The organism is Burkholderia sp. F1, assembly GCF_050813845.1.
Taxonomy (GTDB): domain Bacteria; phylum Pseudomonadota; class Gammaproteobacteria; order Burkholderiales; family Burkholderiaceae; genus Burkholderia; species Burkholderia ubonensis.
This window is the reverse complement of the sequence record NZ_CP172423.1, coordinates 1-56,929: the sequence shown is the minus strand read 5'-3', so window position 1 is coordinate 56,929 and position 56,929 is coordinate 1. Positions and strand designations below refer to the sequence as shown.

The 56,929-nt window shown below is 65.9% G+C and carries 53 protein-coding genes; 25 read left to right on the top strand and 28 right to left on the bottom strand.

The features are described from left to right. Positions 1-327: 327 nt before the first annotated feature. From ACFIMZ_RS34905 to ACFIMZ_RS34885, 5 genes are all read right to left on the bottom strand, one after another. Entirely contained in the window at positions 328-1,155 is an 828-nt protein-coding gene (locus tag ACFIMZ_RS34905; RefSeq protein ID WP_431825820.1) for an autoinducer binding domain-containing protein, read from the bottom strand. Between the two features lie 1,086 nt (positions 1,156-2,241). Further along, positions 2,242-2,973, bottom strand: coding sequence for a GTP cyclohydrolase I (gene folE, locus ACFIMZ_RS34900; protein WP_431825819.1), 732 nt, complete (start codon positions 2,971-2,973; stop codon positions 2,242-2,244). After that, positions 2,974-3,999, bottom strand: a complete 1,026-nt coding sequence (locus ACFIMZ_RS34895; protein ID WP_431825818.1) for a TauD/TfdA family dioxygenase — start codon at positions 3,997-3,999, stop codon at positions 2,974-2,976. 108 nt (positions 4,000-4,107) lie between these two features. Then, positions 4,108-5,478 carry a 2-isopropylmalate synthase gene (locus tag ACFIMZ_RS34890; RefSeq protein ID WP_431825817.1) on the bottom strand — a complete coding sequence of 457 codons (1,371 nt, stop codon included), beginning with the start codon at positions 5,476-5,478 and terminating at the stop codon, positions 4,108-4,110. A gap of 122 nt (positions 5,479-5,600) precedes the next feature. Further along, positions 5,601-6,401, bottom strand: coding sequence for a sterol desaturase family protein (locus ACFIMZ_RS34885; RefSeq protein ID WP_431825816.1), 801 nt, complete (start codon positions 6,399-6,401; stop codon positions 5,601-5,603). Between the two features lie 874 nt (positions 6,402-7,275). On the opposite strand from ACFIMZ_RS34885, the gene ACFIMZ_RS34880 reads away from it, so the two are divergent. Next, on the top strand, positions 7,276-8,316 hold the full coding sequence (locus ACFIMZ_RS34880; protein ID WP_431825815.1) for an iron-containing redox enzyme family protein: 1,041 nt from the start codon (positions 7,276-7,278) through the stop codon (positions 8,314-8,316). Between the two features lie 41 nt (positions 8,317-8,357). Here ACFIMZ_RS34880 and ACFIMZ_RS34875 read toward each other — a convergent pair whose 3' ends face one another. The 4 genes from ACFIMZ_RS34875 to ACFIMZ_RS34860 all read right to left on the bottom strand — a co-directional run bounded on the left by ACFIMZ_RS34875 (position 8,358) and on the right by ACFIMZ_RS34860 (position 11,262). Then, positions 8,358-8,951 carry a TetR/AcrR family transcriptional regulator gene (locus tag ACFIMZ_RS34875; RefSeq protein WP_431825814.1) on the bottom strand — a complete coding sequence of 198 codons (594 nt, stop codon included), beginning with the start codon at positions 8,949-8,951 and terminating at the stop codon, positions 8,358-8,360. Positions 8,952-9,250: 299 nt separating this feature from the next. Continuing rightward, positions 9,251-9,577, bottom strand: a complete 327-nt coding sequence (locus tag ACFIMZ_RS34870; RefSeq protein ID WP_431825813.1) for a hypothetical protein — start codon at positions 9,575-9,577, stop codon at positions 9,251-9,253. Positions 9,578-9,762: 185 nt separating this feature from the next. Further along, positions 9,763-10,422 carry an HAD family hydrolase gene (locus ACFIMZ_RS34865; RefSeq protein WP_431825812.1) on the bottom strand — a complete coding sequence of 220 codons (660 nt, stop codon included), beginning with the start codon at positions 10,420-10,422 and terminating at the stop codon, positions 9,763-9,765. A 243-nt stretch (positions 10,423-10,665) separates the two neighbouring features. Next, the gene (locus tag ACFIMZ_RS34860; protein WP_431825811.1) at positions 10,666-11,262 is read right to left on the bottom strand and encodes a TetR/AcrR family transcriptional regulator; all 597 of its coding nucleotides are present in this window, start codon (positions 11,260-11,262) and stop codon (positions 10,666-10,668) included. A 108-nt stretch (positions 11,263-11,370) separates the two neighbouring features. Here ACFIMZ_RS34860 and ACFIMZ_RS34855 point away from each other — a divergent pair, with 108 nt between their 5' ends. The 3 genes from ACFIMZ_RS34855 to ACFIMZ_RS34845 all read left to right on the top strand — a co-directional run bounded on the left by ACFIMZ_RS34855 (position 11,371) and on the right by ACFIMZ_RS34845 (position 15,735). Then, positions 11,371-12,399 carry an alpha/beta hydrolase family protein gene (locus ACFIMZ_RS34855; protein WP_431825810.1) on the top strand — a complete coding sequence of 343 codons (1,029 nt, stop codon included), beginning with the start codon at positions 11,371-11,373 and terminating at the stop codon, positions 12,397-12,399. Positions 12,400-12,565: 166 nt separating this feature from the next. Continuing rightward, entirely contained in the window at positions 12,566-14,410 is a 1,845-nt protein-coding gene (locus tag ACFIMZ_RS34850) for an ABC transporter ATP-binding protein (RefSeq protein ID WP_431825809.1), read from the top strand. Between the two features lie 152 nt (positions 14,411-14,562). Continuing rightward, complete coding sequence (locus ACFIMZ_RS34845) at positions 14,563-15,735, top strand: porin (protein ID WP_431825808.1); 1,173 nt, start codon at positions 14,563-14,565, stop codon at positions 15,733-15,735. Positions 15,736-15,872: 137 nt separating this feature from the next. On the opposite strand, the gene ACFIMZ_RS34840 is transcribed toward ACFIMZ_RS34845, so the two are convergent. Next, positions 15,873-18,158 carry an NADP-dependent malic enzyme gene (locus ACFIMZ_RS34840; RefSeq protein WP_431825807.1) on the bottom strand — a complete coding sequence of 762 codons (2,286 nt, stop codon included), beginning with the start codon at positions 18,156-18,158 and terminating at the stop codon, positions 15,873-15,875. Between the two features lie 138 nt (positions 18,159-18,296). On the opposite strand from ACFIMZ_RS34840, the gene ACFIMZ_RS34835 reads away from it, so the two are divergent. The 4 genes from ACFIMZ_RS34835 (at position 18,297) to ACFIMZ_RS34820 (ending at position 21,123) form a co-directional block, all read left to right on the top strand. Further along, entirely contained in the window at positions 18,297-19,265 is a 969-nt protein-coding gene (locus ACFIMZ_RS34835) for a LysR family transcriptional regulator (protein WP_431825806.1), read from the top strand. Between the two features lie 61 nt (positions 19,266-19,326). After that, positions 19,327-20,154 carry an AraC family transcriptional regulator gene (locus ACFIMZ_RS34830; protein ID WP_431825805.1) on the top strand — a complete coding sequence of 276 codons (828 nt, stop codon included), beginning with the start codon at positions 19,327-19,329 and terminating at the stop codon, positions 20,152-20,154. A gap of 82 nt (positions 20,155-20,236) precedes the next feature. Beyond that, entirely contained in the window at positions 20,237-20,638 is a 402-nt protein-coding gene (locus tag ACFIMZ_RS34825) for a cupin domain-containing protein (RefSeq protein WP_431825804.1), read from the top strand. A gap of 8 nt (positions 20,639-20,646) precedes the next feature. Beyond that, a complete protein-coding gene (locus ACFIMZ_RS34820) occupies positions 20,647-21,123 on the top strand; it encodes a GNAT family N-acetyltransferase (RefSeq protein ID WP_431826030.1) in 477 nt (158 codons plus the stop codon). Positions 21,124-21,145: 22 nt separating this feature from the next. On the opposite strand, the gene ACFIMZ_RS34815 is transcribed toward ACFIMZ_RS34820, so the two are convergent. The 6 genes from ACFIMZ_RS34815 to ACFIMZ_RS34790 all read right to left on the bottom strand — a co-directional run bounded on the left by ACFIMZ_RS34815 (position 21,146) and on the right by ACFIMZ_RS34790 (position 26,949). Next, positions 21,146-21,949: an HpcH/HpaI aldolase/citrate lyase family protein gene (locus ACFIMZ_RS34815; RefSeq protein WP_431825803.1), complete on the bottom strand. Its 804-nt coding sequence runs from the start codon at positions 21,947-21,949 to the stop codon at positions 21,146-21,148. Beyond that, positions 21,946-23,331 (bottom strand): MmgE/PrpD family protein, encoded by a 1,386-nt coding sequence (locus ACFIMZ_RS34810; RefSeq protein ID WP_431825802.1) that lies wholly within the window; start codon positions 23,329-23,331, stop codon positions 21,946-21,948. The genes ACFIMZ_RS34815 and ACFIMZ_RS34810 overlap by 4 nt, the downstream gene beginning before the upstream one ends. Before the next feature lie 14 nt (positions 23,332-23,345). Continuing rightward, the gene (locus ACFIMZ_RS34805; RefSeq protein WP_431825801.1) at positions 23,346-24,524 is read right to left on the bottom strand and encodes a CaiB/BaiF CoA transferase family protein; all 1,179 of its coding nucleotides are present in this window, start codon (positions 24,522-24,524) and stop codon (positions 23,346-23,348) included. 14 nt (positions 24,525-24,538) lie between these two features. Further along, on the bottom strand, positions 24,539-25,702 hold the full coding sequence (locus tag ACFIMZ_RS34800; protein ID WP_431825800.1) for an acyl-CoA dehydrogenase family protein: 1,164 nt from the start codon (positions 25,700-25,702) through the stop codon (positions 24,539-24,541). A 28-nt stretch (positions 25,703-25,730) separates the two neighbouring features. Further along, the gene (locus ACFIMZ_RS34795) at positions 25,731-26,591 is read right to left on the bottom strand and encodes an FAS1-like dehydratase domain-containing protein (protein ID WP_431825799.1); all 861 of its coding nucleotides are present in this window, start codon (positions 26,589-26,591) and stop codon (positions 25,731-25,733) included. A 163-nt stretch (positions 26,592-26,754) separates the two neighbouring features. Continuing rightward, the gene (locus ACFIMZ_RS34790; RefSeq protein WP_431825798.1) at positions 26,755-26,949 is read right to left on the bottom strand and encodes a hypothetical protein; all 195 of its coding nucleotides are present in this window, start codon (positions 26,947-26,949) and stop codon (positions 26,755-26,757) included. Between the two features lie 139 nt (positions 26,950-27,088). On the opposite strand from ACFIMZ_RS34790, the gene ACFIMZ_RS34785 reads away from it, so the two are divergent. Then, on the top strand, positions 27,089-28,579 hold the full coding sequence (locus ACFIMZ_RS34785; protein ID WP_431825797.1) for a tetratricopeptide repeat protein: 1,491 nt from the start codon (positions 27,089-27,091) through the stop codon (positions 28,577-28,579). Positions 28,580-28,677: 98 nt separating this feature from the next. Further along, complete coding sequence (locus ACFIMZ_RS34780; protein WP_431825796.1) at positions 28,678-28,983, top strand: hypothetical protein; 306 nt, start codon at positions 28,678-28,680, stop codon at positions 28,981-28,983. A gap of 69 nt (positions 28,984-29,052) precedes the next feature. On the opposite strand, the gene ACFIMZ_RS34775 is transcribed toward ACFIMZ_RS34780, so the two are convergent. Next, positions 29,053-29,907 carry a hypothetical protein gene (locus ACFIMZ_RS34775; RefSeq protein WP_431825795.1) on the bottom strand — a complete coding sequence of 285 codons (855 nt, stop codon included), beginning with the start codon at positions 29,905-29,907 and terminating at the stop codon, positions 29,053-29,055. 156 nt (positions 29,908-30,063) lie between these two features. Here ACFIMZ_RS34775 and gcvA point away from each other — a divergent pair, with 156 nt between their 5' ends. From gcvA to ACFIMZ_RS34725, 10 genes are all read left to right on the top strand, one after another. Next, entirely contained in the window at positions 30,064-30,972 is a 909-nt protein-coding gene (gene gcvA / locus ACFIMZ_RS34770) for a transcriptional regulator GcvA (protein ID WP_431825794.1), read from the top strand. A gap of 240 nt (positions 30,973-31,212) precedes the next feature. Continuing rightward, complete coding sequence (locus tag ACFIMZ_RS34765) at positions 31,213-31,686, top strand: MarR family winged helix-turn-helix transcriptional regulator (protein WP_431825793.1); 474 nt, start codon at positions 31,213-31,215, stop codon at positions 31,684-31,686. Continuing rightward, complete coding sequence (locus ACFIMZ_RS34760) at positions 31,683-33,806, top strand: FUSC family protein (protein ID WP_431825792.1); 2,124 nt, start codon at positions 31,683-31,685, stop codon at positions 33,804-33,806. Before ACFIMZ_RS34765 ends, ACFIMZ_RS34760 begins: the two co-directional genes overlap by 4 nt. 34 nt (positions 33,807-33,840) lie before the next feature. Further along, positions 33,841-34,053 carry a DUF1656 domain-containing protein gene (locus tag ACFIMZ_RS34755; protein WP_431825791.1) on the top strand — a complete coding sequence of 71 codons (213 nt, stop codon included), beginning with the start codon at positions 33,841-33,843 and terminating at the stop codon, positions 34,051-34,053. Between the two features lies 1 nt (position 34,054). Then, positions 34,055-35,011, top strand: coding sequence for an efflux RND transporter periplasmic adaptor subunit (locus ACFIMZ_RS34750; protein ID WP_431825790.1), 957 nt, complete (start codon positions 34,055-34,057; stop codon positions 35,009-35,011). Further along, positions 35,008-36,498 carry an efflux transporter outer membrane subunit gene (locus tag ACFIMZ_RS34745; RefSeq protein WP_431825789.1) on the top strand — a complete coding sequence of 497 codons (1,491 nt, stop codon included), beginning with the start codon at positions 35,008-35,010 and terminating at the stop codon, positions 36,496-36,498. The genes ACFIMZ_RS34750 and ACFIMZ_RS34745 overlap by 4 nt, the downstream gene beginning before the upstream one ends. Before the next feature lie 193 nt (positions 36,499-36,691). Then, positions 36,692-37,117, top strand: a complete 426-nt coding sequence (locus ACFIMZ_RS34740) for a TOBE domain-containing protein (protein WP_431825788.1) — start codon at positions 36,692-36,694, stop codon at positions 37,115-37,117. A 114-nt stretch (positions 37,118-37,231) separates the two neighbouring features. Then, entirely contained in the window at positions 37,232-37,738 is a 507-nt protein-coding gene (locus ACFIMZ_RS34735; RefSeq protein WP_431825787.1) for a molybdopterin-dependent oxidoreductase, read from the top strand. Beyond that, positions 37,738-38,343 (top strand): nitrogen fixation protein NifQ, encoded by a 606-nt coding sequence (locus ACFIMZ_RS34730; protein ID WP_431825786.1) that lies wholly within the window; start codon positions 37,738-37,740, stop codon positions 38,341-38,343. The genes ACFIMZ_RS34735 and ACFIMZ_RS34730 overlap by 1 nt, the downstream gene beginning before the upstream one ends. Before the next feature lie 49 nt (positions 38,344-38,392). Further along, on the top strand, positions 38,393-38,779 hold the full coding sequence (locus tag ACFIMZ_RS34725) for a winged helix-turn-helix domain-containing protein (protein WP_431825785.1): 387 nt from the start codon (positions 38,393-38,395) through the stop codon (positions 38,777-38,779). 15 nt (positions 38,780-38,794) lie between these two features. Here ACFIMZ_RS34725 and ACFIMZ_RS34720 read toward each other — a convergent pair whose 3' ends face one another. Together ACFIMZ_RS34720 and ACFIMZ_RS34715 are read right to left on the bottom strand one after the other, a co-directional pair. Continuing rightward, positions 38,795-40,126, bottom strand: a complete 1,332-nt coding sequence (locus tag ACFIMZ_RS34720; protein WP_431825784.1) for a DUF2325 domain-containing protein — start codon at positions 40,124-40,126, stop codon at positions 38,795-38,797. A gap of 24 nt (positions 40,127-40,150) precedes the next feature. Next, positions 40,151-40,678: a hypothetical protein gene (locus ACFIMZ_RS34715; RefSeq protein WP_431825783.1), complete on the bottom strand. Its 528-nt coding sequence runs from the start codon at positions 40,676-40,678 to the stop codon at positions 40,151-40,153. Positions 40,679-40,985: 307 nt separating this feature from the next. Between ACFIMZ_RS34715 and ACFIMZ_RS34710 the strand changes: the two genes are divergently transcribed. Then, entirely contained in the window at positions 40,986-41,402 is a 417-nt protein-coding gene (locus tag ACFIMZ_RS34710) for a plastocyanin/azurin family copper-binding protein (protein WP_431825782.1), read from the top strand. 94 nt (positions 41,403-41,496) lie between these two features. Here the strand turns inward: ACFIMZ_RS34710 and ACFIMZ_RS34705 are convergent, their stop codons facing one another. Continuing rightward, positions 41,497-42,573, bottom strand: a complete 1,077-nt coding sequence (locus ACFIMZ_RS34705; protein WP_431825781.1) for an EamA family transporter — start codon at positions 42,571-42,573, stop codon at positions 41,497-41,499. Positions 42,574-42,865: 292 nt separating this feature from the next. On the opposite strand from ACFIMZ_RS34705, the gene bfr reads away from it, so the two are divergent. Next, a complete protein-coding gene (bfr, locus tag ACFIMZ_RS34700; protein WP_431825780.1) occupies positions 42,866-43,345 on the top strand; it encodes a bacterioferritin in 480 nt (159 codons plus the stop codon). A gap of 78 nt (positions 43,346-43,423) precedes the next feature. Here the strand turns inward: bfr and ACFIMZ_RS34695 are convergent, their stop codons facing one another. From ACFIMZ_RS34695 to ACFIMZ_RS34665, 7 genes are all read right to left on the bottom strand, one after another. After that, complete coding sequence (locus ACFIMZ_RS34695) at positions 43,424-45,553, bottom strand: TonB-dependent receptor (protein WP_431825779.1); 2,130 nt, start codon at positions 45,551-45,553, stop codon at positions 43,424-43,426. A gap of 262 nt (positions 45,554-45,815) precedes the next feature. After that, positions 45,816-46,007: a DUF1289 domain-containing protein gene (locus tag ACFIMZ_RS34690; protein WP_431825778.1), complete on the bottom strand. Its 192-nt coding sequence runs from the start codon at positions 46,005-46,007 to the stop codon at positions 45,816-45,818. A gap of 3 nt (positions 46,008-46,010) precedes the next feature. Then, entirely contained in the window at positions 46,011-47,048 is a 1,038-nt protein-coding gene (gene dmeF, locus ACFIMZ_RS34685; RefSeq protein ID WP_431825777.1) for a CDF family Co(II)/Ni(II) efflux transporter DmeF, read from the bottom strand. An 8-nt stretch (positions 47,049-47,056) separates the two neighbouring features. Next, the gene (locus ACFIMZ_RS34680; protein WP_431825776.1) at positions 47,057-47,335 is read right to left on the bottom strand and encodes a metal/formaldehyde-sensitive transcriptional repressor; all 279 of its coding nucleotides are present in this window, start codon (positions 47,333-47,335) and stop codon (positions 47,057-47,059) included. 758 nt (positions 47,336-48,093) lie between these two features. After that, the gene (locus ACFIMZ_RS34675; protein WP_431826029.1) at positions 48,094-48,792 is read right to left on the bottom strand and encodes a ProQ/FINO family protein; all 699 of its coding nucleotides are present in this window, start codon (positions 48,790-48,792) and stop codon (positions 48,094-48,096) included. Positions 48,793-49,183: 391 nt separating this feature from the next. Beyond that, on the bottom strand, positions 49,184-49,675 hold the full coding sequence (locus ACFIMZ_RS34670) for an NAD(P)H-dependent oxidoreductase (protein WP_431825775.1): 492 nt from the start codon (positions 49,673-49,675) through the stop codon (positions 49,184-49,186). A 162-nt stretch (positions 49,676-49,837) separates the two neighbouring features. Continuing rightward, positions 49,838-50,482: a TetR/AcrR family transcriptional regulator gene (locus ACFIMZ_RS34665; protein WP_431825774.1), complete on the bottom strand. Its 645-nt coding sequence runs from the start codon at positions 50,480-50,482 to the stop codon at positions 49,838-49,840. Between the two features lie 80 nt (positions 50,483-50,562). Between ACFIMZ_RS34665 and ACFIMZ_RS34660 the strand changes: the two genes are divergently transcribed. The 3 genes from ACFIMZ_RS34660 (at position 50,563) to ACFIMZ_RS34650 (ending at position 55,565) form a co-directional block, all read left to right on the top strand. Then, positions 50,563-51,681 carry an MBL fold metallo-hydrolase gene (locus tag ACFIMZ_RS34660; RefSeq protein ID WP_431825773.1) on the top strand — a complete coding sequence of 373 codons (1,119 nt, stop codon included), beginning with the start codon at positions 50,563-50,565 and terminating at the stop codon, positions 51,679-51,681. Between the two features lie 2,170 nt (positions 51,682-53,851). Beyond that, a complete protein-coding gene (locus ACFIMZ_RS34655; RefSeq protein ID WP_431825772.1) occupies positions 53,852-54,547 on the top strand; it encodes an AAA family ATPase in 696 nt (231 codons plus the stop codon). After that, positions 54,540-55,565, top strand: a complete 1,026-nt coding sequence (locus ACFIMZ_RS34650; RefSeq protein WP_431825771.1) for a ParB/RepB/Spo0J family partition protein — start codon at positions 54,540-54,542, stop codon at positions 55,563-55,565. The genes ACFIMZ_RS34655 and ACFIMZ_RS34650 overlap by 8 nt, the downstream gene beginning before the upstream one ends. 47 nt (positions 55,566-55,612) lie before the next feature. Here ACFIMZ_RS34650 and ACFIMZ_RS34645 read toward each other — a convergent pair whose 3' ends face one another. Further along, positions 55,613-56,929 (bottom strand): replication initiation protein, encoded by a 1,317-nt coding sequence (locus ACFIMZ_RS34645; protein ID WP_010097096.1) that lies wholly within the window; start codon positions 56,927-56,929, stop codon positions 55,613-55,615.

Sequence of the window (56,929 nt, the reverse complement as noted above, 5' to 3'; positions counted from 1 at the left end):
TCTTGATTCAGCGAATCAAGATATCTTTTTGCGCAACAGCCATTTTCCTTTCTGAATCGACTATTCAGCGGAAACTCGCGCACGTCGTTGGCTTTGGCTGCTTCGGTGCAGGCAGCGCGCCGCCCGACAAGGCCGGACAGGTGACGAATGGCCGGATTCCCGCCTGTCACATTCCTGAATAAATCTTTTCGATTTCATTAATTTCAACCAGCCAGTCACGCTTGATCGAGCCGTACGACGACGCATCGCGTTTCAGGCGCGGCAATTAATTGCTTGGATTGAACACAAACCCGAATCCGCTCGCCAGGCGCGACCGCGTGTCGCCGGTCAGTACAGCAACCCGAGCAATGCGGCCTGCGCGGCGGCGGCGGTCTTGTTGCAGGTATTCATCTTCATGAGGATGTTCTGCACGTGGAAATTGACCGTCCGGACCGACACGTCGAGAATCATGGCCAGCTCGCCCGACGTCTTGCCGTCGATGGTCCAGCGCAGGATGGTTTTCTCCATCTCGGTGAGATGGATCTCGTTCCCGCCCACCGGCCCCGTGCGGCACATCCGGCTCAAGTGGTAGTGAAACGTCTGGGCGAGCCAGACGAGCCTCGGCTCGACGTCGTAGGGCCGGCACGACGCCGGATGCGGCGCCGTGCGGCCCAGCGTGAGCACGCCCCAGCTTCCGCGACCGTCGCGCACGAGCTGCGACCATCCGCTGCGAACACCGGCGCGGCCCAGTGCCGCCCGAAACGACAGCGCACTGTCGAACGACGTGTCGTCCCATACCAGCGGACGCACCGACGCCCGGCACCGCCTGATGATCGGATTGCATTCGAGCGTGCTGCGCGCCCTTTCCCATTCCCGCCACGGGGCCGGAAAATTGCTGATCGACTGCGTACGCGGCGACGACACCGGCAGCGACGTGCTGAACACATAGCCGACATACTGAAACCCGAGATCCCGCGCGAGCGGCAGCGCCACGTCGAGCAGCACCTGGGGGTTGTCGGCCCGGTCCCACGAATCGGGTTCGCGCCGGCAAACGTGTTGCGGATGCCCGTGCGACAGGTCGCTTCGATTCAGGACCGCGTCCTGCATCCCGCCCTGACGCGCGAACGGTTCGGCAAACGACGCGACATCGGCGCCATATTGATCATCGAGATCCATCTTCGCTCCACCATTCATTGGCCCATGAACAATGCAAACCATCATTCCGTCGTGCGCTCACGCAGGACGTCGAAGACATCAACAGCGCGCGGCCCATTCAACGGATTTCCGTAACGGCGGCCGCATTTACCACGCGATGCTTTATTAGATTGATCCGGCAGACAGGAGCGAATCGCGACGCAGGAACTCACCCGAATATGAACGGGATGAAAATCGATTCGTCTTTCACTTGAATTACACATTCCTCTCGATTCGCTGAATGGGATTGGAATCGAGAGACGAATATCAATTACTGACCAGCAACCTTCGTTACCGCTGCTTCGTGCGTCGTCCGTCACGACGAAGCGGCTGCCGCCCCTGACTGATCGTCACATCAGCAGCGATCGAACGCACGACCTCACGTCATGCAATGGCGGTCCGGAAAATCGACGAATCGCCGCAACTTTGCATGGCACGTCATTTTCCCGGGATTAACCAAATAATGAGACCGTTTCGTATCTACATACAAATACTGATTCGAGCCAGTTTGGTTGTCAAGCGTTTTTATTTTTTAAACACAAATACCAAACGGAACCCGTAATTCACGTTTAATCGAATTGGCCTGCATCGACACCTGCTGCTCGCCGGCCAATGCGAAGACCTTTTCGTTATTAGTAGATCCCGTCTACTCAATGATCGCGGATCGCCGTCGCGGCGCGCGTCGACCGCCGGCCATCGGACGTCCTGTCCCGGAACGCATGCCCGTGCATCGCCCGGCCGATCGCCGGGCCGCTTGACAAGCCACGCGGGTTCGACGATTATTCGCGTGATACTCATCCGTATCATTTAAATACACGAAATTCTGCTCGCACGCGTATTCCAGATTATTCGCCTTTCCGGCCGTATTTCCGGCGGCCCGGGAAGGCAAGCAACGAATGCTTCGTGAGCAGCCACATCGCAGGGCCCGTGAGAACCTGAGAGAAGACGCAAGACCGGGCAGCGTCAGGGGCGAGGCAACACAACAACAGGGCACAGCCCAAGTCAGCAATGACAGCCTCGCCCCCTGCCGGCGTCGAATCCCGCCAAGCCGGCGCCAACCGCTTCACGTCAGGCCGCCTGCGCCGCCAGCAGTGCGAGAAATTCCCTCCGCAGCGCCGCATCGTCGAGGAACTTGCCGCGCATCACGCTGTTGGTCATCTTCGCCTGGTCGTCTTTCGTGCCGCGCCAATGCATGCAGTAGTGATCGGCGTCGAGCACGACGGCCAGCCCGTCCGGCGCGATGCGCGCTTCGAGCATGTCCGCGATCTGCTTGACGGCTTCCTCCTGGATCTGCGGACGCGTCATCACCCAGTTGACGAGGCGGCCGTACTTCGACAAGCCGATCAGGTTCGACACCGCATTCGGCAGCACGCCAATCCAGACCCGTCCCATGATGGGACACAGGTGATGCGAACAGGCGCTGCGCACACGCAGCGGGCCGACGATGATCAGCTCGTTCAGACGCTCGATGTTCGGAAACTCGGTGATGGCCGGCGCCGCTTCGTAGCGGCCGGCGAACACCTCGCGCACGAACATCTTCGCGACGCGGCGCGCGGTTTCACGCGTGTTGTGATCGTTGTCGACATCGATCACGAGCGCACGCAATACGCGCTCCATGTGCTGCTCGACTTCGCGCTGCAGCAGATCGACTTCACCGTCGCGCAGGTAGTCCGCGATGTTGTCGTTTGCATGAAACCGCGCGCCGGCGCTGACCAGCCTGCGCCGGATGCGTTGCGACAGCGGCACGCCGTCGTCGGTCGTGTTCGGCGCTTTGCCGGGGACGTCGATCAAGGTTCCCATTCAACGTTCCGCCACGGCATGCCCGGCGCTTTCCGGCGATTCGGGCTGCACCGAACCCGTCGCGATGCCGCCGCGCAGCACCCCCGGCGCGACGCTGTGGAAGATCGGCTCGAACGCGGGCGGCAACGGCCGCGTGTGCTCGCTGGCGATCCAGCAGCGCAGCAGGCAGCGCTGTTGCGGCGGCGCGTCGACGAATGCGTTGCGCGAATGCAGCGTGATGTGGTTGTTCGTCAGAACGAGCGCCCCTTTCTCGAACGCGAACTGCACGAACATGCCGTCGCTGTTGAGCAGCCCGTCGATCTCGTCGAGCATCGCGCGCACCGGTTCCGGCAGCGCGATGTCGTGACGCTTCACCGACTCGTTGAACTTGCGGATATAGCGCACCACGAACGAGTCGTCCGTTTCCGTCAGGATCGGCAACAGGCAATAGCCGTTGTCGATCCCGCCTTCGTCGCGCAGGTCATGCGGAATCGGCTTCGTCAGCCACGGCAGCCACGCGGGCCGGCGCGCCTCGATCAGCTCGACGAGCCGCGCCGACGAGCAGACCTTGAATTCGCCGCCCTCGGTCGCGGGCTCCCAGCACGCGAGCACCGTGACGTCCGCGCGATCCGAATGAAACGCGAGCTCCTGGTTGGTCATGTGGCCGCGCGCCGGCGCCAGCACCGAATCGCGATGGCCGGCGTCCTTGACCTCCTTGATCACGTCGCCCGACTTGTTGATGGCGACCGGCAGGCCGAGATAGCGGCAGAAGCGATAGAACACGCGATGAAAATCGTCCTTGCCGAGCCGTTCCAGCACGGCGCTCTGATGCCGGATCGCGCCGCTTTCGAATTCGAGCTTGTAATGGATGCGCTCGCGAATCGCGTCGAGCAGGTACGTGTCGAACTCCGCGTCGCGGCCGCGGGCGATCGCATCGAGCAGGACCTCCACCGACACGGCGAGATCGCCGGGCAGTTCGAGCGCGTCGGGCTTCGACCATGCGGGCGGGCGACGGTGCGTGCGCCGTTGAACTTCAGCGTATTTCATGGTGCTCCTTGGCCATGATGAAAATGGGAAGGGCATGCGTGCGCCTGTCTGGCGCCCGCCAAGCCCTGTTTCGGTCTCGCCCGAAGCAACGGGAGACACGTCGAGACGCTACGCGGAAATGTCGAGCAGGCTCTTCTCGTACTTGCCCTTGTGCACGAAATTGATGAACGATCCTTTCCCGCCCACGAAGCGATACGAGTGCTCCGCACCGGACGGAATGAACGCGGTGGCCGGGCTCGTCAGCGTGCGCGATTGTCCGGAGATCGTCACCTCGACGGTCAGCCCCTGATAGTCCTCGTCCTCGCCGAGGAACATGAACACCGAATCGCAGTTGTGGCGATGCGTATCGACGTGCCCTTCCTCGTTGTCCGCGATGACCTCGACCTTGCGCGCGATGAAGTAGAACGGCGAAGCGCTCAGCAGCCGATGGTCGAGCATCACGAACCGCTTGCCCGGGCCATGCCGGTGATAGCGCAGCTCGGTGGACGATTTCTCGAACGGCGTCAGGAACAGCTCCTGCTCGTGCATCGGCGGAAACTTCTCGAGCACTTCGACGCCTTCCGACAACGCCGCGTCGTGCACGTTGTAAGCCGACGAATCCTTCGTCGACGCGATGCGATGGAGCTTCGCCGCGTGCGCGAAGATGTTGTCGCCCACGATCGGCTGCATCGGCGACCCGTCGATCCGGCTGAACACCTTGACGAGCTCCGACAGCTCGCGCGACTTGTTCAGACGGCGCGTAGCGTCGCCGTACCGCGCCTGCAGCAGCGCCGCCAGCTGGAACGTATCCGTGATGCCGGCGCGCTCGCCGATGCCGTTGCAGCTCGTGGAGATCCATTCGACGCCGGCGCGGATCGCCTCGAGCGTGTTCGCGAGCGCGAGGCCGCGATCGTTGTGCACGTGATATTCGAATTGCGTCGAGCGGAACTCGTGGCGCAGCGACGCGAGGATCTCGTAGGTTTCGGACGGCAGCAGCGCGCCGACGCTGTCCGCGAAGCAGATCCGGTCGGCGCCCGCCGCGATGGCGACCTGGTAGATGCGAAACAGGTCGGACGTATCGGTCCGTCCCGCATCCTCAACGGTGGCGCGCACCTTCAGGCCGTTCTGCTTCGCGTAGCGGATCGACGATTCGAACAGGTCGAGCACGTCGTCCTTCGACATGCCGCCGAACTTCGTCGCCAGCGAAACGGGATTGAACGACGCGAACATGCCGACCCAGGCCGCGCCCGATTCGCGCACGGCGTCGATATCCTCGACGCGGCATCGCGCGTGGGCGAGCACCGGCAGCGACGACACGCGTGTCACGGCCCGCACGCGGTCAAGCTCGTACGGGGAAATCTTCGGGTGTCCGCATTCGATCATGTCGACGCCGAACTCGGCGATCTTCTTCGCCAGTATTTCGCTCTGTTCGATGTCGAACGAGCACTGGATCGTCTGGCATCCTTCGCGCAACGTGCAATCGATGATGTTGGGGCGCATGATGTTTTCCTTGTTGGAGATACGGGTCGGACGGATTCGCGGCGCCGCGCCGCCGGCTCGGCCGGCAGGCGGCGCGGCTCGCTATCGTCGAAAGGCCAGTTCCCGTCGGGGCGTCCGACCGGTTACGTCCATTCCTTGACCGGCTTCGTCGTGAACGGCAGGAACAGCAATTTCGGCGCCGAAAAATCGTCGTGGTGATCGAGGCCGTTCGAGAACTGCTCGGGCCGGTAGTCGATCGAGTAGGTGCCGAAGAGGCGGTCCCAGATGCTGAAGATGAAGCCGTAGTTGGTATCCGTGTACTCGACTTCCCGTCCGTGATGGATGTTGTGGAAGGTCGGCATCACGAAGATCTTGCTGAGCGCGCGCTCGAGCTTCTCCGGAATGTTGATGTTGCTGTGGTGGAACGTCGTCACGCAGAACGAGATCACTTCGAACGCGATCACGGTCTTGTACGGAATCGCGAACGCGTACATCACCGGCAGCCGGATCGCGAGCACCAGGAACTTCTCGCCGAAATGCTGGCGGAATCCGGTCGTGGAATCGATGTGCATGTCCAGATGGTGCAGCGTATGGAATCGCCACAGCACCGGGATCTTGTGCGCCGACAGATGGATCAGGTAGTTCAGGCAGTCCATGATGAGGATGTCGATCACGAACGCGGTGACGCCGGTGAACCAGTCCGGGCGCGGCAGGCGGTACGGCAGGTCGCGCGTCACATACAGCATCAGCGGCGCGATCACGACCGGCGAGAAGATCCCGCGATACGTCACGCCGACGATCACGTTGCGCACGACGCGCTTGAAGTTGAGCTGGCGCGGATAGTCGAACTTCGGGAAGATCCGCTCGAGCGCGAAGATGATGACGAACGCCACCCCGCTTATCACCAGGCCATGCGTGATCAGGTACTTCACGAACTCATTCATAAAACCCCCTCTGTAACTAAGGACTATTGAATAAAATGGTACTGCCATGAAAAACGCTTTCAGGAGAAGCCTCGGCGGGATGATCCGAACCGGCATGCCCGGCTTGCGGCCCCGCCGATGCGGCGCGATCAGTTCCTGCTTGCTGCTGCGGGCGGGATCGACGCGTCGCGCGATGCGATCGGCGTCAGGCGTGTCAGGCGAGCCGGAACGAATGCATCGCGGTTCTCCGCATTGCCCGTCGCCCGGCGCAATGAAATACGAATTGGCCCATCCCCGGACGGCGCTTTCGCGCGTCGGGCATTTCGACTCTCAGACATATTTTCCGCCCCTCGTAAGCGAGATAGAGAAAGGCTTGCTTTTGAATCTTTATACCTTCTTTACAAAATGACGAGCAAGGGATATCAGTTGCAAACATTGACAGTGGAAAGCCGCGAGTGCTGTTGCTAGCCTGATAGTCCGCCGGATGATCGACCGACGAGACGGTCTGGATGCGACGCACCGAATAAGTGCATCGATAAGAACAAACAGACAATGCAGGGCGTCGGCAGGAAACGCTGCCCGCCCGATTTATGCAATGAGGAACGGGTTTTCGGCTCGCATCCGTCTGCATAACTTATTATGTGCAGCGTCCGCAATTCCGGCGCCACTTTTTTATTTCATTACGATGCATCGTGTAAGATCGGCCCGCTTCAGACCAGACCATAAATTACAAAAAGCAGTCAAAACAATTACAATCATAAAATCTACTGGCCAATCAGTAATAAAAAATAAATCTACGGACGATCACATCATGCAAGAGGATATTGTGGTATCGCGTACCGCTGCCGGACCGGCATGCGAAGACGCATGTCGAGGAAATGTGCTGGACGCCGCGTTGACGCTTCCCCTACATCAGGCGATTTCGCTGCTTTGCGACACCGTGGACCTCGACGAGCGCGTCGACGCCCATCCGGACTGGAGCCAGCGCCTGTTGTCCCGGGTTCGATCCGAACTCGGCAAGGCGCTTGAGCAGCGCGACGAGCAAGCGCTGGAGGAAGTCCACGGGGCGCTGTTTGCGCTTTACGACCTGCACACGTGCGACGGAACGGAACCGCGTGCGATCAATCAGTTCAACCCGACGCTCACGCAGGTTCGACGCCATATCGAACGCGCATGGCTCGACAGCGAAGGCCGGCGCCTGGCTGTCGCCGCCCCTGCCGCGCCCGACGGCCGTTCGATCGTCGAGGCGATCAAGCGCATGTGGTCACAGCACGCGGTCGTGTCGCATCCTCTGTTCGACTTCCTCGAGAAGGAGGCGTCGCGCGAGCAGATCGTCGCGTTCTTTCGCAGCGACAGCGCGCTCAACCTGCGCTTCTTCGACCTGCTCCTCTATGCGATGATCGGCGCGCGCAGCGAGGCGCGCAGCGAACTGGCGCAGAACCTTTGGGACGAAGCGGGGCGCGGCGATGCGGCGCAAAGCCACGTGAACCTGTTCCAGCATCTGCTGAACGTCGTCGGCGTCGGGCCGGCCGACGACAACCACGCGAGCGTGTTGGGATGGGAAGGGCTCGCGGGCCACAACCAGTTCATGCTGGCCTGCGTCAATCGCGCCCATTACTTCAAGCTGCTGGGTGTGATGGCGATCACCGAGCTGCTCGACCCCGCGCAGTATGAAAAACTCGTCAGCGGGTGCAGACGGGTCGGGCTGGGCAGCGAAGGCGAATTGAGCTACTACGACGAGCACATCACGATCGACGTCGTTCACGGCGACGGCTGGCTGACCAACGTGATCACGCCGATCGTCGGCCAGTCGCCGGAGATCGCCGGCGACATCCTGTTCGGCGCCGCGTGGCGGCTGTCGAGCTGCGACGCCTACTACAGCGCGCTGCACGCCAGGTTGCTGGCGCTGCCGATGCTGCACGGCCAGGCTGCCTGACGAAGCACCGCGCGAGATGCGCCACCGGGGCACGGCCGCGCTCAGGCGCGCCGTGCGCCGCGTGGCTTCGACGCGGCGCCGCCATGCTCCTCGATCAGGTTCTTCGCGACCTCCCACGCATCCTGCGCAGCGTGATTGCGATCCCCGGCCACCGCCGCGATGGTCGCCCCATCGAGGAGCATCACGATCTGCCGGGCCACGCGCTCTGCGTCGGCCGGCTCGACGAGGTCGATCATCAGGCCCTGAACGAACAGGCGCAAGTTCGCCTTCTGCGCGACCGAGATGCGGATGATCTCGCCCGAATCGGAATGAAATTCGGACAACGCACCAACGAACATGCACCCCGAGAAATCACGCGCCCTGAACCAGCGGCCATGCCATTCGAACAGTTCCTGCAAGCGCTCGATGGGCGTTCCCCTGGTGCTCACCGCGTGCGTCATGGAGGCCAGCGCCTGGTGCGCCCGCTGCGTCAGGACTTCGGAAATGAGGTCGTTCTTGGTCGGGAAATTGCGGAACAGCGTCATCTTCGCGACGCCCGACTCCTTGATGATCCGATCGGTGCCGACGGCGTGGTAGCCATGTTCTGCAAATAGGCGTGTCGCCGTATCGATGATGTCCTGTCGCTTGGTGCTCATGGGTGTGACCTTTCCGCTGGGCCGACGGCAAGAAAGTCCGGACCCTGGCTCGTCGCGATTATAAACGGATCGGTCTATCTGCCGCCACGCTGCGGCAAAATGGACGAGACGGTGAAGCGATGCACCTGACGTTGCCGGAAAGGGGTCTATCCAGGCGTCCGCTGCGACGGCGTCAGCAGATCATGCGGCATACGACACACGAGACGGATACGTCTCGCTCATGCATGGCAATGCGCGCGAGACATCGAGACGATGCGTGATGCGCTGCGCGGCACGCCTGCCGCGCAGCGCGGCGGCCGTTACTGCCCCGGCGACGGCGCGGCGCCGTTGGTGGCCTTTGCGCCGTCCGCCTTGGCTGCGCCGTTTTGCGTGTTCAGCGGATAGCCGGACCGGTCGCCGGTCAGCCGATAGCCGTCCTTCTCGATGGCGCCCAGATCCTGGTTGCGCTTTTCCCGGGCGGCCTTGCGCGCCGCCTTGCGCTGCGCCTTGCTGAGTTCCTTGGGCGTCGGCTTGGCCATCGGCGCGGCTTCCGGCGCCGCATCCTGCGCAAACGCGATCGGCGCGCCCGCCAGCGCCAGGCCGATCGATGCCGCCATTGCCACCGAGACAACGCGAATCCTGTTCATGATCGAATCTCCTTGACGATAGTCGATCGTCGCTCGAACGCCTCTGCGGATGCAAACGGCGGGCGGCGATACGCGTGTCTTCTTTTATACAAGCCACGCAGACGCGACGCAATTGTCCGGCGAACATACACCCGGCCCGTCGTCATCGCGCGGCGCGCACATTCGCCGGCGGAATCCGCCGCAAGTCAGGACGCCCGCCCGCGGACGATGTCGGCCAGCTCGCCGAGGTCGCGCCGGACCGCATCCTTGCCCAGGCTCGACCATGCGTCGAACGACGTCGTTCCGCTCACCGCGCCGACAAAGCGGGTGCCGGCCCGTTCCGCGGCTTGCGCGTCGACTGCGTGGTCGCCGACATAGAGCGCCGACGACGCCGGCACCTCGAGCCGCGACAACGCCAGCACGAGCCCCTCCGGGTCCGGCTTGTGACGTTGCACGTCCTCGCCGCCGACGATCACGTCGATCGACGCACGCAAGTCCGCGACGTCGAGGATCGCTTCGATGCGGTAGCGAAACTTGCTCGAAACGATCGCAGTCGCCACGCCGCGCTCGCGCAGCCGCGCAAGCAGGCCGGGCACCTCCGGGTAGATCTTCGTCGACGGAACCATGATCTCGTCCGCCCGCGCCACGAACCGGCGCGCGAACTCGTCTGCCTGCTCCGGCCGGTCGTCCCCGGTCAACGCACGGAACATCGCCTGCAGCGGCAGGCCGATCACCGGGCGGATCTGCTCGCTCGCCGCGGCATCATGCCCGAGCTCACGCAGCGCATGCTGCGTGCAGTCGATGATGCCCACGGACGAGTCGGCCAGCGTCAGGTCGAAATCAAAGATGACGGCATCGATATCCATGTGTGAACTCCGGATCATGTGTGCGCGTGCGCACGCCGCACGCGCGAAGGTGGAAGTTGTCGTGTTTGCGCCGGCCCCGCCCGCGTGACAGGTCGAATGCCGGCCATTTCCTCCTACGGACGGTCCTGGCAACCACCTTCGGCGGGCTCGAACCGGGCCGGATCGCGTCGCGCCCATTCGGTCGCCGATGCCGACAACGGCAGCAGCGCCTGTTCGAGACGCCCGGCACGGGCGGTTTGCGATTCATCGCGGCTGCAGCATCCGCTGGATGATCAGCCTGAGCATCTGCGTGTTCGCCTTCATCTTGAAGCCGGGCTCGGACACCACGCGCATGAACGCGCCTTCCGTGAGCGCGAGCAGCCAGGTGGCGGTCAGGTCCGGCTTCAGGGTCCGGTCGATGCGCCCTTGGGCGATGCCGCGCTTCACCAGCGCGGCCAGCCGGCCCTTCACGAGCGACTCGTTCGCGGCGAACAGCGCCGCGATGTCCTCATTGCGCGTCGCCTCGACGCCGATCTCGATGGTGATGCGCACATAGACGGGGTCGCTCGCGAGCTGCATGAGCTCGAGCGCGATTTCCTCGATCGCGGTGACCGCGTCTTCCGTGTCGAACCATTTCGCGAAGATGTCGGCCGTAATGCGCTGGTCCTCCAGCGCAATCGCCTCGATGATCGACGCCTTGGTCGGGAAGTAGTGGAACAGGTTGCCGGGACTCATGCCCGCGGCCGCGCAGATCGACGCCGTCGACGTGCCGTGAAAGCCGTTGCGCGCGAAACACTCGATCGCGGCGTCCAGGATCTGACGCCGCTTCGCTTCGACTTTTTCCGGATCGATCTTTCTCAAGGTGAGCTCCCTGCTGGACGTCGGCTTGAATCTTTAATAGACTGACTACTCGATCTATTATTAAACGACGGCAGACACGCGTCAAGCCGGCGATCCGAGGGCGAAAAATTGAAACGAACGACCGTCATCCGCATCCTGGTCGCCGTGGTTCTGGCGCAACTCGTCGCATTCGGCGCCTGCGCGCTGCGTGGCCTGTCCGACTTCGAACTGAACCAGGACGCGCGCGTATCGACGCTGACGTTCCGTTCGGGCAGCGTCGAGCTCGCGGGCACGCTGGTGCTGCCGGCCCGCGCGACCGACTTGCCGGTCGCGCTGCTGATCCACGGCGACGGGCCGCGCGACCGCTTCTCGGAAGACGCGTACCTGCCGCTCGTCAACAGCCTGCTCGACGCCGGCATCGGCGTGTTCACGTGGGACAAGCAGGGCATCGGCAAGAGCGGCGGCGACTGGCTCGCGCAATCGATGCAGGACCGGGCCGCCGAAGCGATCGCCGCGATGGCGCGCGTGCGCGCCGCGGTCGGCCCTGCGCCCCGGATCGGCCTGCTCGGCTTCTCGCAGGGCGGCTGGGTGATCCCGCGCATCGCGAACGAAGTCCGGCCCGCGTTCTCGGTGATCGTCGGCGGCGCCGTCAACTGGCGCCGGCAAGGCGTCTACCTGACCCGGCAGCGCATGCAGCGCGAAGGCGCGGCGCCGGACCGGATCGACGCGCAGATCGCCGCCGAACTCAAGTCGAACGACGCGATCTTCGGCCGACCGGACGCGCGCGCCGACCCGCGCGTGCGGCCCGACATCGAACCGCGGCGCTTCGGCTTCATCGCGCGCAATTACGCGGAAGACGCGTCGCGCGCGCTCGCGACGATGCAGGGCCCCGTACTCGCCGTGTGGGGCGGGCAGGACCGCAACGTCGATCCGGTCGACGACGCGAACGCGTACAGCCGCGCGTTCGGCAATCGCGACGACCGGCGTGTCGTCATGGTGCCCGACGCGACGCACGCGCTGCTGCGCGCGCGCTGGTTCGACTATCAGCTCGAATCCGACTGGCCGGCGTGGAAGAAGGCCCTGTTCATGGGTCTCGGGCGCCGCGCGTACGAGCCGGGCGCGCTCGACATGATCGCCGGCTGGATCAACGCGCAGTAAGCCCGCAGCGGCCTGCATGCGCGCGGGCCGACAACCGGGCAACGGGCGGGCGCCTTCTGCAGTACCCTGCTCACTTCCGGCACGGCGTCGCTCACGAAGCGCGCCGGCGCTCTTCCCCATCCGCGGTTCCGGCACATGCACCGGCGCCGCGCCAAGGAGATACTGGATGTTTTCGTGGTTCGAACGGCGCCTGCCGACCTTTCCTCTCGAGGATCCCGTCACCCCGCCCATGGGGTTCTTCGCATTCGTCTGGGCGTGCACGCGAGGCGCGCGCGGCTGGGTGTTCCTGATCGCGCTGACGTCGGCCGCGCTGGCCGCGTATGAAGCGGCGCTCTTCGCGATGATGGGACACGTGGTGGACTGGCTGTCGTCCCCGACGCCCGCCGATTTCCGCAACCGGCACCTCGGCACGCTGCTCGCGTATGCAGGCATCCTGCTCGGCAGCGTGCCGCTGATCGGCCTGCACACGATGGCGAAGCACCAGGCGCTGGCGATCAATTTCCCGATGCGGCTGCGCTGGCTCTTTCACCGGCTGATGCTCGACCAGAGCCTGTCGTTCTACGCGAACGAATTCGCGGGCCGCGTCACGACCAAGATCATGCAGACCGCGCTGGCGGTCCGCGACGCGCTGTTCATGACGGTGGACGTGCTCGTCGGCGTGGCCGCCTACCTGATCGGCATCCTGCTGCTGGCCGCCAGCTTCGAGTGGCGGCTGATGATTCCGTTCGCCGTCTGGGCGATCGGCTACGGCGCCGCGTGCTGGTACTTCGTGCCGCGCCTCGGCCACGTCGGCAGCGAGCAGGCCGATGCGCGCGCGATGATGACGGGCCGCATCACCGATGCGTATTCCAACATCGCGACCGTGAAGCTGTTCGCGCACACGCGGCGCGAGGCCGACCACGCGCGACACGCGATGGAGGCGTTCAAGGCCACCGGCCATGCGCAGATGCGTCTCGTCAGCGCGTTCGAGGTCACCAATCACGTGATGACCACCGCGCTGCTGGTCGGCTCGACCGGTCTCGCGCTCTATCTGTGGGCGCAGGGCGAGGCGAGCGCGGGCGTGGTCGCGGCGGTGATCGCGATGGCGCTGCGGCTATCCAGCTATTCGCACTGGGTGATGTGGGAGATGACCGAGCTGTTCGAGAACGTCGGCACGATCCAGGACGGCATCACGACGCTGACGAAGGCGCGCGCCGTCGTCGACCGGCCGGACGCGCGGCCGCTCGTCGTGCGGCGCGGCGAGATCGTGTTCGACACCGTGCGCTTCTCGCACGAGGACAACGGCAAGCCGGTGTTCGACGGCCTGACGCTCACGATCCGGCCGGGCGAGCGCATCGGCCTGATCGGCCGTTCGGGCGCGGGCAAGTCGACGCTCGTCAACCTGCTGCTGCGTTTCTACGACGTGGGCGGCGGCCGCATCCTCATCGACGGGCAGGACATCGCCCACGCGACGCAGGACAGCCTGCGCAGCGCGATCGGCATGGTCACGCAGGACACGTCGCTGCTGCACCGCACGATGAGGGAGAACATTCTCTACGGCCGCCCGGACGCGAGCGAAACAGACATGCGGGACGCGGCGGCGCGGGCCGAAGCGGCGGACTTCATCGAGCGGCTGGGCGATCGCCACGGGCGCAAGGGCTACGACGTCGAGGTCGGCGAGCGCGGCGTGAAGCTGTCCGGCGGCCAGCGCCAGCGGGTCGCCATCGCGCGCGTGATGCTCAAGGACGCGCCGATCCTCGTGCTCGACGAGGCGACGAGCGCGCTCGACTCCGAGGTCGAAGCCGCGATCCAGCACAGCCTCGGCAGCCTGATGGGCGGCAAGACCGTGATCGCGATCGCGCACCGCCTGTCCACCATCGCGGCGATGGACCGGCTGATCGTGCTCGACGAAGGCCGCATCGTCGAGGAAGGCACGCACCAGCAGCTGCTGCAGGCAGGCGGCATCTATGCGGCGCTGTGGGCGCATCAGAGCGGCGGGTTTCTGGGCGAAACGGCGGAGGCGGTGCAGTAGCCGGCGCGCCCTGCCGGCCTTCCATTCACGCGGCGATCGCAACGATCGCCGCGCTTCATATCCATTCGAGAAATTATTGGTTTCCTTGATGGTCCGTGGTCCGTATCGTTCAGCGATTCGTCACACCAATCGACCACCGGGGAAACCAGAAGATGCAATCATTCAAGCGACTCGCCCTTCTCGCGCTGCCGGCCGCGCTCGCCGCCACCGGCGCGCATGCGCAGAGCAGCGTCACGTTGTACGGCATCGTCGACGCGGGCATCGCGTACGTGCACAACGCACAGGACGCCAACGGCGGGAACGCATCGAATCTCGTCAAGTTCGGCAGCGGCAACCTGTCGGGCAACCGCTGGGGGCTGCGCGGCATCGAGGATCTCGGCAGCGGCCTCTCCGCGCTGTTCCAGCTGGAGAACGGCTTCAACATCGGCAACGGCGCGCTCGGCCAGGGCCAGCGCGAATTCGGCCGCAAGGCGATCGTCGGGCTGGCGAGCAACACATGGGGCACCGTGACGCTCGGCCGCCAGTACGATCCGGTCGTCGATCTCGTGCAGGGCCTCACCGAGGACGGCTACTTCGGCGGCGTGTTCTCGACGCCGGGCGACCTCGACAACTACGACAACAGCCTGCGCGTCAGCAATTCGGTGAAGTACACGAGCCCGCTGATCTCCGGCTTCCAGTTCGCCGCGCTGTACGGCTTCGGCGGCGTCGCCGGCGCGACCGGCAGCGGCCGCACCTACAGCTTCGGCCTGAGCTACGCGAACGGCCCGCTGTCGCTCGGCGCCGGCTACTTCTTCGCGAACGGCGGCACGACGGACGCGAAAGGCGTGCGCACATGGACGAGCAGCTCGGACACGCTCTTCAATACCGTGATCAACCAGGGCTTCTCGAGCGCGAAGTCGATTCAGATCGTGCGCGTCGCCGGCCAGTACGTGCTCGGCGCGGCAACCTTCGGCCTCGCCTACTCGAACACGCAGTACGGCGCGGACACGCTGTCGGTGTTCAGCCAGACCGCGAAGTTCAACAACGGCTCGGCGTACTTCAACTGGCAGTTCTCGCCGGCGCTGCGCGCGGGCGTCGGCTACAACTACACGTCGCTGACGGGCCCGACCTCCGCGCACTACAACCAGGTCAACCTCGGCGCGAACTACTCGCTGTCGAAGCGCACCGACCTGTACGCGCTGTTCGGCTACCAGAAGGCGAGCGGCAATACGCTGAACGCGAGCGGCGCGATCGTGAAGGCCGCGGCGACGGTCGGCTCGTATGGCGTGAACTCCGGCACGGATTCGCAGGAGCTCGCGGTCGTCGGCATCCGCCACAAGTTCTGACGCATCGACGGCGGCCGGCGCGCGCGAACTGCACGTGCCGGCCGCATTCCCGAACGCAGTGGTCATGCCGCTGGCCCGCCGGATCGGGCGGGCGCCGGCGGACTAGACCGTTAGTTGCACATTGAGCGTCCGCGCACTCAATCCCGATTTGCCTGCAACACCGTCAACGCGGCCATGTTCACGATCCGCCGCACCGTCGAGCTCGACGTCAGGATGTTGACCGGCGCATTGACGCCCAGCAGGAACGGCCCGACCGCGACGTTGCTGCCCGCGCCCGTCTTCAGCAGGTTGTACGCGATATTCCCCGCGTCGACGTTCGGACACACCAGCAGGTTCGCCGCGCCCTTCAGCCGCGACGTCGGCAGGATGCGCAGCCGCAGCGCTTCGTCCAGCGCGCAATCGCCGTGCATTTCGCCGTCGATTTCGAGATCCGGCGCCTGCTCGCTGACGCGTTCGAGCACCTCGCGCATCTTCGCGCCCGACGCCGAACTGCCGGAGCCGAAATTCGAGCGCGACAGCAGCGCCACCTTCGGCGTCAGGTTCAGCCACGCCATCTGCGCCGCCGCCGCGATCGTGAACTCGGCAATCTGCTCGGCCGTGGGGTTGTCGTTGACGTGCGTATCGACGAGCGCGAGCGTGCGCCGGTCGAGCAGCAGGATGTTCATCGCCGCATAGACGTGCGCGCCGCGCCGCTTGCCGATTGCCTCGTCGACGAAACGCAGGTGGTCATGAAAAGCGCCGACGGTGCCGCACACCATGCCGTCCGCGTCGCCGAGCCGCACCATCATCGCGCCGATCAGCGTCAGCCTGCGCCGCATCTCGACGCGCGCCATCTCCTTCGTGATGCCGTCGCGGCAACGCAGTTCCCAGTACGTCGTCCAGTACTGGTGAAAGCGCTCGTCGTATTCCGGATTGGTGACCTCGACGTCTTCGCCGAGCCGCAGCCGCAGCCCGAATTTCTCGATGCGGGCGAGCAGCACTTCCGGGCGGCCGACCAGGATCGGCCGCGCGAGCTTCTCGTCGACGATCACCTGCACCGCGCGCAGCACCCGCTCCTCCTCGCCTTCGGCGAACACGATGCGCGCCTTGCCGCCGTCCCGCACGAACTGCTTCGCCGCCGCGAACAGCGGCTTCATGAACGCGCCGGAGTGGTAGACGAACTGCTGAAGCTGATCCGCGTACGCGGCGAAATCGTCGATCGGGCGCGTGGCGACGCCGTCCTCCATCGCGGCCTTCGCGACGGCGGGCGCAATCCGCACGATCAGGCGGGAATCGAACGGCTTCGGAATCAGGTATTTCGGGCCGAACGCCAGATCGTACGCGCCATAGGCCGCGGCGACCGAGTCGTTCGGCTCCTCCTTCGCCAGCCCCGCGATCGCATGGACGGCCGCGATCTCCATCCGGCGCGTGATGGAGGTGGCGCCGACGTCGAGCGCGCCGCGGAAGATGTACGGAAAGCACAGCACGTTGTTGACCTGGTTCGGATAGTCCGAACGGCCCGTCGCGATCACGACGTCGTCGCGCACCGCGCACGCCGCTTCCGGAAAGATCTCGGGCGTCGGGTTGGCCAGCGCGAGAATCAGCGGACGCGGCCCCATCTTCGCGAGCATCGGCGCGGTCAGCACGCCGCCGGCAGACAGCCCGAGGAACACGTCGGCGCCCTCGATCACGTCGGACAGCGTGCGCGCCGACGTCTCCTGCGCAAAGCGGGCCTTGTCCGGGTCCATCGCGACCGTGCGCCCGGCATAGACGACGCCCTCGATGTCGGTCGCCCAGATGTTCTCCGGCGGCAGGCCGAGATCGACCATCAGGTCCAGGCACGCGAGCGCGGCCGCGCCGGCGCCGGACGTCACCACCTTCACGTGCGAAATATCCTTGCCCACCACGGCCAGCCCGTTGATGAACGCCGCGCACACCGTGATCGCGGTGCCGTGCTGGTCGTCGTGGAACACCGGGATCTTCATCCGCTCGCGCAGCTTGCGCTCGACCGTGAAGCACTCGGGCGCCTTGATGTCCTCGAGGTTGATCCCGCCGAAGGTCATCTCGAGGCTCGCGATGATGTCGACCAGCTTGTCGGGATCGGTCTCCGTGATCTCGATGTCGAATACGTCGATGCCCGCGAACTTCTTGAACAGCACGGCCTTGCCTTCCATCACCGGCTTCGACGCGAGCGGCCCGATGTTGCCGAGGCCCAGCACCGCGGTGCCGTTCGTGATCACCCCGACCAGGTTGCCGCGGCTCGTGTAGCGGAACGCCTGGGCCGGATCGGCGGCGATCTCCTCGCAGGTGGCCGCCACGCCCGGCGTATAGGCAAGCGCGAGATCGCGCTGCGTCACGAGCGGCTTGCTCGCCGTCACGGCGATCTTGCCCGGGGTCGGAAATTCGTGATATTCCAGGGCGGCCTGGCGTTCGGTCTTGTTCATCAGTGTCGTCTCGCATCCACGCGCCGGGCCCGTCCCGGCGACCATCGAAGCACGCCATTCTAGGCAGCCGTCTCGGGCGCGCCATTTTGAATTAGTATGCGTCCATCATGTTTTCGTGATGAGCAGGGTCTGTCAGTCGTGCGATTCGATATTGAGGAAGTGACCCGGCGCCTGAGCGCCCGCCTGAAAATGCGGCACCTCGTGCTGCTGCTGCAGATCCGCCAGCACGGCTCGCTGACGCGCGCGGCCGAGCATCTCGCGAGCAGCCAGCCGGCGGTCACCAATGCGCTGGCGGAGCTGGAAAGCATGTTCGGCGGACCGCTGTTCGACCGTTCGCCACGCGGCATGGTGCCCACCGCGCTCGGCAACGTCGTGCTCGAACGCGCGCAGGCGATGCTGCACGACCTCGACCATCTCACCCGCGATATCGAAGCGGTCGTCGCCGGCCATGCGATGCGGCTGCACATCGGCGTCATTCCGTTCATTTCGGGCCGCACACTGGCGGCGGCGATCCGGCGCACGCAATCGCAGGTGCCGCAACGGCTCACGATGACGATCCACGAAGGCACCAGCGATGCGCTGATGGCGCAGCTGAGCGACCACACCCTCGACATCGTGATCGGACGCGCGTCGTCGACCGTCGATCTCGCGCAGTTGCGCTTCGAAGTGCTGCATCAGCAGAAGCCGCGCCTGATCGCGAGCCGCCGGCTCGCCGCGCGTCTGGCGCGCAGCCGGCCCGACTGGCGCAAGCTCGCGGAGCTCGACTGGATTCTCGGCCCGCCGCACACGCCGATCCGCGAGCAGATCGCCGACCTGTTCCTGCACGCCGGCGTCGCGCCGCCCGTGCCGATCGTCGAAAGCTACTCGTCGCGCCTGATCGGCGAAGTGATCGTGGCCAACGAAGACGCCGTGTCGATCGTCCCCGCCGATATCGCGGAGGAGCTCGTACGCATCGCCGGCGTCGCGATCGTGCCGTACACGCTCGACTGGACGCTGCCGCCGGTTGCGGCGTTCACGCGCGCCGGCGTGGCGCGCGAGATCGATACGATCTTCGCGCAGATCCTGCGCACGCTGTATCAGGAGGCGGACGCCGGCCGGGCCGGCTGACGCCCGCTCGCGCAACGAATTCGCAAGGAAACCGAAGCGTCACGCTAAGCCGGAGAGTGCAATGACGTGCAATACGAAGCAGACCCGATCCGACTGGATTTCCCGCTCGGGAGCCGCGCAGGGCATCGAGCGCATCGAAGCCTATTTCCGCGGCAACGCGTACTCGATGCACCGGCACGACACCTACGCGATCGGCCTGACCCTCGCCGGCGTCCAGTGCTTCCACTATCGGCGCAGCCTGCGCAGCAGCGTGCCGGGGCAAACGATGGTCCTGCATCCCGACGAGGCGCATGACGGCCAGGCCGGCACGCACGAGGGGTTCCGCTATCAGATGATCTACGTGCAGCCCGCCGCGATCCAGGCCGTGCTGGGCGGCAAGCCGCTGCCGTTCATCGACGGCGGCGTGACGACCGACCCGCGCCTGTTCGACGCGACCAGCGCCGCGCTGCGCCGGATCCGCGACGACGCGGAGCCGCTCGAACGCGACGACGCGATCGTCGACCTCGCGCTTGCGCTGGATATCGCCTCCGGCGCCCGGCCGACGCGCAAGCCCGCGGATTTCGCCGCGGTACAGCGGGCGCGCGAGTATCTGCAGGACGCATGCACCGGGCCCGTCACGCTGGACACGCTCGCCGCCGTCAGCGGGCGAGACCGCTGGAGCCTGTCGCGGGATTTCCGCACCTTCTACGGAACGAGCCCGTATCGCTACCTGACCATGCGCCGGCTCGAAGCGGCGCGCGCGTCGATGCTGCGCGGCATGTCTCTTGCGGATGCCGCGGTGGCCGCGGGCTTTTCCGACCAGAGCCACATGACCCGGCATTTCCGCAGTGCATACGGAATCTCGCCCGCGCGCTGGCTGGCGATGACGGGCCAGCCGCGCGCCGACTGACGCCGGCACGCACAATCGTTCAAGACCGTCCGCCCGCAGCCGGCCTAAGCTCCGTTCACGCCATCACCGTAACGGAGCCAGCATGTCCCACCCTTCTCTCCAGGCGCCCGCGCATCGCGGCCAGCGCCGGACGATCGACCTGCTCGACAGGATTCGCCGAATCGACGGCCACTGGCAGCCGCGCGTCGTCGCCGAAATGAACGACTACCAGTTCAAGGTCGTGAAGATCGTCGGCGATTTCATCTGGCACCATCACGCCGACACCGACGAGACGTTCATCGTGCTCGAAGGCCGCTTGCGCATCGACTTCCGCGACGGCGCCGTGGAGCTGGGCCCGGGCGAGATGGCCGTGGTGCCCAAGGGGGTCGAACACAAGCCGTACGCGGCGTCCGAAGTGAAGCTGCTGCTGATCGAGCCGCGCGGCGTCGTCAACACGGGCGACACGGCCAACGAAAGAACGGTCGAGAACGACCTGTGGATCTGACTGCCGCCATGCCGACGCACACGCCCGTCATCCGCGAAGCCGCGTTCCCCGCCGATGCCGTCGCGCTCGTCGCCGTGATCCGCGAATACGTTCGCTGGCTCGACATGGACCTGTCCTACCGCGGCTTCGATGCCGAGATGGACGCATTCGAGCGGACCTATACGCTGCCGTCCGGGATGTTCTTCATCGCGGAGGTCGACGGCGAGATCGCCGGTTGCGCGGGACTGCTGCGCCATTCGAGCGAAATCGCGGAACTCAAGCGGCTCTATGTCCGCGAAGCGTGGCGGGGGCTGTCGCTCGGCGAAAAGCTCGTCACGTCGGTGGTCCGGCGCGCGCAAAGCCTGGGGTTCTCCACGCTGGTTCTCGACGCCGTTGCGCAAACCCGTTTCGCTCAGCATCTGTACGAGCGCCTGGGATTCGCGGAAACCGCGCCGTTCTACGAGAACCCGGTCGAAGGCACTCGCTTCATGGCGCTCGAGCTTTAGCCGGCAATGCCGTGGCGCGCCGTCACGTCCGCAGGATCCGCTGCGCCTTCAGGATGACCGGCGTATCGACCATCTTGCCGTCGACGCTGACCGCGGCCCCGGCGCTCGACTCCACCGCTTCGAGCACGCGCTTCGCCCACGCGCGCTCGGCGTCGCTCCACGCGTACGCGCGATGCACGGCGTCGAGCTGCTTCGGATGGATGCACAGCTTCCCGCCGAACCCGAATTTCCGCGCCTGGCGCGCATGCTGCTCGATCGCCGCGGGATCGTCGAGGACCGTCGTCACGCCGTCGACGGGCGGCTCGATGCCGGCGAGGCGCGACGCGAGCACGAACTGCGACCGGAACGCGTTCAGCTCCTGGCCGTCGCCGTCGATGCCGAGATCCACCTGGAAATCGAGCGTGCCGAACGCGATGCGCGCCACGCGGGGCGCGGCGCACACTTCGCCGAGCCCCGCGATGCCGCGCGCGGTCTCGACCAGCGGCAGCACGGCAAGCCCGGCGTGCGCATGCGCGAGCACCGCGTCGATCTGCGCGCGCGTCTCGCACTTCGGCAGCATCACGCCCGCCGCGCCCGGATGCACGGCGATCGCCGCGACGTCGTCCGCGAACCATTCGGTATCCGTCGCGTTCACGCGCACCCACACCGGCCGGTCCGCGTCGAGATGCGCGACGACCGCCGCGCGCGCGGCCGGCTTCCCGGCGGGCGGCACGGCGTCCTCGAGATCGAGGATCACGGCGTCCGCGCCCGCGGCGCGCGCCTTGTCAAACCGGTCCGCGCGATTGCCGGGAACGAACAGCCACGAACGTGGCGAAGCGGCCGTCATGCCGACGCCTCCTGAAACAATGATCCGATCGCCTGCTGCGAGGCGATGTCCCACGCGCCGGCCACGAGCCCCGCGGCCTCGTCCTGCGACGCCGCGCCGGAATACGCCGCCAGCCGGCGCACCTTGTCCGCGATTTCCGCGCGCGACAGCGTATTGCCCGGATCGCCCTTCGGTTCGTCGACGCGCCCCGCATGCGAACGTCCGTCGCGCGTCTTCACCGTGACCTTGCCGATCCAGCGCGCCGGATACGCGCGATCCACCTCGTCGTCGAGCACCATCATCACGCGGTCGCGAAACGCCACGACATCCGCCGACGCATACTCGCGCTCGAACTCGTCGACGCCCGCATGGCCATGCAGCGCGACGAGCCCAAGCACGGTGCCCATATTGAACTTCGCCTGATGCACGGTGCTCGGCGCCGTCACCGCGCCGAGCACGTCGAGCGCGCCCTGGTGCACGTGCGCGGTGACGGATTCGATGTCCGGCGCGGCGAGCCCGTCGCGCGTCATCACGGCCAGCAGCGCATCGGCGGCCGGATGCGTGTGGCGGCATGACGCGTAATACTTGAACGACGTCTCCGCCGTGGCCCAGCGTTCGCCGAGCCGGTCGGTCAGGCGCGCCGGATCGGCGTCGCTCGACATCCCCGCCGCCATCCCCTGCGCGCCCTCGAGAATCCGCGTCGCGCCCCTGAACCCGTCGCGCGCGAGCTCCGCGGCCATCACGCCGTTCGCCGCGGCCATCGCCGTGTGCAGCTGCTTCGAATCCGCCGCGTCGCGCAGGAATTCCCACAGGCCGCTGGCCTGTGTGCCCGCCGAGCCGAACGCGTCCAGCATCTGCCGCGGCGGCAGCCCCAGCAGCCGGCCGGCGGCGGCCGCCGCGGCGACGGTGCCCGCGGTGCCGGTCGTATGGAACACCTTGTAGTGCGAACGACCGAGAAATTCGCCGACGCGAATGCCGACCTCGTAGCCCGCCACCACCGCCGCGATGAACTCGCGCCCGCTCGCGCCGCGCGCCTGCGCGAGCGCCAGCGCCGCCGGAAACACCACGGTCGCCGGATGGAACACCGAGCCGTTGTGCACGTCGTCCTGCTCGGCGAAATGCGACGCGGCGCCGTTGATCATCGCGGCGAAGTACGGCGTCGCACGCGTCCGGTCGATCAGCACGTCGGCCGTGCCCGGGCCGCGAGATGAACCGCCGGCGCGGCGCGCGAACGCCGCGATCGTCTCGACCGGGCGCGCGCCCTTGCCGGCCAGCGCCGAGCCGAGCCAGTCGACGTACAGGTTGACGGTGCGCGCGACGACGTCGTGCGGAATCGCGTCGAAGCGCAGGCCGGACGCGAACGTCGCGAGCGTCAGGCTGGGATGAGATGGCGTATTCGTCATCGGATGTCGTCCAGTCAGATCGCGCCGCTCGCGCGCAGCGCGTCGATCCGCGCACGCTCGTAGCCGAGCTCGGCAAGAATCGCGTCGGTGTGCTGGCCGAGCGCCGGCACCGCGTCCATGCGCGGCTCGACGCCGTCCGGCAGCCCCGGCGGCAACAGCGCGGGCGCCGCGCCGGCCGCCGTCTCGACCGAACGCCAGCGCTCGCGCGCCGCGAGCTGCGGATGCCGCCACACGTCGTCCAGCGTATTCATCTGCGCGTTCGCGATGCCGGCCGCGTCAAGCCGCTGCATCACGTCGGCCGCGCTCAGCGACGAGAACGCGTCGACGATCAGCGCATGGAGCGCGTCGCGCGCGGCATGGCGCTTCGCGTTCGCGTTGAAGCGCGCATCGTCGGCGAGCGCCGGCTGCCGCAGCACCTGCTCGCAGAACAGCTTCCACTCGCGCTCGTTCTGCAGGCCGAGCATCACGGTCTTGCCGTCGCCGGCCGGGAACGGGCCGTACGGATAGATCGTCGCATGCGACGCGCCCGACGGCGCCGGCGGGCTCTGCCCGTCGATCGCGTAATAGAGCGGATAGCCCATCCACTCGACCATGCTCTCGAGCATCGACACGTCGATCCGGCAGCCCTTGCCCGTACGCGCGCGCATCAGCAGCGCGCTCTGGATGCTCGTGAACGCATACATGCCGGCCGCGATGTCCGCGATCGAACAGCCGGCCTTCGCCGGCTGGCCCGGCGAGCCGGTGATCGACAGGAACCCCGATTCGCTCTGGATCAGCAGGTCGTATGCCTTCCGGTCGCGGTACGGGCCGTCCGCGCCGTATCCGGAGATGTCGCAGACGATCAGGCGCTCATGCGTATCCTTCAGCGCGTCGTACCCGAGCCCGAGCCGTTGCGCGGCGCCGGGCGCGAGGTTCTGCACGAGCACGTCGGCGTCGGCGAGCAGCGCGTTCAGGATCCCGGCGGCCTCCGGCTGCTTGACGTCGAGCGTCAGGCTTTCCTTCGACCGGTTCACCCACACGAAGTGGGACGACAGCCCGTGCACGCGTTCGTCGTAGCCGCGCGCGAAATCACCGCTGCCGGGCCGCTCGATCTTGATGACGCGCGCGCCGAGGTCGGCGAGCTGGCGCGTGCAGAACGGCGCCGCGATCGCATGTTCGAGCGTGATGACCTTGATTCCGTCAAGCGGTCGCATATTTCCTCTCCTTGTCAGAACGACCGCGGCAGGCCGAGCACGTGCTCGGCGACGTACGCGAGGATCAGGTTGGTCGAGATCGGCGCGACCTGGTACAGGCGCGTCTCGCGGAACTTGCGCTCGACGTCGTATTCGCACGCGAAGCCGAAGCCGCCGTGGAATTGCAGGCACGCGTTCGCCGCTTCCCACGACGCATCCGCCGCGAGCAGCTTCGCCATGTTCGCCTGCGCGCCGCACGGCTCGCGCGCGTCGAACCGGCGCGCGGCCTCGAAGCGCATCAGGCTCGCCGCCTCGACGTTGACGAACGCGCGCGCGATCGGGAACTGCACGCCCTGGTTCTGGCCGATCGGGCGACCGAACACGATGCGATCCTTCACGTATTGCGACACCTTGTCGACGAACCAGTAGCCGTCGCCGATGCATTCCGCCGCGATCAGCGTGCGCTCGGCGTTCAGGCCGTCGAGGATGTACCTGAACCCCTGCCCTTCCTCGCCGATCAGGTTCCCGGCCGGGATTTCGAGGTTGTCGAAGAACAGCTCGCTGGTCTCGTGATTGACCATGTTCGGGATCGGCTGCACCGTCAGCCCGTTGCCGACCGCCTCGCGCAGATCGACGATGAAGATCGACATCCCTTCGGACTTCTGCTTCACGTCGGCAAGCGGCGTCGTGCGCGCGAGCAGGATCATCAGGTCCGAATGCAGCACGCGCGAGATCCATACCTTCTGGCCGTTGATCACGTAGCGGTCGCCGCGCTTCTCGGCGGTCGTCTTGATCTTCGTCGTGTCGGTGCCGGTGGTCGGCTCGGTCACGCCCATCGACTGCAGGCGCAGTTCGCCGCTCGCGATCTTCGGCAGGTAGGTCCTCTTCTGCTCGGCCGAACCGTGCCGCAGCAGCGTGCCCATGTTGTACATCTGGCCGTGGCACGCGCCCGAGTTGCCGCCCGAGCGATTGATCTCCTCCATGATGATCGACGCCTCGGTCAGGCCGAGGCCGGACCCGCCGTATTCCTGCGGAATCAGCGCCGCAAGCCAGCCGGCCTTCGTCAGCGCGTTGACGAATTCGTCCGGATAGCCGCGCGCCTCGTCGATCTTGCGGAAATATTCGCCCGCGAACTGGCTGCACAGGTCGCGCACCGCTTCGCGGATGTCCTGGTACTCGTCGTGTTGCGTCGTTTGCATGGTCGGGATTCGATGATGGGGGGCGGGTTCACGCAAGCGTCGCGCTCGCCTGCATCGTCAGATGGCCTTCGTGGTCCTTCGCCCACAGCTCGATCGTCCGGCCGTCGTCCGACGGCTTGCCGCACAGCGTGAACGGCTGTCCGTCGAAGGTCGGGCGCACCGCGCGGAACGCGAAGGAGGCGAGCGTCGCATCGGGACGCTCGCGATGCACGAGATCGGCGAGCAGCGTCGCGATCAGCGGGCCGTGCACGACGAGGCCCGGGTAGCCTTCCTCTCGCGTCGCGTACGGGTGGTCGTAGTGGATCCGGTGGCCGTTGAACGTCAGCGCCGAGTAGCGGAACAGCAGCACCGGATCGGCCGTCACGGTGCGCGACCACGTCTCGCCCTGCGGCGCCGCGACCGGCTTCGGCGCCGGCCAGCCCGGCCGCGGCGCGGCGCGATAGACGAGGTCCTGCTCCTCCTCGATGCACAGCACGCCGTCCGCTTCGTAGCGGTGCTGGACCGTCACGAACACGAGACGGCCACTGCGGCCCGTCTTGTCCTCGATGTTCACGATCGTCGATTCGCGCGTCGCGCGCCGCCCCGCGCGCAGCGGCGCATGGAACGTCAGGCGCCCGCTCGCCCACATGCGGCGCGGCAGCGGCACCGGCGGCAGGAAGCCGCCGCGCTTCGGGTGCCCGTCGCCGCCGACCTGCGCCATCGGCGCGAGCGGCAGGAAGTACAGCCAGTTCCAGAGCGGCGGCACGACGTCGCCGGGCGCCGCGCGATCGAGCGTCGCGGCCAGCGCGTCCAGCGCGAACGTGGTGACGTCGTCGGCGAGCGTCTCGGTCTTGCCCAGCCAGGCGTCGAGCGACGGCGATGCGGTTTCCGGTGAGGATGGGGTCGACACGTGCGAATCTCCGATGCGCGGCTGATGGGTGGCCCTACTATGCACCCCGGCAGCCGTTTCGCGAAGTCGTCATTGACTAAGCTTGCGTTCGAATTTCGTTAACGCTCGCGGCTTGGCGGGCGTCATGCTTCGCCGCGCACGATTCGCGACGACTAGAATATGTTCACGCGATCGCATCGCGGCGTTCCAGGCGAAGCGATGCGCCGCGCAACGCTGTACTGGTGACCCTGCAGACCTGACTGGAAATGAGTGCTGGCAAGACCCTGTCCGGCATCGCGATGGCCGCGCTGACCACGGCATGTGCCGCTGCGGGGGTGGCTGGAACCTGTTTGCCGTCGTTCTCCGAGGTCGACGTCACGCATGGACTCGAAGTACGGAACCGCTGCGCGGTCTCCGCGCCTGCGCTCGCAAGCGTCACCGAACGCCTGAACCGCGCGGTGAAGCGCGACGGACTCTCCGCCGCGCAACGGGTTGCGCTGGCGACGGCGGCCAACGCGATGCTGCACGCGATCTTCTCCCGGCCAGGCCATGGCGAACCGACAAACGACGCCGCGTTCGTCAACCTCGAACCCCTCCTCGAAGGCCTCGCATCGCAGATCAGGACCCGCACCGATATCGACCCTGCGGCCGAAGCGTCGAAATGGAACGCACGCTATGACGATCTGCTGCGCAGGTTGTCCATCACACGCAGCGCGGACCCCGCCGAACTGCAACTCGACGAAGCAGCGAAGCGCCTCGACCTGGATGCCGCCTCCGCACTGATCATGCGGCTCGCTGCCGACGTACCCGGCACCGCCGAGTTGTCCGCGGCGCGCAACCATGAAGCGGCCAGCATCGAACTGCTACGCTTCATGCCATGGAATGCGCTGCCGTACCTGGAGAAAGCCCATGCACTGCAGCCCGACGACGTGGCCATCGCCACCACCTACGCCGATACACTGCTCGTGCAGCACGAGCCCGGGCGCGCGGAGCCGGTGTATCGCGCGCTGCTGATCCAGTATCGGACGCTTGCGCAGCAGAAGCCTGCCGCGTGGCAACCCGCCATCGCCCGTACGCTCGGCCAGCTTGGCAGTCTGTATGCGATGCAGCAGCAGACGAAGGAAGCCGAAGCCGCATGGCTGCACGCGCTCGAAATCTACTGGGCGCTCGCGCGTGTGAACGCTTCGGCCTACGATCCCGCCTTGGCTCAAGCCTTTGACAACCTCGCAACGTTGTACCGCGACACGCAACGCCTGCGGGAAGCGGCGGACGCGTGGCGCGAAGCCCTCGACCTCGACCGCGCGCTGGCCCGACGGGACCCGGCCATGTACCGGCCCGCGATCGCGGCGACGCTCAACGATCTCGGCATCCTCTACGGCGCGACACAACGCATGCATGACGCGGAACTCGCCTATCGCGAAGCGCTCGGCATCCAGCGCGCACTCGCACATGACAATCCGGCCGCGTGGCGTCCGGCGCTTGCGCGCACGCTGAACAACCTCGGCAATTTCTATGTCGCAAGCGAGCGGCTGCCGGAAGCGGAACATGCTTACCGGGAAGCGCTGACGATCCGCCGGCAGCTCACCCGCGAAAGTCCCGCGCTCTACCAGCCTGACCTGGCGCGTACGCTGGGCAATCTGGGCGTGCTGTACCGCATCGAACGGCGGCCGGCCAAGGCACTGCGGGCGTATCAGCAGGCGCTGCAGATCGTTCAGGCGCTCTCGCGCAATGCGCCTGCCGAGTACCAGCCTGACGAAGCGCGAATACTGAACAATCTCGGCGTGCTCTACAGCCGCACGGGCAGGCCGCGCGAAGCGGAAGACGCGTGGCGCCGTGCGCTGGACCTGTACCGCAAACTCGCTTACGACGATCCGCTGACCTGGCGGCAGGATCAAGCTCGCACCTTGCGGAATCTGGGCACACTGCTCGGCCACACTCGACGTTCGGCTGAAGCCGACGAAATGAAGCGCGAGGCCGACGAGCTGAGCGACTCGACGCGGGCGCAATAGCTCGCGAGGCAAGCCGCCGAACGCGGCCAGCCGTCGCGACCATCGGTTGCTCAACGGAACGCCGCGCCTCCTTGTTTTGTCGAAGTAACGTGACTGGAATGCATCCCGTGAAGCCCCTTCGCTCTACCGTCGCCCTGGTCGTGCTCGTTGCCGGCTGCTCGTCGGCGCCCGCCAACCTGCCGATCACCCGGCAGATCCCGCCAGACACGCACACCTGTGCCCTGCGCGCCAGCCCCTGTGCGACGCGCACTGACGCCACGTCAAAACCACCGGTGCTCAGCGTCGGTGTCAGCGATCCCGACACGCAATTGATTCTGCCCTGGTTCCTCACCGACATCATCAACGCAGTGAACACGCACGAATCCGCTACCGACTTCCTGCACGCGATAAGAAGCGGCTTCTGACCCTCCGCTTGCAGGCAGGCCGCGCAAGCATCGAACCCAATCGACGCATCCTCTGCCCTCGCGCTGGACTTACTCCGCGGGCAAGGCAACCGGAACGCGCATCCGGTACAGGGAAACCGCCTGGATCGCGAGCGTGCAGAGAATCGCGCCGCCGTACGCGGCAGCCATGCTCAGCCGCGTCAGCGTCAGGCTCAGCACGTAGAAGAACGAGGCAAAACCCACCAGCCCCGAGGCCATGCCGCGCATCAATTGCTGCGCAGCCGCATGGCCGCTCAGGCGGTGAGCGAACACCGCAAGGATGATCGCCATGAACGGGAACGACGCGAGCACGCCGCTCGTTTCAGGTCCGGCATAAGGCGCGATCATCGTCACGCCGATGACGAGGCCGGCAATCAACGCCATGCGCAACGGCAAATCCCACCAGGGCGAATCGAGCCTGCCGGCTCTTGCCGTGTTGTTCGGGATGAGATTGAGCGCGAGCATGACGGCCAGGATCGTGACGACGAACAGGCCGATTTCCGGCAGCGCACACCATTGCAGAAAGTCGGCCACGACGGCAAACGCCGCACAGGCGCCCGCCAGGGCCACCTGCCATCCGCGGGTCGCCAATCTGCAATAGACGACGCAAAAGGCCGCTTGCGCCGCTGTTGCGACCAGCGACCCCGCCGTCGCATGCGCCGCGAACGCCGATCCATGCTCCAGCGTCAGGAACACCGAGATCGGCCCCGACGTGAGCGGCAGGCTCACCAGAAACCCACCGATTGCTTCGCCCCAGCGGCGGGCGGCGATCGTCGCAGTCAACAGCAACAACGGTGTAACGAGAAGCTTGAGAACAAGAAGATCCATGATCAGGGAAACGGCACGGCGACTGCGAACCTTGAACGGCGCGCGGGGCATCGCTGCTTCAGGCACGAAGCACGACACGCGAGCGCGATTTCGACGACAACGAAGGGCTGGCGCAGCCGGGATTGGACCGGCGCCCCCCCCGCGGCTGCCGGCAGATATTGGCCGCAGCCGCGTTGCCTGACAAACGATTTGTCGTCATATAATGCGTGATTAAAACTCACGCATGTCCCGACCGTGTTCGACCGGCTTCCCCCTCTGCAAACGCTGCGCGCCTTCGAAGCGACCGGGCGGCTGTTGAGCATGACGCTCGCGGCGGCGGAACTGCACGTCACGCACGGCGCAGTGAGCCGGCACATCAAGACGCTCGAAAACCATCTTGGCGTCGCGCTGTTCCAGCGCCTGACCCGGCGAATCGTCCTGACCGAAGCCGGCGCCGAGTTCCTGCTGGCCGTCACCCGCGTGCTGGGCGAGCTGACGAAGGAATCCGAACGCCTGCGTGCGCACGACAATGTCGCGCGCCTGAAGATCAACGCGAGCGTCTCCTTTGCGAACAAGTGGCTCGCGCCGCGACTGCATCGGCTGAAGGCCCTCCACCCTGAACTCGACATCCATCTCGACGTCACCGACACGCACGTCGACCTGAACGACGGCGACGTGGACGTGGCGATACGCTACGGAAGCGGCCGCTATCCTCGCGTCCTCGCCGAGCGGATTCTGGAAGAGACCGTGACGCCGGTCTGCAGTCCTGCCTATCGGGCGAGAATGGGCGGGATGGCAACCGTGGCAAGCCTGGCCGGTTGTACCCTGCTGCACGAGGATCGCATGCTGGCCAACTGGGAGCAGTGGTTTGCGCTCGCCGGCGTGCGCGGTATCCGTAGCGATCGCGGCCCGGCCTACAGTCATGGAAGCCTTGCCATCGAAGCGGCGATCCGCGGCGAAGGCGTGGCACTCGGGCGCAGCGTGATCGTGGCGGACGACATTGCAGCCGGGCGCCTCGTTGCGCCCTTCCCCCGGTTCCGCCTCAAGGCCGAGCGCGGCCATGATCTCGTCTATCGCATCGGCAGCCGGGACGACCCCAAGGTATGCGCGTTGCGCGACTGGCTTGCCGAGGAAATCCGGCTGTTTCTCTCGCCGCCGGGCTGATCCCAAGGCCTCGCGCGCGCGTTTGAGCCGCCTGCCTGCGCAGGAAGCACGGCGGTCGAGCACCACGCGCGCGGATTACGTCAGACGAATTCACGCCTGTCCGCCGAGATCGACGGGACGCCTTGACCATTTCCCGATTCACCCCCTACATTGCCGCTTGCAGGCTCGTGCCCGTCCGGCGTACTCGCGACCCAAATCGATAGTGTGCTATCGAATTTGTTTGCTTCCATCATCCCGGCCATGACCAATCTGCACGATCTTCGTCTCGCCGTCAGCAGCAAGCTCGTGCTCTCCGCCCGCAAATGGCGCCGGACGAGCGACGACGTGCTGGCCGCGTACAACGTGTCCGAGGCCTGCGCGGCGCCGCTGCTGGTGGTCGGCCGCCTGGGCGAGGCCGTCCGGCAACGCACGCTCGCGGATCACGTCGGCATCGAAGGGCCGTCGCTCGTGCGGCTGCTCGACCAGCTGTGCGCGGCCGGCCTCGCGCGCCGCGATGACGATCCGGGCGACCGTCGCGCGAAAGCGATTTCACTGACCGACGCCGGCCGCGTGGTCACCGCGAAAATGGAAGAAGACCTGCGGGTGCTGCGCGCGCACGTGCTGAAAGGCGTGACGCGCGCCGATCTCGAGGCGACGCTGCGCGTGCTGAACGCGTTCGACGCCCCCGACGCCTCCGCGTCGCGCCACGCCCCGCCGTCCGATCTCGCGTCATGACCTATCCGAGCGTTCGCGACTGGCTCTTCTCGACCAAGACGTTCGCGGCGTCGATGCTGGCGCTGTACCTCGGCCTGTTCTTCCAGTTGCCGCGCCCGTACTGGGCGATGGCGAGCGTCTACATCGTGTCGAACCCGTTCGTCGGCGCGACGCGCTCGAAAGCGCTGTACCGCGCGCTCGGCACCGCGCTCGGCGCCGCGGCCGCGATCTTCTTCGTGCCGCCGTTCGTCGAGACGCCGTTCCTGTTCAGCCTCATCGTCGGCGCGTGGTGCGGCACGCTGCTCTACCTCGCGATTTCCGACCGCACCGCGCGCAGCTACGTGTTCATGCTCGCCGGCTATTCGATGCCGCTGATCGCGCTGCCGACCGTGACCGACCCCACCACGGTGTTCGACGTCGCGATCGCACGCGCCGAGGAGATCGTGCTCGGCATCGTCTGCGCGAGCGTGGTCGGCAGCACGATCTTTCCGAGCCGGCTCGCGCCGACGCTGATCGAGCGTACGGACGCGTGGTTCAAGGATGCCGCGTTCTATGGCCGCGAGACGCTGTCCGGGCACATCGCCGGCAAGGCGCTGTCCGCGTGCCGGCAGCGCCTCGCGGCGACGATCACGGGGCTCGAGTTCCTGCTGAGCCAGCTGAGCTACGACCACGCGCATCCGCGCATCCTGTCGCGCGCGCAGGCGCTGAGCGGCCGGATGCAGCTGTTCCTGCCGCTGATCTCGTCGCTCGCCGATCCGCTGATCGCGCTGATGCGCGACCTGCACCTGCGCCCGCCCGGGCTCGACGCGCTGCTGGCCGACGCGGCCAGATGGTTCGATGCGCCGCTGCCGTCGATCAAGGGCGACAGCGCCGGCAGCGTCGACGATCCGGTCGCGGACCGGCTGCGCGAGCGGATCGCCGCGCTGCAGCCGCCGGACAGCGCGCTCGCGACCTGGGACGGCGCGCTGCTGTCGAACGCGCTGTGGCGCCTGCGCCAGGTGATCGACATATGGCAGGACTGCCGCTCGCTGCGCGCGCTGATCGCGCACGAGTCGGGCGTCTGGCAGCCGCGCTACCGGCACTGGCGGCTCGGCGGCACCGAGCGCTTCTTCGATCGCGGGATGATGCTGTTCTCGACGCTGACGGCGGTCGGCGCGATCGTGTTCGCCTGTGCGCTGTGGATCAGCTCCGGCTGGCACGACGGCGCGAGCGCCGTCACACTCGTGGCCGTGTCGTGCAGCTTCTTCGCGGCGCTTGATGAACCCGCCCCGATGGTGTTCCGGTTCTTCCTCGCGACCTGCGCGAGCGTCGTGATCGCCGGCCTGTACCTGTTCGTCGTGCTGCCGCACGTGCACGACTTCGCGATGCTCGTGCTGATGTTCGCAGGTCCGTTCATCCTGGTCGGCACGCTGCTGCCGCGCCCGCAGTTCAATATGGTGACGATGCTCGTCGCGGTCAACACGGCGACCTTCATCAGCATCCAGAGCGCATACGAAGCCGATTTCTTCGTGTTCCTGAACAGCAACCTCGCGGGCGTCGCCGGGCTGCTGTTCGCGTTCGTCTGGACCCGCGCGACCCGGCCGTTCGGCGCGGAACTCGCGGCGCGGCGGCTGTTGCGCTCGGGCTGGAAGGACGTCGCGCGATCCGCGTCGACGCAGCCGCTCGACGACCAGCGCAACCACGCGTCGCGGATGCTCGACCGCGTGACGCAGCTGCTGCCGCGCCTCGGCGCGTCCGACGACCATCGGCACCCGTCGATCGAAGGCTTCCGCGACCTGCGCATCGCGCTGAACGCGCTCGACCTGCGCCGCTCGCGCCGCAAGCTCGACGGCGACGTGCCCGACGCGATCGACCGCGTGCTGGCCGGCGTCACCGCGCACTTCACGCGCTGCGCCGAAGCGAACGCGCGCCAGCCGGCGCCGCCCGCGCTGCTCGCGACGATCGACGACGCGCTGCGCCGCGTTGCCGACCGCACGCTGCCGGCGGCCGCGGCGGCGAGCGACGCCGCCGCGCAGCGGGCCGCGCCGGTCGTGCATCGCCGGCTGCGCGACACGCTGCATGCGCTCGTCGGCCTGCGGCTGTCGCTGTATCCCGCGGCGGCGGGGCAGGCGCCCCAGGCAACCGGCGGAGCGCAGCCATGACCCGCTTCTCTTCAACGCAACGGCTACCGCGACCATGATCGGCGAAATCGACATCTTCGGCGTCTACGTACCGGCCCCGCTCGTGCTGATGCTGATCGCGTACCTGATCAACGTCGTGATCCGCGCGGTGCTCGCGCGCGTCGGCTTCTATCGCCTCGTCTGGCACCGTTCGATCTTCGATCTCGGCATCTACGTGTTCGTGCTCGCCGCCGTCGTGATCGTGTCCCACCATCTCGTGGCTACCTAACGTGAAAAAAACCTGGTTCTCCGCGGCACAGATCCTGCTGACGCTGATCGTCGTCGTCGTGGCCGCCCTCGTGCTGTGGCGGATCGTCAGCTACTACATGTTCTCGCCGTGGACGCGGGACGGCCACGTGCGCGCCGACGTGATCCAGGTCGCGCCCGACGTGTCCGGCCTCATCACGTCGGTGCAGGTCGTCGACAACCAGCCGGTCAAGCGCGGCCAGGTGCTGTTCGTGATCGACCAGGCGCGCTACGCGCTGGCCGAACGCCTCGCGCGGGCGACGCTCGACCAGCGCCGCGCGACGCTCGCGCAGGCGAAGCGCGAATACGCGCGCAACCTGAAGCTCGGCAACCTCGTCGCCAGCGAGCAGGTCGAGGAAAGCCGCACCCGCGTCGAGCAGGGCGAGGCCGCCGTCGAGGATGCGCAGGTGTCGCTCGACACCGCGCGCCTGAACCTGCAGCGCACGACGATCGCGAGCCCGGTCGACGGCTACCTGAACGATCGCGCGCCGCGCGTCGGCGAATACGTGCCGGCCGGGCGCGCGGTGCTGTCGGTCGTCGACCTGCATTCGTTCCGCGTCGACGGCTACTTCGAGGAAACCAAGCTGCGCGGCATCCATATCGGCCAGGCCGTCGACATCACGGTGATGGGCGAGCCGCATCCGTTGCGCGGCCATGTGCAGAGCATCGTCGCCGCGATCGAGGATCGCGACCGCACGCAAGGCGCGAACCTGCTGCCGAACGTGAACCCGGCGTTCAGCTGGGTGCGGCTCGCGCAGCGCGTGCCGGTGCGCGTCGCGCTCGACGAGGTGCCGGACGATTTCCGGATGATCGCGGGCCGCACCGCGACCGTGTCGGTGCGCACGTCGGACACGCGCCGCGACGGCAACGCGAAGCCGGGCGCGGCCGGCGCGCAATCGATGTCCGGCGCGGCCACCAGCGCGGCGGGAGCATCGCAATGAGGCAGCGCGGCATCCGTCTCGCGGCGGCGCTCGCGTTCGCACTCGGCGCGTGCAAGTCCGTCGGCCCCGACTACCACCTGCCGCAGCAGGCGTACGTCAACGCGCCCCTCGCGAACGGGGCGCTCGACGGCGCGGGCGGCACGCTCGTGTCGCACGACGCGCTGCCCGGGAACTGGTGGCAGCTCTACGACGATCCCGTGCTGAACGGGCTCGTCCGGGATGCGCTGAAGTCGAACACCGACCTGCGCGTCGCGGCCGCGAACCTCGCGCGCTCGCGCGCGGCGCTGGACGTCGCCAACGCGCAGGGCGGGTTTTCCGGTGGCGCGGAGGCCGGCGTGCAACGCGCGCAGGAATCCGCCGAGCAGTTTCTGCTCGACAAGAAGCTGCCGGTCGTGAACGAAGGCTCGCTCGGCATCAGCGTGTCGTATGAGATCGACCTGTTCGGCAAGCTGCGGCGCGGCGTCGAAGCCGCGCGTGCGGACAGCGAGGCCGTCGAGGCGGCCGCCGATCTCGCGCGCATCACGGTCGTCGCGGACGTCGTGCGCGCATACGTCGAAGCATGCTCGGCCGGCGACGAGCTCGCGGTCGCGAAGCAGTCGCTCGCGCTGCAGAGGCAGCGGGTCGCGCTGTCGCAGCGGTTGCGCGACGCGGGACGCGGCAATCAGACCGACGTGACGCGCGGCGTGACGCAGGTGCGCACGCTCGCCGCGGACATTCCGCGCTTCGAAGGACGCCGCAAGGTCGCGCAGTATCAGCTCGCCGCGCTGCTCGCGCGGGCGCCGGCCGACCTGCCGACGGCGGTGGGCACGTGCGAACGCCTGCCGACGCTGCGCCAGCCGATTCCGGTCGGCGACGGCGCCGCGCTGTTGCGGCGCCGGCCGGACGTCCGCGAGGCCGAACGGCAGCTCGCCGCCGCCACCGCGCGGATCGGCGTCGCGACCGGCGCGCTGTATCCGTCGATCAGCATCGGCGCGACGGCCGGAACGACCGGCCTCGCCGGCGACCTGTTCTCGCCGGTCACCAATCGCTGGTCGTTCGGTCCGCTGATCAGCTGGACTTTCCCGGTCAACGGCCAGCGCGCGCGCGTGCGCGACGCCGAAGCGGCGAGCGCCGGCGCGCTCGCGCATTTCGACGGCGTCGTGCTGAACGCGCTGCGCGAAACGCAATCGAGCCTCGCGACCTACGCGGCCGACACGCAGCGCGCGGATGCGTTGCAGACGGCGTACGAATCGGCGCGAAGCTCGGCCGACGAAACGCACCGGCTGTACCTGGCCGGCCGCGAATCGTTCATCTCCGATCTCGACGCGACCCGCACGCTGACGAGCGTGCGCGCGCAGGTCGCGGCGGCCGAAGGGCAGGTCGCGGCCGATCAGGTGCGGCTGTTCCTCGCGCTCGGCGGCGGCTGGGAAGCGGACGCGGCGCCGGCCGCGCAAGGCGCCGTGCTGCCGGCCGGAAGCGCGTCGGCGATCCCGGCCGTGCGGGAATAGCTTCCGCGGGGCGTCACGGCGGCCGGTCCGTCGCGGCCGCCCGGACGCCCTCGCGCCATCCGTCTGCAAATTCGTGATCCGCGCCATGGCGATCGGATGTCGCCGGCCGTTCGCGTCGGCGGTAAACTATCCGGCGCATCCGTTCCATCCTTCGCTGCCCGCCGGGCAGCGACCCTCATTCCGGAGACTCATCATGCGAACCAGCGCCCGTAATCACTTCGCCGGTCAGGTCGCCGCCGTCAAGGCCGGCGCAGTCAACGACGAAATCACGCTCCGCACGCAGGACGGCCTCGACATCGTCGCCGTCATCACGCACGGCAGCGCCGCGTCGCTGGGCCTTGCCGCCGGCTCCGCGGCATTCGCGCTGGTCAAGGCGTCGTCGGTCGTCGTGATGGTCGACGTCGACAGCAGCAAGGTATCGGCCCGCAACTGCATCGCGGGCACGGTGTCGTCCGTCACGAAGGGCGCGGTCAATGCGGAAGTGGCGATCGCCGCGCCGGGCGGCGCGCAGCTCGTCGCGATCGTGACCAACGACAGCGTCGACCGTCTCGGGCTCGCCAGCGGCAAGGCCGCCACCGCGATCTTCAAGGCGTCGAGCGTGATCGTCGGCGTCGAGTGACACTCCGGCTCGCGAGTCGAACCTGCTCCGTGAAGTTGCACGGGTCGCCGTCGTGATATACGTTCCGCTATAGCGCTCGGGCGGTTGCCCGGGCATCGATCTGGAGACCGAAGCATGGAAGCCGCGGAGATCCTGCCCGCCACCGCCGAACCCGCGTGTCGCGACAACGGCAGCGACGGCGTCGTGCACGTGACCGGCGACGTGATCGACCCGCTGTCGATTTCCGTCGCCGACCTCAGGCGGCACGCGAGCGTGACGGCCGAACCGTTCGAGCTGCGCTGCTTCAGGACCCATCGCTTCATTCGAGCGGTCGATCGATACCGCGGCGTGCGGCTGACGGACCTGATTTCACGCGCCGGACTGCGCTGCGAGCAGCCCGGCGATTTCAAGCGGATGGTGTTTCTCGCCGTCGGGCAGGACGGCTATGCCGTGACGTTTTCGTGGCACGAGCTGTTCAACACGGCGGTCGGCGAGCAAGTGATCGTCGCCTGCGAATGCGGCGGCCGGCCGCTGGACGCCGTCGACGGCGCGCCGGTGCTGTTTTCGGGTGCCGACCTGTTTGCGGCGCCCCGCCACGTCAACCGGCTCGCGCGGGTCATCGCCCGCGTGCTGGCGCCGTAGTGTCCACGTTCGACGGCACCGATCCGTCAAATCTGCCGCCCGCCTGCGAGCAGCAGCGGCGCACGCTGCTGGCCGGCGCGGCCGATGCCGCTTCGCCGGACGCCCGCCTGTTCGCGACGCTCATCGCAGCGCGTGCCGGACGCGGCGAGCTCGCGCTGCTCGGCCTTTCGCGGGCGCAGTTCGCCGCGCTGCTTGCCCGCCACTTTCCTCGCTTGCGGCCGGACGCGATCGCCGCGCCGCCCGCCAGGATCGCGCTGTGGAACAGCGTGCATGCGGACTTCGTCGCAACGCTCAGCGCATTGCTGCTGCACGATGTCGGACGCGCGGTTCGCTACGACGACGCCGAATGCGTCGCCGCGATCGTCGCTCACGCGTGCCTGCGTCCCGATCACTTGTGGCGAGACCTCGGGCTCGATGGACGCGACGCGGTGTCCGGCATGCTGGCGCGCTATTTCCCCGCGCTGGCGGCGCGCAACGTCGCGCATCTGCGCTGGAAGAAGTTTCTTGCGCGCGAAATCGCGGCCGACCTCGGCGTGCCGCCCGCCCCCGCGCCGGGATGCCCCGGTTGCGAGGACTACGCCCATTGCTTTCCGCGCACGCAATAGCAGCCGCGCAGCCGTCGCGCGCACATCCCGTTCGTGTATCCTGTCGCGCATGACCAAGCCCTCCACCGCCGCGAAGCGGCCCGCAGCCGCCGAGCCCAGCGTGAGTTTCCGCATGCGCATCCGCAAGGGCGACACGGTCGCGCTCGGCCCGGGAAAAGTCGCGCTGCTCGAAGCGGTGCGCGAACACGGTTCGATTTCGGCGGCCGCGCGCAGCCTCGGCATGTCGTACCGCCGCGCGTGGCTGCTGATCGACGAACTGAACCGCTCGCTGGCGTCGCCCGCCACCGTGTCGGAGCAAGGCGGGCACAGCGGCGGCGGCTGCACGCTTACGCCGGTCGGCGAGGAAATCGTCCGCCTCTATCGCTCGATCGAGCTGCAGGCGCAAAAGCATTGCGCGAAACAGATCGCGGCCCTCACCGGCTTCATGCAGTCCTGAAGACCCGATGCGGCGCTAACCGTGCCGCAGGCAGAACGCCGATATGCGGCTGCAGCCGGATGGCCGCGCCGTTTCGTCGTGGTCGTCCGTCATCAGGTCGACGAAACTGGCGACGCTCGCGGTCCTGAGCGGGCGATAGCCGATTCGGTGTCGTTCGCACAGACGCTTGAGCGTGTTCATCGAATCGTGATCGATGCAGTCGACCGGGAACACGACCAGGTCGGCGCCGGGAATCGACGCCGCCAGCTTGCCCTTGCGGTCTTCGATGCCGCCGTCGTGGACCGTCAGCGATCCGCCCGCGGATTCGACGAGCCGCCTGATCGCCGCATGCGATCCCGGGCGGCCGCCGACATATACGATGCGCTTGCCCTGCACGCGCGCGAGCGCGGTCGGCTCGCTCCCGGCTTCAGCAAACGTGCGCAGCACGGTCTGCTCGATCGCATGCGCTTCGCGCTTCATCGCGTCGATCGTATCGCGCATCTCGTCGAGTTGCGCGCGCAGCGCCTGCACCCGCAGTTGCTCTTCCTGCAGCCGATCCTCGGCGGCGCCGCGACGGCTCGCATGCAGCGCGACGACGGCATCCCGCTCGCTCACCGCCTCACGCAGTCGCGCCAGTTCCGCATGCAGGTCGCCGCCTGCCGGCTCGGCACGGCGGCTCGCCGTCGCGTTCAGCGATTCGATCGTCGCCCGCAGCCCGCGCACCTCGGCGTCGCGTTCGACGGCGAAGGTCCGCAGCCGGTGCTGCTGGCGCTCGATCTTGCTCGTGAGCGTCACGTTCTCGTCTTCGAGCGCAACGAGGCGCCGGATGTCGGCCCGGTTGGCCGCGCCGACCAGATGCGACAGCATGTGCACGTCGCCGAACGCAAGCTGGCGCAGTTCCGGCGTGCAGGCCGGATGCGTGATGACGGCCCAGTACGCGGGCGGCACGTCGCCGGTCTTCAACGCATCGGCCCACAGCGCGCGCAATGCGTCGGCATCCGTCGCGGCGCCGAAGCGCTTGACCGCGAGCGCGTAACGCTGGTCGAGCGCCTTGTGCAGCGCCTTTGCACCTTCACCGCCCTGCGTCGCGAGCTCGACCGCCGCATGATGAATCTGCAGGTCGGTGGCCTGTTCGCGGTCGACGTCGGCATGGCGAGGCACGAGCTTGCGCAGTTCCGCCGTCGTCAGGCAGGTGCCGATCACCGAGCAGTGGAAGTGCGGATCGAGTTCGGCGAGACGCGCCCGGCGGGTCGCCGCCGCACGAGTGACGGGCGCGGGCCCGCAGCAGCGGTCCTGCGGCGGATGCGGCGGATTCGCACCGGGTTGGCCGGATGCCAGTCGGGACAGTCGAAACGGGGGCATCTCCATCGCGGACCTCGATCAATTGGCGATTCAGGCGGAGCGCTCGCGCCCGCTGCGTGGCATCGACGCCGCATCCGGCGGCAACGGATGCTCGGCGCGACCCGCGAGCACGTGCGCGACGCACAGCCCGACGAGCTCGGCATCGAGCAGCTCCAGCACCGTGGCGGCATCACGGAGCTCGGCATCGCTCGCCGGCGGCGAATGCGAAAAAATCACGTCGCGATATCGTTCCGCCGCCCCGACGCGTTCGATGCAGCGCTGCAACTCGGGCAGGCGACGAAATTCCGCGCGTTCGGCACCGGACGCGAGCGACTGCAGCAACGCATCGAAACGCCGCGCGTCGGGCGCGCCGGCGTTCGGCGCATCCGCGTCGCGCCGCTCGTCGAGCATCGCGATGAAGCGCAACACGCTGCCGCGCAATCGCGCGAACGCATCGACCACGTGCGCGATCCGCTCCGCACGCTGCCCGTCTTCGCGCCGCCTCAGCGGCACGATTTTCGCGGACAGCGCGCCGCGTGCAATGCCGTCGTCCTGCCCCTGCTGCACCAGTTCATCCATCCTGCCCTCGCTGCAACCGAACACGCGTCATTCGACAGTGCGTCGCTTCTCCACGACCCCGTAATATACAGCAGAATATAACGAGCGCGGATTCGCTCCGCGGCTGTGCTGCTCCGTACGACGCAATCGCGCTCGCTGGAAAACGATGCCTGCCCCCAGGAATAAGCGATCCCGGCCGAACGTTTACTGCACGTGCTTCGCGCATCGGAAAAGAGACGCACCGTCGCCCCGGCTTGCCCGTTCTTGCCGCCCGACAGGCGGTGCCCGTTTCGACAGGCGCAAAGTTTCACCGCACAGGGAGGCAACCATGAACCCCGCTTGTCGTGCCGCGCTCGTCGCCGGCATGGCTGCGCTCGGCATCGCGTCGCAGGCGTGCCACGCGCAGCAGACCGTCAAGGCGACGCTGCGCGCGGACTCGATCCAGCTCGAGCCGCATGACGTGAAAGCCGGCAAGGTCACGTTCGACGTCGTGAATTCAACGGACAGCGACATGACGCACGAGCTCGTCGTGCTGAAGACGGAACTCGCCGACGGCGCGCTGCCCGTCCGCAACGGACAGGTGCTGGAACAGCGTCTGCGCAAGGTCGGCGAAGTCGAGGATATCGCGCCGGGCAAGCGCAGACGTCTCGCGCTGACGCTTGCACCCGGCCACTACGCGCTGATCTGCAACAAGCCCGGCCACTATTCGGCCGGCATGCATGTGGCGCTGGTCGTCACGCGCTGAACGATTTCGCGCAAATGGAACGGAGGCGACCGAACGCCTGCGCATAGGGCCTGCCCCACGAAAGGATTTTTTGAAATCAGGGGAACGCGCGTTATTAGCGTGAACCGGCCCTATGCCGGTGACGGTGATGGATATCCGGAAAATGCGCGTGCGAATGCGTGATCGGCAAGTGCACGTGCGGATGCGTATGCGGCTCGTCGCCTTCGTACGGAAAGTCGTGCGTGTGCTGATGATGCGCGTCGTGGCGATGCCGGTGCGTGTGCTCCAGCCGTTCGTGCGTATGCTCGTGATCGTGCCGTTCGCGCACGTGCAGCCAGATGCCGAGCGCCATCAGTGCGCCGGCGATCCAGAACGCGACGGACGGCGGCTCCGGCCAGATCAGCAGCGACAGCGCGACGCCGAACAGCGGCGCAACCGAGAAATAGGCGCCCGTGCGCGCCGTGCCGAGATCGCGCAGCGCGACGACGAACAGCACGAGGCTGACGCCGTAGCCGGCCAGGCCCGTCAGCATCGCGGCCGCTGTCGTCGCGGCGGCGGGCCAGGCCGCGCCCGCCGCGACGGCAACCGCGATATTGACGGGACCCGCGACCAGCCCTTTCACGCATGCGATGACCATCGCGTCGTTCGCCGACACCTTGCGCGTGAGATTGTTGTCGATCGCCCAGCACAGGCAGGCGCCGACGATCAGCAGCGCGCCCGTCGGCACGCCCGCCGCGCCCGGCTTCCACGACAGCAGCACGCCGCCGGCGACGATCGCCACCATGCCGAGGAACACCTGCAGGTCGACGTTCTCGCGGAATACCACCCATGCGATCACTGCGGTCAGCACGCCTTCCAGATTGAGCAATAGCGCGCTCGTGGCGGCCGGCGTGCTCGCCAGGCCGAGCATCAGCAGCGCCGGCCCGGCGACGCCGCCCGCTGCGATCGCACCGGCCAGCCACGGAAGCTCCGATTTCTTCAGCGCGTGGCCCGCGTCGGCGTGCGCGGCAGGCCGTCGCAGCCGGCGGATCACGATGCCGGCGCCCAGGCCGATCCCGCTTCCGAGGTAGAACAGGCCGGCCACCATGAACGGCGACATTGCGCCAAGGAGCGCCTTGGCCAGCGGCGTGGCGGCGCCGAACAGTGCGGCCGCGGTCAGTGCGACGACGATCGCGTTGAATCTCGAGTGCATGGGATCGGAGAATGTATGTTGCGCAGGGCTTGCAGCGACGTGCGCAGAGTATCTCACCTGCTTGACGGCGTGACGCCATTTTTCGCCGACGCGCCCGTTCAGCGCGTTCTGCGAAGACCTGCTCGCGTGACGCGGCATGCACGGCGCGCCGCATACGAAAATGCGATTGATTCGCCTTCCGGTTTCCGCGCCGATTCACCCGTGCCCGATTGAGATTCGACGCGCGACTGACTATCGTTTAAGCGGCACGACGCAACGCAAGTGGACACTGCTCGGATGGGAGACAACCGCTATGAAAGGCGACAAGAAGGTCATCGGCTATCTGAACGCGCAGTTGAAGAACGAACTGACTGCGATCAATCAGTACTTCCTGCATGCGCGCATGTATCGTCACTGGCAGCTCGACAAGCTCGGCAAGCATGAATATGACGAATCGATCGGTGAGATGAAGCATGCGGACGCGCTCATCGAGCGGATCTTCATGCTCGACGGCCTGCCGAATCTTCAGGACCTGCACAAGCTGCTCGTCGGCGAGCATACGGAAGAAATCCTCGAATGCGACCTGAAGCTCGAACGGGCGTCGCAGGCCACCTGCAAGGAGGCGATCGCGTACTGCGAATCGGCGCAGGACTACGTGTCGCGCGAAATCCTCGAGCACATTCTCGACGACACCGAGGTACACATCGACTGGCTCGAGACGCAGCTCGACCTGATCAAGAAGGTTGGCATCCAGAACTATCTGCAGTCGGGCATGACGTCGTTCGAATCGTGACGCCGACCGCGCGCCCGCCATTCGCGCCCGCTGCCCGCGAGCCCGCCTGACGGGCTCGCGGCATTTCCGCGCCGCACGTTACATGTGCCACTTGGCCGTGGCGGTCAGCGTGCGCGGCGCGCCCGGCATGTTGTACATGTCGGCATTGCCGTGCGCGGAGATGTAGTAGCGGCGGTCGAACAGGTTGTCGAGCGTCAGCGTCACGTCGACCTTCTTGCTGCGATAGCCGGCCCCGAGATTGAACACCGTGAACGACGGCAGCGTAACGAGATCGCTCGCGGACGCATAGCGCGCCGACTGGAACTGCGCGCCGGCCGCTGCGTAGAAGCCATACGGCAGTTCGCGCTTCAGCCACAGGTTCGCGCTATGGCGCGGCATCAGCCCCGGCGTGTTGCTGGACAGCGCCAGCCCGGCCGACGTCGCTTGCGGCGAGCCGTCCACCGTGCCGTTCAGATACGCATAGCCGGCGTACACCGACCACTTCGGCGCGACCTCGCCGGAGAAGCCCAGCTCCATCCCGCGCACGTGCTGCGTGCCGATCGGCAGCGCATAGCCGGGATGCGCCGGATCGCCGATCTGCTGGTTCGTCTGGCGCATGTCGAACAGCGCGATGCTCGCCAGCGCCTTGCCGCCGAGATCGAACTTCGAGCCGATCTCGTACGCGGTGGTTTTCTGCGGCGCCAGCGCCGCGCCGTTCGCGAACGCGCCGGAACTGATCAGCGTGTCGGTGAGCGGCGAGAACGACTGGCTGAACGATCCGTACAGCGTGAGCCAGTCGAGCGGCTCGTAGATCAGGCCAACGCGCGGGCTCCATGCGCGATCGGTGCGGTCGAGGTTGACGTTCGACGACGTGTAGTCGTGGCGGATCTGGTTCAGGTAGTCGAAGCGCAGGCCGGCGAGCACCTTCCAGTGCTCCGTCAGCGAGATCAGGTCCTGCGCGTAGACGCCGACGAGGCCGGTGACGGTCGACGCGTTCGTCCGCGCGGGCGTGCCGGCCGGCACGCCGGGCAGGTTCACGAGCTGCGGATGGTAGAGATCGTAAGTCGCGACCTTCGACGCGTTGTAGATCGTGTCGAACTTCTGCTGCTGGGACAGCTCGAGCCCGTACAGCAGTTCGTGGCGCATGCCGAACAGCGCCGTCTTCTGCGTCAGCTCGAATACGCCGTCGACGCCGTGATCGGTGCGCTGCCGCGTCGACTGGTCGAGCGTCACGGTCGGACGCGCGGCGGTCTTGATCGGCTGGAACGTCACGTAGTTCTTTCGCTCGAGCGAGAAATCGTACGCACGGATCGCGCCGTGAAACGACAGCGAATCGCTGAAGCGATGATCGAGCGACACGGTCGCGCTCTTCGCCGACACATCGTTGTACGAACTGTTCGCCGCATCGGCCGAGCCGTAGTACGTATTGATCGGCACGTTGACCGGCCGGCCCAGATACGCGGGGATCCCCTGGTCCGAGGTGCGCCGGTCGTGCAGGTAGTCGAACTCCACGTTGAGCACCGTGTCCGGGCTCAGCTTGAACTGCGCGGACGGCGCGATTGCCTGGCGGTTCAGCTGGAACTGATCGCGGAAGCTGTTCGAGTTCTCCACCGCGCCGGTGATGCGAAAGCGCGCCGCGTCGTTCGCATTCCAGCCGAGGTCGAAGTCGCTGCGCCGCTCGCCGCGCGTGCCGAGCGTCACGCCGACGTCGCGCACCGGGTTCGCCTGCGGCCGCTTCAGCACGCGGTTGACGATGCCGCCCGCCGAGCCGCGGCCATACAGCACGGCGGCCGGCCCCTTCAGTACTTCGACGCGCTCGACGTTCGACAGGTCGCGGTAGTACAGCGCGTCGTCGCGAATGCCGTCGACGTACTGGTCGGTGATGCTGTTGAAGCCGCGAATCGTGATCTGGTCGCGCTGGCCGTCGCCGACCGAGAAGCCGACGCCCGGCACGTTGCGCAATGCGTCCTGCATCGACGTCGCGTTCTGGTCCTCGATCACCGCGTGCGGCACCACGTTCACCGTCTGCGGCACGTCCATCAGCGACATGTCGGTCTTGGTGGCCGAACGCGAGCGGCTCGCATCGTATGCCGCGCGTTCGGCGGCAGCATTGACGGAAATCGTCGGCAGCGTGGCCGGCGTGTCGCTCGCCTGGGCAAACGACGTCTTTGCGCCGGCGAGCGACGTCGCGATCAGGAGCGCGCGGCAGGCATTCTTGTTGAGTTTCATCAAGTACGAAAGAAAGCGGTCGACGGATCGGTTTCGGCAGACATGAAAAAGGCCGCGGCGTCCGACCCGCGGCCTGTAATATCTCGAAATATTAAACGATAATGATTCGTATTTTTAATCAATACGTCGATCTGTCGCCTGCTTGCAACAAGTCATTCGTCAGACGGCGCGTTTCATCGCGCCGACATTTCCCATTCCTGACAAATTGCTTTCGCGGAAGGTGTTTCCGGCGACGCGGTCACGAACGCGCGGCCGGATTGGGCTACTGCCCGGTCGGCCCGCCGCGCTTGAGCTTCGCTTGCCGGCGCGCACGGTCATTGACGATCTGATGTCGCCGATGGTCGGTCATCTTCTTCCACGTGCGCGCTTCTTCGAGCGTGCGAAAACAGCCGACGCAGAAGCCCGTGCTGCGGTCGAACGAGCAGACGTCGATGCAGGGAGACTTGACGGCCATCGCCTATGCCGCCGAATGCGGATGCACGACTTCGACGGTCAGGTGCGAAAGGCCTGCGACGGAATCGAGAAGGCCATGGTAGAAACGCGCATCGCGGCTGCCGTCAAGTGTGGTCACCGACACGACCGCGCTCATGTGGCCCGGCCCGAGACGCCAAGCGTGCAGGTCCGTCACCCGGTCTCCGCCGTCTTCGATCAGGCCGCGCACGCGCTGCGCGAATCGCGGATCCGATTCCATGTCGAGCAGGATGCGGCCCGTGTCGCGCATCAGCCCGTACGACCAGTTCGCGATCACCAGCGCGCCGACGATGCCGGCCAGCGGGTCCATCCAGACCCAGCCGAATGCGCGTGCGAGCACGAGGCCGACGATTGCGAGCACGGATACCGCCGCGTCCGCCATCACGTGAACGTATGCCGAGCGGATGTTGTGATCGCGCGTCGTGGCCGCGTGCGGGTGCGCGTCGCCGTGATCGTGATCGTGATCGACGCATGCGGTTTTCGATGCATCGTCGTGCGCGTGTTCGTCATGAGCGTGGCCATGCGCGTGATCGTGATGATGGCCGTGCGCATGGCCGTGATGGTCGCCGCCCAGCAGCCACACGCTTGCGAGATTGACGAGCAGGCCGAGCACCGCAATCGGAATCGCTTCGCCGAAACGAATCGGCACCGGCGACAGGAAACGCGATACCGCCTCGTACCCGATCAGCAGCGCGATCATCGCGAGCACGATCGCGCTCGAGAATCCCGCGAGGTCGCCGAGCTTGCCGGTGCCGAACACGAACCGCCCGTCGCCCGCATGCTTGCGCGCATACGTATAGGCCAGCGCCGCGATCAGCATCGCCCCCGCGTGCGTGGACATGTGCAAGCCGTCGGCGACGAGCGCCAGGGAGCCGAACATGCTTCCGCCAACGACTTCCGCGACCATCATCACGCTGCACAGCGCAATCACCGCCCACGTCCTGCGTTCGTTCTGCTCGTGCGCCGCGCCCAGGAAAATGTGGTCGTGTCCCGCACCGAATGCCGCATCTTTGAAATCGCTCATGTCGTCTCTCACTTGAAGTAGCTGTGCACGACTTCGATCAGTTGCTCGGTCGCGCTGCCCTCGTCATGGCCGCTGTCGTGCTCGGCATCGACGAGGTGCGTGCGAATGTGATCCTCGAGCACGACGGCCAGCAGCCCGTTCATCGCACCGCGGCAACTCGTGATCTGCTGCAGGACCTCGTTGCAGCCGCGCTCTTCCTCGAGCGCGCGCTCGATCGCCTCGATCTGCCCCTTGATGCGGCGGACCCGGTTGAGCAGCTTCTGTTTTTCGCGAACGGTGTGACTCATCGATGGCCTCCAGATAGGGAGGGGGAGTATATCTCAGAAGCTCAATTCCATATAGGGTATGGGGGTATATCATCTGGAACACGTGGCATCGCGCGATTACGGCCTGAATAGTCCCTTCGTCATCCGAATCGTCTGGATCGATCCACACACTACCCCGGCGTAGCGAGCGGCATCACCGGGATGCGCCCCCCCTCGCGCACCAGCATCCGGTCGGAATGACCGACCTGCAGATGGGTCGTTTCTGTCGCATGCCACTCTGCCGCCAACGGAGTTAGCGCTGCCTTTGTTTTCAGGGCGTCGTCCCGGCAACGCTGCCATGCGGAGTGCGTATCGCGCGATTACCCGTTGCGGCGCGGTACCCATGCCGGCTCGTCCTGCCGACTACGGCATCCGCCGGACGGACGAGCGCCCGACACGCTGGCGACGCCGGGTGATCGCCGCGATCGCCGCGATCGCCGCGATCGATCAGGATAACGAAATGGATTGCGCGCGCGAAATCGTCAGCGCGTCGTCTGTCCGGGCTCATCGAGCAGGTACTCGAACCCGCCGTTGCACGGTCGTGACGGCATTCGCGCAAATCGGCGGAAGATGGCGGGGAATGTGCACGCGAGGATCGTGTTATGGGGGCAAGTCCGGAAGTGCCGTACATTGCCCGCCAACGTCGAATCTCGCTTCGATCCGGGCCAGCGCCCGGCAACCCCTGCTTGCGCCGCCGACGGTCCACGACGCGCCGGCGGTCACGGTAACGCGTCGACGCGTTACTCGGTTTTCGCTGCCTGCGGCTCGACCGGCGCCGCTTGCGTTCCCGCGTCCGTCGCTTGCGGCTCGGCGGTTTCGAGTACCTGCTGAGCCTGAGCCTCGGCCTTCTCCGGTTGCGCGCCCGTCTTCGCGGCTTGTGCGGGCCCCTTTCTCGGGCCACGCGCCTTCAGCCGTCGCGCGCGCGCCGCGTCATCCTTCGACACCCGGCCGGCTTCGTTGCCTTGCAGATCGACACGCACCGCATCCTCGACCATGCAGGACCAGTAACGGTTGCCGCGGCACCAGGTCGACATTGCGTCGCGCAGCTCGGCTTCGGTCAGCCCCACTGCCTGCGCCTGGCCGGCGAGATCCGCCCAGATGCCGACCTTCAGCGGCACCTTCGGCGCCGGATTCTTCGGGAACGCCAGCGGGAAGCGCTTCTGCAGCTTGCCGATCGCGACGACGACCGGATCGACCGGCGCCGACGGCTTGCCGCCGGACGACGGTCTGGCGCCCGAAGACGCTTTCGCACCGGACGACGCCTTCGCGCCCGGAGCGGCCCTCGCACCGGAGGGAGACTTGGCCCCCGAAGCCGGCTTGCCGCCGGACGACGGCTTGGTTCCGGAATCAGGCTGCGCCTTCGCGCGCTTCGCATTCCGCTCCTGCTTGGCCTTCGCCGCGAGTTGATCCCGCAGAGCGGCAAGTTGTTCAAAACCCATAAATTCAATCCACCAGGAATATTGAGCGTGGCTTCCACCGCGCAAACCGCGCGAGCCCGCGCCGGGCATCGCGCTACGGATCCGGATGGCGGCTTTCGGCCACTCCGTCACCGACACGGAAGATACGGCATGAGCAACATGTCACACGCATCTGTTCAGGCACCCGGCCTCGCTGCCGGATGGAACGCAGGACAGGAGTATACCGCGCGCGTCTCGTCTGACGGACTGGCGGATCTCTTTCGTTGCGCGGCCGGACGTTGCCGGCGTGATGGCGAGCTGCGCGGCCAAAGTCGGGGCCGCGGCTGCTTCGGCGCGTAACGTAACCGTTTATGGGAGTGCGAAGCCCGCGCGCCGGATTCGCCCCCGGTCCGCCGGGTCTTGCGTCTTGTCGTCAGAACACGCCGAGCGCGAGACCAGCCGCCAGGCCGGCACCGAGTTCCGCGCAGCGCGCGAGATCGTCCGCGCCGATCGTCTTCGGTGCGAGGATGCGTTCGGTCGTCTGCGCATGGGTGCACACGATCAGGCCCGGCGCCACGTTATTGAGACGCCAGCCGGTCGCGATGCGATCGATCTGGCGCAACGCGTTCTGCCCGTCGCTGCCGGCGCAGATCATCGTCGCGTATGGGCGCCCGTTCACACGGTCGAGCGCCGCGTAATAGCAGCGATCGAAGAAATCCTTCATCAACCCTGACATCGCGGCGAGATTCTCCGGCGTCGCGAACAGATACGCATCGGCCGCCAGCACGTCTTCCGGGCCCGTCTCGTCCGCGCGCTGCAGCCTGACCGACACGCCGGCCTGTTCGCGCGCCGCGCTGGCGGCCGCCTCGGCCATCTGCCGCGTGCCTCCGGTCATCGTGTGATAGACGATCAGTAGCGTTTTCATCGGCATTCGTGCACCTCCCGCCCGATGCATGGCGCCGGCCATTTCGTGGCGACGCGATGCGGCACTCCCTCGCGCGCCCCGTGCAGCATCGGTATCAGCAGCGGCGCGCTTCCAATGTAGATCAAACGTCGGGGTCTCGAGACAGTGCGGTTCCACATATCTTCAGCGATCGTTCCCGCCGTCGTCCCGCTTGCGCTCGTAGTACGCGAGAAACATGTCGGCTGCGGACTCGGCTACCCGCTTCTGCGCTGCTTCGTCGAGCGGAGGCTGGCCCATTGTCACCTGCGGCCAGAACGCGAACGCCTTTATCGCACCCAATAGCTGAAACGACGCGAAGACCGGATCGGGCGCCATGAGCCGGCCGGCCGCGGCAGCCGCGCGAATCCATACCGTCACGTCTTCCTCGCGCTCGCCGAAACGCTCGACCATGTCGCGCGCGCGTTCCGGCGAATGAATGGCGGCGGCGATCGCGACCCGCGCAAGTGCAATGAAAGACGCGTTGTTGAGGAGGCGCAGCTTGCGCGCCAGCAATTCGAGCAGTTGCCCGCGCAACGGCGCGTCGCCGCAATAGGCGGGCAGACTGCCAGTCTGGCTTGCGTCCCAGAGCTGATGCAGGATCGCGGCAAACAGCGCGTCCTTGCTCGGAAAGTGGTTGTAGACCGTGCGCTTCGAGACATCCGCGCGCGCCGCGATGCGGTCCATGCTGGTCGCGTCGTAGCCGGCCGCGAGAAATTCCTCGATCGCGGCGCTGATGATGGCTGCCCGCTTTCGATCGGTCAGACGTTGATGAGTGGCACTCGTATCCATTTCCAAATTTTACACCCATCAGTTTACTTTCCCCGAAGATAAACTACACTGTGCAGTGTACTTTCATCCGGATGGCCCCCATGACATCGCTTCCCGATTTCGTTCATCGCACGTTGGGCTTCACCGCCGCGAAACGCGGCCGCATATCGTCCGCCGGGTCGCCGCAACACGACGGCGAACGTTTCCTCAACGTTGCGCCGCGTCCGGTCGAAGGAGTCGGAAAGATGCTCCGCATCATGTGGAACATGCTGTTCAACAAGCCGCGCGGCGCGGTGCCGGCGGGCGCCCTCCCGGTCGATACGCTCACCCGTGCCCAGCTCGACGCCGCGCCCGACCGCAGTCTGTACCGGCTCGGCCATTCGACGCTGCTGCTCAAGCTGCGCGGCCAGTTCTGGCTGACCGACCCCGTGTTCGCCGAGCGAGCGTCGCCGTTCCGGCGCCTCGGCCCCAAGCGGTTCCATGCGCCGCCGATCGCGCTCGCCGACCTGCCGCCGTTGCGCGGCGTAATCCTGTCGCACGATCACTACGACCACCTGGACCGCGACACGGTGCTCGCGCTGGCCGCGACGACCGGCGTGTTCCTGACACCGCTAGGCGTCGGCGATCGCCTGGTCGAATGGGGCATCGACGCGGCGAAGGTGCGCCAGTTCGACTGGTGGCAAAGCGCAGAGATCGACGGCCTGACGCTGACCGCGACGCCCGCGCAGCATTTCTCCGGTCGCAGCCTGTTCGACGGCAACAGCACGCTATGGGCGTCGTGGGTCATCGTCGACGACGATCTGCGCGTGTTCTTCAGCGGCGACACCGGCTACTTCGACGGCTTCAGGACCATCGGCGAACGCCTCGGGCCATTCGACGTGACGCTGATCGAAACGGGTGCTTACGACGCGCAATGGCCGTATGTCCACATGCAACCTGAAGAGACCGTACAGGCGCATCTGGATCTGCGCGGCCGCTGGCTGGTGCCGATTCACAACGGCACGTTCGATCTGGCGATGCACCGCTGGCAAGAGCCGTTCGAGCGTGTAACGGCGCTGGCGGCAGCACGCGGCGTCGAACTGTCGACGCCGCGCATGGGCGAACGTCTGACACTGGCTGCGCCGCATCGCGGCGAGCGATGGTGGCGCAACGTCGGCGAGAAAGTCGAAGCGCCGAAGTCGCTGCGGCTAGCGATTTGTGCGTCGCGGACGGCCAGGTGAGCGTTGCTTGTTCGGACGTGCTGGTCGACGCGTCGTGCATTTGCCGCGAAACGGCTTAGCGGCACGTGGGCGGCCGCGCGTGTTCGCCCCGACGACCGCACGCGTCGGGGCATTCGACCGGAACGACGGACATTCTCGTTCTCCGGTTGAATTGTCCGATTCCGCGGGAGGCAGGGACTGAGCTGCGAGGCGTTTCAGGCGGGCGATGCTTGTGAAGGATCGGAGCATTCGGCACGTGTACTGGCTGCTTCCGCACCGCCCTATCTCTCGCATTCCACACTTCATTTCGTCGCGGCGAGATAATGCGTTGGTGCGGTAATCAAGTGCTTTGGTGTGAGGGCTGCCCGGTTCCCAACCTCACGCGGCGAACAAGTCGTTCGATACTCGTCCTTTGCGTGGGCGCCAGCAAAGTGCGGATTTGGACAGGAGCACAACTTCGCGCAGAGCAGCGCCGTTGTGTTCGAGTGGCAGGGCGCCTCACAACCGCTCAATCGAAATAGCCATCTGCATCAATTCAAACGAAGCCGGAACTTAGGCGTGGGTGTTTGTCGGCGTATCGCCCGACTCGCTGCCCGGATCGCAATAAAAGTGGCAAGTTCGACATGCAAACCGCATAGTCCCCTGCCCCGCTCTATCCAATGGCTCCAATTCCAGAGTCATTTCTTTTCTAAACGCGCATTAGCGATAGCGACATTGCTATCGGTGGTCCTTCGTCCGTGCTTTCGTAAAGCATCGTTGTTTGCCGCGTGATGAGGAACGGGATATCCCGTTGTCACGTGACAACTCATGCGCCGCGCATCCGTTTCCAGATATGGTATCGCATCGCATTCGAGTCCGAGTTTGGCGCATATCGGCCAGAATACGTATCAATAACTACGAAAAACGTTTCAATCACAATGAAAGACGGCGAGCCGCCAAATGAACGACGCGCGCCTCTCATGGATCGTCATTTGCCCCTGTTTTCGGCAACGAATCCACCGAATAAGCGTGAAACAACATGAGGAATCGCCCGAAAACCCTTGCCAGACATGGCTGCGCGAGCATACCCCTATTTCGCGCAGATGTTTCACGATGTGGATTGACGCTCATCCGATGCCCGCGCCTTGCCATCGCGCATAGCGTCTATAGACCTAATAGCATCCCGGATTGAGCAACTGACGCCAACTACATGAGCTAAGCGCAAGTTCCAATCGTCCGTCACGCGAGTACTCGATACTGCGCCATACGCGGCAAGAAGCAGCTTGATCGGCTGCGTGAATTCCGCTCCATCATTAATGGGGTCACATCATAGCAAGCGACTTATTTCCAAGCCCTGGGGTGCGGTACGTGGCTTTGAAAAAAACCTCATGCCCTGTTCCGTAGAAGGGAATGCGCAACTATCGTGGAAGGCGTGTGCATCGAATCCATTCGCAATGGCTTGAGCACAATGACGCCATTGTCCCTAAACGCTGACGCAGATCGCCAAGCAGCTTCTCCTGCGAGTCCAGCAACCGGCCGGTCCCTGTTTGCCATTCCTCAAACAACAAATCCTCAATACGGGCGCCCGTTGTCACGTAACAACTCATCGACGAGCGATGAGCACTGCCCTATCGCGAGACATCCTGTCGCTCACTCTTAGAGATATCCCGCTTCTCTGTGCGATCCAATTTCAATCGATATGAAGCTTGTTGACGCTCACCACCGCAATTGTCACGTGACAACTCGCTATTTGATCGCGACACCAATCATCGACTCGATAGCTACGGTTTGCAATAAAACAAACCGCCGATGCTTGGCCAACTTGCCCACCCCGAGTCGTCCAGCAATAAGGCAAATTGTCACGTGACAACTGCACATCCTCCGACCAGCCATCATTCGACTGAACGGGACATCACTTTGCTATAGGTACTCGAAAAGGATCCATCGAACGAGTGAAATTTCAAAATCTAGTATGAAAGCCAGATGTGAATCATCTCGCTGATCATCCATTCCGTTGAGGTGGTGGCGCCAGTTGAATTTGCTGTTGATTCTAGATGTATGACTCGCGCTGGATGCGCTCCGGAACGTTGGCCTTTCTGCCACTTGTCACGTAACAACCACATCGCCCGTCTGCGTTCCTCGAAAGGAACATCTTGTCTGGACATTTCTCCAAAAAATGCATATATTGCGCAAAACTCCTTGGAGGAATTTAATGGCTTTCAAGATCGCCGTCAGCAATCAAAAGGGTGGTACTGGAAAGACAACCATCTCCGTCAACATCGCCGCCGCCTTCGAGGCGGGCGGAAACAAGGTTGCGCTCATCGACGCCGATCCCCAGGGCACATCCGTCAGATGGGTCACAAGCGGCGAGAACACACTTCCGATGACCGTTCTTTCGCTCGCCCCGGCCGGTCGAGGAATCGGTGGAGAGATCAAGAAGCAGGACGCACATTTCGACGTGATCGTCGTCGACTGCCCCGGCAACCTCGAGGATCCGCGCATCGCATCGGTGCTCGAAGTCGCCGACTTCTGCCTCGTACCGCTATCGCCGTCGCCCGCGGATCTCTACAGCACCGTCGCCATGATTCGCATGATCGAATCCATGCGGTCGGTACGTAACCCTAGTCTTTCTTCCGCACTGATGCTCAATAGCGTCAATGGAAAAACTAAAATGCGTGAAGAGATTTTAAAAATTCTAAAGGCAGAAGAAATAGGGGAGCATCTGCTGGACAGCCAGATCGCCCAACGCGAGGTCTACCGACAGACCTTCGCGCTCGGCACCACCATCCACCATCACAATCGGTACCTGAAGGGCCTCAAGGAGGCCCGTGCGGAGATCGAGAAGCTGGTCACCGAAATGGCCCAATACATCGCGTCGACGCGCGCTACCGGAACCGCTCATGGCTAAAGACACATCGAAAGAGAAGAAGGCGACGGGCAATCTCCATCTCGCAGCCGGTCTTCTGCGCGGACTTGCGCAGGAAAACGCGGCGCTGGAGACGCGACTGCCCGAACCGTCCGTCACGCAGCTGCCCGTTGTCGCGACGCCTGCGCTCAAACCGGCCATGACGCTGCCCGCCGATGCGGAAGATCTCGGCGCCCCGCAAAAGGTTGCAGTGAAGGACTGCATTCCGAACCCGTTCAATCCGCGGGTCTTCTATTCGGAATCGAGCCTGCACGAGCTCGCGCTGACGTTGAAGCGGGAAGGGCAGATCGAGCCGATCAAGGTGACCCGGCTGCCGGAGTTCCCCGGCAAGCTGGTCGTGATCGACGGGCAGCGCCGGCTGCGCGCCACGAGCATCAACGGCGACGAAACCATCAACGCCACCTTCCGCTCGGATCACACCCCCGAGCAGCTCTACACGATCGCCTATCGCGCGAACCACGATCACGAGCGCCAGACGATCTTCGACGATGCGGTCGCATGGAAGCGCCTCCTCGACGAGAAGGTGTTCCCCGACCAGAACACGCTGGCGGAAAAGATCGGCAAGGACAAGGCGACCATCAGCAAGACGCTGTCGCTCAATGCCCTGTCGACCACGCTCCTCGAACGGATGGCCGCCGCAAACGACGTGGTCGGCCTGCAGGCCGCCTATTTCCTGAAGCTGATCTTCGAGCGGCTGGGCGAACCGACCGCCGACCGCCTGCTGTCTGCCGTCATCGACCGGAAAAAGTCCGTGCGCGACCTCGAGAACTTCCTGCGTGCGCAGAACGACGGGAACAAAAAGGCGGGACGGACTCGGTACAGCGTGCGCCACGATTTCGCGGTCGAATCGCGGACGATCGGGCAGTTGAAGACGTATCCCGACGGACGTGTCGACCTGCAGCTCAAAGGCGTCGACACCACTCATCAGGAAGCGCTCGCCGACAAGCTCAAGGCCGTCATCGACGCCTACGTCGCCGAGCTGTCCACCGCACAAAAGTAAGCTGCCCAAATAAAAAAACCTCGCAGGGAAGCTGCGAGGTCTTTTTATCAATTTGCTGCGAGACTGCTTCTGAGCAGGAATTCCAGCAGGTCGTCCGAAGTCGGTTCGCCCCAGGTATCCAGCGCCAGCCATCTGAAGAAGCTGGTTTGCGCAAGCTTGCTCGCCTTCTTCTTCGGCGACAACGTCAGATCCTTCGAGCCGGTCACCGTCTCGTTGTAGCGCTCGATAAGCTTGGTCTGGTCATCGATTTCCAGCTCGCGGAAGTACGCGCCCGCCTCATCGATCTTGGCGGCGAGATACTTGTCGCGAATCTGCTCCTGCTTGCTCTGCGCCGTCTCTTTCGCCGGCGTCGCCGTCTCCGTCGCCTGGCCGTCCGACAACGTGTAGCCGTGCGTCAACGCCTTGCGGAAATACGCGCCGACATTGTCGATCGGCGCCGCGTTCTTTTTCGTAGTCCGATTGAGCGTGTAGGCGATCGCGGCCTTGATGCGTTGCACGCCGTACTGGGAAATCAGCCGACGAGCCTCCGAGCGCGGAACGCCGAATTTGGCAACTTCTTCGACGAGCGCTTCGTTCTTGACGTCGCCGTCCTCCACGGTATCCGCGCTCTGCTTGCGCGTCACCTTGAACTGGACCGCCTCCACACTGCGTCCGGACTTGTGCTCGATCAGCTCGAGCGTGTGGTCCGATACTTCGTTGACCTCCTGAATGCACGGCACCAGGACCTTGCTCTTGAACAGCTTGTATTCCTTGTACGACTGCGACGCCTTGTCCTGCCCCAGGATGAGATCCCGGAATTTCGGCAACGGGATCTTCGCGGTAATGCCGATTCCTTCATAGCGCACCGTGTTTTCCCACAGCGCGAGCGAATGCGAGCGCCGGAACTCGCGCGCGATCCGCATATCGATGAGCGCGTAGATCTCGGGATTGAGCAGTTCGCTGCGAATCTGGTCCGAGAAGCTGTACTTCAGCACCGATTGCTCGAGTTCCGCGCCGGCCAGCAGGCCCGACGCCTTCCAGACGGTCGAGCGGTCCCCGGCCAGATAGTCCCAGTTGACGACGGTGCTGATGAGCGAGTTCACCGTGTCCTTCACGTACTTCGTGTTGTTGCTGTTCAGTCCGCTTTCGTGCGAGAGCGCGGCGATCGAGATCGAGAAGCTCGTGCGGCCCGGCTCGAACGCTTCCTGCCGAAGCGCGTTCTTGATCAGCGAACTGAACATCTTGCGCTGCTGCAGACCGATCTTTCCCGACTTGGGTGCGATGTGAATCGCTTGCACCGCCTTGCGCAGCAAGTCGGGAGGCTCGGGCGTCTGGAACAGCGAGACTTGTTTGTCGGAGCCTTTGCTTGCGGGCTTTCGCGGCAT

Bases quoted from the DNA above. Each gene is read 5' to 3' on its own strand.
- ACFIMZ_RS34905 (WP_431825820.1), bottom strand. From the start codon at position 1,155: ATGGATCTCGATGATCAATATGGCGCCGATGTCGCGTCGTTTGCCGAA.
- folE (WP_431825819.1), bottom strand. From the start codon at position 2,973: ATGGGAACCTTGATCGACGTCCCCGGCAAAGCGCCGAACACGACCGAC.
- ACFIMZ_RS34895 (WP_431825818.1), bottom strand. From the start codon at position 3,999: ATGAAATACGCTGAAGTTCAACGGCGCACGCACCGTCGCCCGCCCGCA.
- ACFIMZ_RS34890 (WP_431825817.1), bottom strand. From the start codon at position 5,478: ATGCGCCCCAACATCATCGATTGCACGTTGCGCGAAGGATGCCAGACG.
- ACFIMZ_RS34885 (WP_431825816.1), bottom strand. From the start codon at position 6,401: ATGAATGAGTTCGTGAAGTACCTGATCACGCATGGCCTGGTGATAAGC.
- ACFIMZ_RS34875 (WP_431825814.1), bottom strand. From the start codon at position 8,951: ATGAGCACCAAGCGACAGGACATCATCGATACGGCGACACGCCTATTT.
- ACFIMZ_RS34870 (WP_431825813.1), bottom strand. From the start codon at position 9,577: ATGAACAGGATTCGCGTTGTCTCGGTGGCAATGGCGGCATCGATCGGC.
- ACFIMZ_RS34865 (WP_431825812.1), bottom strand. From the start codon at position 10,422: ATGGATATCGATGCCGTCATCTTTGATTTCGACCTGACGCTGGCCGAC.
- ACFIMZ_RS34850 (WP_431825809.1), top strand. From the start codon at position 12,566: ATGTTTTCGTGGTTCGAACGGCGCCTGCCGACCTTTCCTCTCGAGGAT.
- ACFIMZ_RS34845 (WP_431825808.1), top strand. From the start codon at position 14,563: ATGCAATCATTCAAGCGACTCGCCCTTCTCGCGCTGCCGGCCGCGCTC.
- ACFIMZ_RS34840 (WP_431825807.1), bottom strand. From the start codon at position 18,158: ATGAACAAGACCGAACGCCAGGCCGCCCTGGAATATCACGAATTTCCG.
- ACFIMZ_RS34830 (WP_431825805.1), top strand. From the start codon at position 19,327: ATGACGTGCAATACGAAGCAGACCCGATCCGACTGGATTTCCCGCTCG.
- ACFIMZ_RS34825 (WP_431825804.1), top strand. From the start codon at position 20,237: ATGTCCCACCCTTCTCTCCAGGCGCCCGCGCATCGCGGCCAGCGCCGG.
- ACFIMZ_RS34820 (WP_431826030.1), top strand. From the start codon at position 20,647: ATGCCGACGCACACGCCCGTCATCCGCGAAGCCGCGTTCCCCGCCGAT.
- ACFIMZ_RS34815 (WP_431825803.1), bottom strand. From the start codon at position 21,949: ATGACGGCCGCTTCGCCACGTTCGTGGCTGTTCGTTCCCGGCAATCGC.
- ACFIMZ_RS34810 (WP_431825802.1), bottom strand. From the start codon at position 23,331: ATGACGAATACGCCATCTCATCCCAGCCTGACGCTCGCGACGTTCGCG.
- ACFIMZ_RS34805 (WP_431825801.1), bottom strand. From the start codon at position 24,524: ATGCGACCGCTTGACGGAATCAAGGTCATCACGCTCGAACATGCGATC.
- ACFIMZ_RS34800 (WP_431825800.1), bottom strand. From the start codon at position 25,702: ATGCAAACGACGCAACACGACGAGTACCAGGACATCCGCGAAGCGGTG.
- ACFIMZ_RS34785 (WP_431825797.1), top strand. From the start codon at position 27,089: ATGCTGCACGCGATCTTCTCCCGGCCAGGCCATGGCGAACCGACAAAC.
- ACFIMZ_RS34780 (WP_431825796.1), top strand. From the start codon at position 28,678: ATGCATCCCGTGAAGCCCCTTCGCTCTACCGTCGCCCTGGTCGTGCTC.
- ACFIMZ_RS34765 (WP_431825793.1), top strand. From the start codon at position 31,213: ATGACCAATCTGCACGATCTTCGTCTCGCCGTCAGCAGCAAGCTCGTG.
- ACFIMZ_RS34760 (WP_431825792.1), top strand. From the start codon at position 31,683: ATGACCTATCCGAGCGTTCGCGACTGGCTCTTCTCGACCAAGACGTTC.
- ACFIMZ_RS34755 (WP_431825791.1), top strand. From the start codon at position 33,841: ATGATCGGCGAAATCGACATCTTCGGCGTCTACGTACCGGCCCCGCTC.
- ACFIMZ_RS34745 (WP_431825789.1), top strand. From the start codon at position 35,008: ATGAGGCAGCGCGGCATCCGTCTCGCGGCGGCGCTCGCGTTCGCACTC.
- ACFIMZ_RS34740 (WP_431825788.1), top strand. From the start codon at position 36,692: ATGCGAACCAGCGCCCGTAATCACTTCGCCGGTCAGGTCGCCGCCGTC.
- ACFIMZ_RS34735 (WP_431825787.1), top strand. From the start codon at position 37,232: ATGGAAGCCGCGGAGATCCTGCCCGCCACCGCCGAACCCGCGTGTCGC.
- ACFIMZ_RS34725 (WP_431825785.1), top strand. From the start codon at position 38,393: ATGACCAAGCCCTCCACCGCCGCGAAGCGGCCCGCAGCCGCCGAGCCC.
- ACFIMZ_RS34720 (WP_431825784.1), bottom strand. From the start codon at position 40,126: ATGGAGATGCCCCCGTTTCGACTGTCCCGACTGGCATCCGGCCAACCC.
- ACFIMZ_RS34715 (WP_431825783.1), bottom strand. From the start codon at position 40,678: ATGGATGAACTGGTGCAGCAGGGGCAGGACGACGGCATTGCACGCGGC.
- ACFIMZ_RS34710 (WP_431825782.1), top strand. From the start codon at position 40,986: ATGAACCCCGCTTGTCGTGCCGCGCTCGTCGCCGGCATGGCTGCGCTC.
- ACFIMZ_RS34705 (WP_431825781.1), bottom strand. From the start codon at position 42,573: ATGCACTCGAGATTCAACGCGATCGTCGTCGCACTGACCGCGGCCGCA.
- bfr (WP_431825780.1), top strand. From the start codon at position 42,866: ATGAAAGGCGACAAGAAGGTCATCGGCTATCTGAACGCGCAGTTGAAG.
- ACFIMZ_RS34695 (WP_431825779.1), bottom strand. From the start codon at position 45,553: ATGAAACTCAACAAGAATGCCTGCCGCGCGCTCCTGATCGCGACGTCG.
- ACFIMZ_RS34690 (WP_431825778.1), bottom strand. From the start codon at position 46,007: ATGGCCGTCAAGTCTCCCTGCATCGACGTCTGCTCGTTCGACCGCAGC.
- dmeF (WP_431825777.1), bottom strand. From the start codon at position 47,048: ATGAGCGATTTCAAAGATGCGGCATTCGGTGCGGGACACGACCACATT.
- ACFIMZ_RS34680 (WP_431825776.1), bottom strand. From the start codon at position 47,335: ATGAGTCACACCGTTCGCGAAAAACAGAAGCTGCTCAACCGGGTCCGC.
- ACFIMZ_RS34675 (WP_431826029.1), bottom strand. From the start codon at position 48,792: ATGGGTTTTGAACAACTTGCCGCTCTGCGGGATCAACTCGCGGCGAAG.
- ACFIMZ_RS34670 (WP_431825775.1), bottom strand. From the start codon at position 49,675: ATGAAAACGCTACTGATCGTCTATCACACGATGACCGGAGGCACGCGG.
- ACFIMZ_RS34665 (WP_431825774.1), bottom strand. From the start codon at position 50,482: ATGGATACGAGTGCCACTCATCAACGTCTGACCGATCGAAAGCGGGCA.
- ACFIMZ_RS34660 (WP_431825773.1), top strand. From the start codon at position 50,563: ATGACATCGCTTCCCGATTTCGTTCATCGCACGTTGGGCTTCACCGCC.
- ACFIMZ_RS34655 (WP_431825772.1), top strand. From the start codon at position 53,852: ATGGCTTTCAAGATCGCCGTCAGCAATCAAAAGGGTGGTACTGGAAAG.
- ACFIMZ_RS34650 (WP_431825771.1), top strand. From the start codon at position 54,540: ATGGCTAAAGACACATCGAAAGAGAAGAAGGCGACGGGCAATCTCCAT.
- ACFIMZ_RS34645 (WP_010097096.1), bottom strand. From the start codon at position 56,929: ATGCCGCGAAAGCCCGCAAGCAAAGGCTCCGACAAACAAGTCTCGCTG.